General features: G+C 63.8%; 49 protein-coding genes, 3 tRNA genes and 1 pseudogene (2 of these 53 cut by a window edge). 30 read left to right on the plus strand and 23 right to left on the minus strand.

What is annotated here, in order from left to right:
* A protein-coding gene (locus BSP239C_RS08420) for a FadR/GntR family transcriptional regulator (RefSeq protein WP_101571829.1) crosses the window boundary here: on the plus strand, window positions 1-626 show its 3' portion. The gene continues 139 nt to the left of window position 1, outside the view; the window shows 626 of its 765 coding nt (coding positions 140-765); its start codon lies off the left edge, out of view; the stop codon is at window positions 624-626.
* A gap of 25 nt (window positions 627-651) precedes the next feature.
* Here BSP239C_RS08420 and BSP239C_RS08425 read toward each other — a convergent pair whose 3' ends face one another.
* Window positions 652-2,598, minus strand: a complete 1,947-nt coding sequence (locus BSP239C_RS08425; RefSeq protein WP_101571831.1) for an aconitate hydratase — start codon at window positions 2,596-2,598, stop codon at window positions 652-654.
* Between the two features lie 145 nt (window positions 2,599-2,743).
* Here BSP239C_RS08425 and BSP239C_RS21270 point away from each other — a divergent pair, with 145 nt between their 5' ends.
* The 3 genes from BSP239C_RS21270 (at window position 2,744) to BSP239C_RS08435 (ending at window position 4,699) form a co-directional block, all read left to right on the plus strand.
* Window positions 2,744-3,142, plus strand: a complete 399-nt coding sequence (locus tag BSP239C_RS21270) for a DNA-formamidopyrimidine glycosylase family protein (RefSeq protein WP_308298058.1) — start codon at window positions 2,744-2,746, stop codon at window positions 3,140-3,142.
* Window positions 3,073-3,615, plus strand: coding sequence for a zinc finger domain-containing protein (locus tag BSP239C_RS21275; RefSeq protein WP_308298059.1), 543 nt, complete (start codon window positions 3,073-3,075; stop codon window positions 3,613-3,615). Before BSP239C_RS21270 ends, BSP239C_RS21275 begins: the two co-directional genes overlap by 70 nt.
* Before the next feature lie 133 nt (window positions 3,616-3,748).
* Window positions 3,749-4,699: an aldo/keto reductase gene (locus BSP239C_RS08435; RefSeq protein WP_101571834.1), complete on the plus strand. Its 951-nt coding sequence runs from the start codon at window positions 3,749-3,751 to the stop codon at window positions 4,697-4,699.
* Here BSP239C_RS08435 and BSP239C_RS08440 read toward each other — a convergent pair.
* Both BSP239C_RS08440 and BSP239C_RS08445 read right to left on the minus strand, forming a co-directional pair.
* Complete coding sequence (locus tag BSP239C_RS08440; RefSeq protein WP_101571836.1) at window positions 4,662-5,897, minus strand: MFS transporter; 1,236 nt, start codon at window positions 5,895-5,897, stop codon at window positions 4,662-4,664. The two genes, BSP239C_RS08435 and BSP239C_RS08440, sit on opposite strands and share 38 nt — an antisense overlap.
* A gap of 4 nt (window positions 5,898-5,901) precedes the next feature.
* On the minus strand, window positions 5,902-6,639 hold the full coding sequence (locus BSP239C_RS08445) for a TetR/AcrR family transcriptional regulator (RefSeq protein ID WP_101571838.1): 738 nt from the start codon (window positions 6,637-6,639) through the stop codon (window positions 5,902-5,904).
* Between the two features lie 47 nt (window positions 6,640-6,686).
* Between BSP239C_RS08445 and BSP239C_RS08450 the strand changes: the two genes are divergently transcribed.
* The gene (locus BSP239C_RS08450; RefSeq protein WP_101571841.1) at window positions 6,687-8,087 is read left to right on the plus strand and encodes an NAD(P)/FAD-dependent oxidoreductase; all 1,401 of its coding nucleotides are present in this window, start codon (window positions 6,687-6,689) and stop codon (window positions 8,085-8,087) included.
* Window positions 8,084-8,908 (plus strand): SDR family oxidoreductase, encoded by an 825-nt coding sequence (locus BSP239C_RS08455; RefSeq protein ID WP_101571843.1) that lies wholly within the window; start codon window positions 8,084-8,086, stop codon window positions 8,906-8,908. Before BSP239C_RS08450 ends, BSP239C_RS08455 begins: the two co-directional genes overlap by 4 nt.
* Window positions 8,909-8,950: 42 nt before the next feature.
* Here BSP239C_RS08455 and BSP239C_RS08460 read toward each other — a convergent pair whose 3' ends face one another.
* Both BSP239C_RS08460 and BSP239C_RS08465 read right to left on the minus strand, forming a co-directional pair.
* Window positions 8,951-10,186 carry a threonine/serine exporter ThrE family protein gene (locus BSP239C_RS08460; protein ID WP_101571845.1) on the minus strand — a complete coding sequence of 412 codons (1,236 nt, stop codon included), beginning with the start codon at window positions 10,184-10,186 and terminating at the stop codon, window positions 8,951-8,953.
* A gap of 76 nt (window positions 10,187-10,262) precedes the next feature.
* A complete protein-coding gene (locus tag BSP239C_RS08465; RefSeq protein WP_226841879.1) occupies window positions 10,263-11,891 on the minus strand; it encodes a GMC family oxidoreductase in 1,629 nt (542 codons plus the stop codon).
* A gap of 142 nt (window positions 11,892-12,033) precedes the next feature.
* Here BSP239C_RS08465 and BSP239C_RS08470 point away from each other — a divergent pair, with 142 nt between their 5' ends.
* Window positions 12,034-12,315 (plus strand): muconolactone Delta-isomerase family protein, encoded by a 282-nt coding sequence (locus tag BSP239C_RS08470; RefSeq protein ID WP_257930137.1) that lies wholly within the window; start codon window positions 12,034-12,036, stop codon window positions 12,313-12,315.
* A 27-nt stretch (window positions 12,316-12,342) separates the two neighbouring features.
* Here the strand turns inward: BSP239C_RS08470 and BSP239C_RS08475 are convergent, their stop codons facing one another.
* Window positions 12,343-14,304 (minus strand): primary-amine oxidase, encoded by a 1,962-nt coding sequence (locus tag BSP239C_RS08475; protein WP_101571849.1) that lies wholly within the window; start codon window positions 14,302-14,304, stop codon window positions 12,343-12,345.
* A gap of 88 nt (window positions 14,305-14,392) precedes the next feature.
* On the opposite strand from BSP239C_RS08475, the gene BSP239C_RS08480 reads away from it, so the two are divergent.
* The 4 genes from BSP239C_RS08480 (at window position 14,393) to BSP239C_RS08495 (ending at window position 19,175) form a co-directional block, all read left to right on the plus strand.
* Window positions 14,393-15,010, plus strand: coding sequence for a TetR/AcrR family transcriptional regulator (locus BSP239C_RS08480; RefSeq protein WP_101571851.1), 618 nt, complete (start codon window positions 14,393-14,395; stop codon window positions 15,008-15,010).
* Between the two features lie 96 nt (window positions 15,011-15,106).
* On the plus strand, window positions 15,107-16,075 hold the full coding sequence (locus BSP239C_RS08485) for a helix-turn-helix domain-containing protein (RefSeq protein ID WP_101571854.1): 969 nt from the start codon (window positions 15,107-15,109) through the stop codon (window positions 16,073-16,075).
* A 96-nt stretch (window positions 16,076-16,171) separates the two neighbouring features.
* Window positions 16,172-17,668: an APC family permease gene (locus BSP239C_RS08490; protein ID WP_226841877.1), complete on the plus strand. Its 1,497-nt coding sequence runs from the start codon at window positions 16,172-16,174 to the stop codon at window positions 17,666-17,668.
* 91 nt (window positions 17,669-17,759) lie between these two features.
* Window positions 17,760-19,175, plus strand: coding sequence for an aldehyde dehydrogenase family protein (locus BSP239C_RS08495; protein ID WP_101571857.1), 1,416 nt, complete (start codon window positions 17,760-17,762; stop codon window positions 19,173-19,175).
* A gap of 3 nt (window positions 19,176-19,178) precedes the next feature.
* Here BSP239C_RS08495 and BSP239C_RS08500 read toward each other — a convergent pair whose 3' ends face one another.
* Window positions 19,179-19,781 (minus strand): TetR/AcrR family transcriptional regulator, encoded by a 603-nt coding sequence (locus BSP239C_RS08500; protein WP_101571859.1) that lies wholly within the window; start codon window positions 19,779-19,781, stop codon window positions 19,179-19,181.
* 77 nt (window positions 19,782-19,858) lie between these two features.
* Between BSP239C_RS08500 and BSP239C_RS20930 the strand changes: the two are divergent.
* Together BSP239C_RS20930 and BSP239C_RS08505 are read left to right on the plus strand one after the other, a co-directional pair.
* Window positions 19,859-20,755 (plus strand): annotated as a pseudogene (locus BSP239C_RS20930) (CocE/NonD family hydrolase); the annotation flags it as partial.
* On the plus strand, window positions 20,735-21,595 hold the full coding sequence (locus BSP239C_RS08505) for a CocE/NonD family hydrolase C-terminal non-catalytic domain-containing protein (RefSeq protein WP_257930142.1): 861 nt from the start codon (window positions 20,735-20,737) through the stop codon (window positions 21,593-21,595). The pseudogene BSP239C_RS20930 and the gene BSP239C_RS08505, both read left to right, overlap by 21 nt.
* 21 nt (window positions 21,596-21,616) lie before the next feature.
* Here the strand turns inward: BSP239C_RS08505 and BSP239C_RS08510 are convergent, their stop codons facing one another.
* Complete coding sequence (locus tag BSP239C_RS08510; protein WP_226841876.1) at window positions 21,617-22,579, minus strand: LysR family transcriptional regulator; 963 nt, start codon at window positions 22,577-22,579, stop codon at window positions 21,617-21,619.
* A gap of 101 nt (window positions 22,580-22,680) precedes the next feature.
* Between BSP239C_RS08510 and BSP239C_RS08515 the strand changes: the two genes are divergently transcribed.
* The 4 genes from BSP239C_RS08515 to BSP239C_RS08530 are packed head-to-tail and all read left to right on the plus strand — an operon-like array spanning window position 22,681 to window position 28,303.
* Window positions 22,681-24,093 (plus strand): MFS transporter, encoded by a 1,413-nt coding sequence (locus tag BSP239C_RS08515; protein WP_101571863.1) that lies wholly within the window; start codon window positions 22,681-22,683, stop codon window positions 24,091-24,093.
* A gap of 55 nt (window positions 24,094-24,148) precedes the next feature.
* On the plus strand, window positions 24,149-25,849 hold the full coding sequence (locus BSP239C_RS08520) for an acyl-CoA dehydrogenase family protein (RefSeq protein WP_101571865.1): 1,701 nt from the start codon (window positions 24,149-24,151) through the stop codon (window positions 25,847-25,849).
* Between the two features lie 26 nt (window positions 25,850-25,875).
* Window positions 25,876-27,102: a CaiB/BaiF CoA-transferase family protein gene (locus BSP239C_RS08525; protein WP_219618867.1), complete on the plus strand. Its 1,227-nt coding sequence runs from the start codon at window positions 25,876-25,878 to the stop codon at window positions 27,100-27,102.
* A gap of 1 nt (window position 27,103) precedes the next feature.
* Window positions 27,104-28,303 (plus strand): acyl-CoA dehydrogenase family protein, encoded by a 1,200-nt coding sequence (locus BSP239C_RS08530; protein WP_101571867.1) that lies wholly within the window; start codon window positions 27,104-27,106, stop codon window positions 28,301-28,303.
* Window positions 28,304-28,326: 23 nt separating this feature from the next.
* Here BSP239C_RS08530 and BSP239C_RS08535 read toward each other — a convergent pair whose 3' ends face one another.
* Entirely contained in the window at window positions 28,327-29,403 is a 1,077-nt protein-coding gene (locus BSP239C_RS08535) for an amidohydrolase family protein (protein WP_180958956.1), read from the minus strand.
* Between the two features lie 185 nt (window positions 29,404-29,588).
* On the opposite strand from BSP239C_RS08535, the gene BSP239C_RS08540 reads away from it, so the two are divergent.
* From BSP239C_RS08540 to BSP239C_RS08555, 4 genes are read left to right on the plus strand one after another with little or no spacing between them, the layout of a single operon-like run.
* Window positions 29,589-30,617, plus strand: coding sequence for a 2-keto-3-deoxygluconate permease (locus tag BSP239C_RS08540; RefSeq protein ID WP_101571871.1), 1,029 nt, complete (start codon window positions 29,589-29,591; stop codon window positions 30,615-30,617).
* A gap of 11 nt (window positions 30,618-30,628) precedes the next feature.
* Entirely contained in the window at window positions 30,629-31,882 is a 1,254-nt protein-coding gene (locus tag BSP239C_RS08545) for a four-carbon acid sugar kinase family protein (RefSeq protein ID WP_180958957.1), read from the plus strand.
* Window positions 31,879-32,904, plus strand: coding sequence for a 4-hydroxythreonine-4-phosphate dehydrogenase PdxA (gene pdxA / locus BSP239C_RS08550; protein ID WP_101571875.1), 1,026 nt, complete (start codon window positions 31,879-31,881; stop codon window positions 32,902-32,904). Before BSP239C_RS08545 ends, pdxA begins: the two co-directional genes overlap by 4 nt.
* Before the next feature lie 41 nt (window positions 32,905-32,945).
* On the plus strand, window positions 32,946-33,881 hold the full coding sequence (locus tag BSP239C_RS08555) for a GntR family transcriptional regulator (protein WP_180958958.1): 936 nt from the start codon (window positions 32,946-32,948) through the stop codon (window positions 33,879-33,881).
* 2 nt (window positions 33,882-33,883) lie between these two features.
* On the opposite strand, the gene BSP239C_RS08560 is transcribed toward BSP239C_RS08555, so the two are convergent.
* On the minus strand, window positions 33,884-34,762 hold the full coding sequence (locus BSP239C_RS08560) for an oxidoreductase (protein WP_101571879.1): 879 nt from the start codon (window positions 34,760-34,762) through the stop codon (window positions 33,884-33,886).
* A 62-nt stretch (window positions 34,763-34,824) separates the two neighbouring features.
* On the opposite strand from BSP239C_RS08560, the gene BSP239C_RS08565 reads away from it, so the two are divergent.
* Together BSP239C_RS08565 and BSP239C_RS08570 are read left to right on the plus strand one after the other, a co-directional pair.
* On the plus strand, window positions 34,825-36,501 hold the full coding sequence (locus tag BSP239C_RS08565; RefSeq protein ID WP_101571881.1) for an ABC transporter ATP-binding protein: 1,677 nt from the start codon (window positions 34,825-34,827) through the stop codon (window positions 36,499-36,501).
* Entirely contained in the window at window positions 36,498-38,291 is a 1,794-nt protein-coding gene (locus BSP239C_RS08570; protein WP_101571882.1) for an ABC transporter ATP-binding protein, read from the plus strand. Before BSP239C_RS08565 ends, BSP239C_RS08570 begins: the two co-directional genes overlap by 4 nt.
* Window positions 38,292-38,328: 37 nt before the next feature.
* Here BSP239C_RS08570 and mgtE read toward each other — a convergent pair whose 3' ends face one another.
* Entirely contained in the window at window positions 38,329-39,696 is a 1,368-nt protein-coding gene (gene mgtE / locus BSP239C_RS08575; RefSeq protein WP_101571884.1) for a magnesium transporter, read from the minus strand.
* A 103-nt stretch (window positions 39,697-39,799) separates the two neighbouring features.
* Here mgtE and BSP239C_RS08580 point away from each other — a divergent pair, with 103 nt between their 5' ends.
* Window positions 39,800-40,282 carry a DUF1648 domain-containing protein gene (locus BSP239C_RS08580; protein WP_101571886.1) on the plus strand — a complete coding sequence of 161 codons (483 nt, stop codon included), beginning with the start codon at window positions 39,800-39,802 and terminating at the stop codon, window positions 40,280-40,282.
* 17 nt (window positions 40,283-40,299) lie between these two features.
* Here the strand turns inward: BSP239C_RS08580 and BSP239C_RS08585 are convergent, their stop codons facing one another.
* Together BSP239C_RS08585 and BSP239C_RS08590 are read right to left on the minus strand one after the other, a co-directional pair.
* Window positions 40,300-40,677: a universal stress protein gene (locus BSP239C_RS08585; RefSeq protein ID WP_101571888.1), complete on the minus strand. Its 378-nt coding sequence runs from the start codon at window positions 40,675-40,677 to the stop codon at window positions 40,300-40,302.
* Window positions 40,678-40,693: 16 nt separating this feature from the next.
* Complete coding sequence (locus tag BSP239C_RS08590; RefSeq protein WP_101571890.1) at window positions 40,694-42,121, minus strand: sugar porter family MFS transporter; 1,428 nt, start codon at window positions 42,119-42,121, stop codon at window positions 40,694-40,696.
* A 124-nt stretch (window positions 42,122-42,245) separates the two neighbouring features.
* Between BSP239C_RS08590 and BSP239C_RS08595 the strand changes: the two genes are divergently transcribed.
* Entirely contained in the window at window positions 42,246-42,956 is a 711-nt protein-coding gene (locus BSP239C_RS08595) for a helix-turn-helix transcriptional regulator (protein WP_101571892.1), read from the plus strand.
* A complete protein-coding gene (locus tag BSP239C_RS08600; RefSeq protein ID WP_101571894.1) occupies window positions 42,953-43,792 on the plus strand; it encodes an isocitrate lyase/phosphoenolpyruvate mutase family protein in 840 nt (279 codons plus the stop codon). The genes BSP239C_RS08595 and BSP239C_RS08600 overlap by 4 nt, the downstream gene beginning before the upstream one ends.
* Window positions 43,793-43,814: 22 nt before the next feature.
* Here BSP239C_RS08600 and BSP239C_RS08605 read toward each other — a convergent pair whose 3' ends face one another.
* The 6 genes from BSP239C_RS08605 to BSP239C_RS08630 form a co-directional block, all read right to left on the minus strand.
* Entirely contained in the window at window positions 43,815-44,267 is a 453-nt protein-coding gene (locus BSP239C_RS08605) for a hypothetical protein (RefSeq protein ID WP_101571896.1), read from the minus strand.
* A gap of 87 nt (window positions 44,268-44,354) precedes the next feature.
* Window positions 44,355-45,338, minus strand: coding sequence for a patatin-like phospholipase family protein (locus tag BSP239C_RS08610; RefSeq protein ID WP_101571898.1), 984 nt, complete (start codon window positions 45,336-45,338; stop codon window positions 44,355-44,357).
* A gap of 112 nt (window positions 45,339-45,450) precedes the next feature.
* The gene (locus tag BSP239C_RS08615) at window positions 45,451-46,329 is read right to left on the minus strand and encodes an SDR family oxidoreductase (RefSeq protein WP_101571900.1); all 879 of its coding nucleotides are present in this window, start codon (window positions 46,327-46,329) and stop codon (window positions 45,451-45,453) included.
* 157 nt (window positions 46,330-46,486) lie between these two features.
* Window positions 46,487-46,562: transfer RNA gene (locus BSP239C_RS08620), tRNA-Phe, on the minus strand.
* Between the two features lie 69 nt (window positions 46,563-46,631).
* Window positions 46,632-46,705, minus strand: a tRNA-Asp gene (locus BSP239C_RS08625).
* Between the two features lie 48 nt (window positions 46,706-46,753).
* Window positions 46,754-46,826 (minus strand) — tRNA-Glu (locus BSP239C_RS08630).
* A gap of 194 nt (window positions 46,827-47,020) precedes the next feature.
* On the opposite strand from BSP239C_RS08630, the gene BSP239C_RS08635 reads away from it, so the two are divergent.
* Entirely contained in the window at window positions 47,021-47,368 is a 348-nt protein-coding gene (locus tag BSP239C_RS08635; RefSeq protein ID WP_101572056.1) for a metallopeptidase family protein, read from the plus strand.
* Between the two features lie 244 nt (window positions 47,369-47,612).
* The gene (gene ybaK / locus BSP239C_RS08640) at window positions 47,613-48,113 is read left to right on the plus strand and encodes a Cys-tRNA(Pro) deacylase (protein WP_101571902.1); all 501 of its coding nucleotides are present in this window, start codon (window positions 47,613-47,615) and stop codon (window positions 48,111-48,113) included.
* 15 nt (window positions 48,114-48,128) lie between these two features.
* Here ybaK and BSP239C_RS08645 read toward each other — a convergent pair whose 3' ends face one another.
* A complete protein-coding gene (locus BSP239C_RS08645) occupies window positions 48,129-48,740 on the minus strand; it encodes a YigZ family protein (protein WP_101571904.1) in 612 nt (203 codons plus the stop codon).
* A 120-nt stretch (window positions 48,741-48,860) separates the two neighbouring features.
* Here BSP239C_RS08645 and BSP239C_RS08650 point away from each other — a divergent pair, with 120 nt between their 5' ends.
* Complete coding sequence (locus tag BSP239C_RS08650) at window positions 48,861-50,222, plus strand: aspartate aminotransferase family protein (RefSeq protein WP_101571906.1); 1,362 nt, start codon at window positions 48,861-48,863, stop codon at window positions 50,220-50,222.
* A gap of 60 nt (window positions 50,223-50,282) precedes the next feature.
* Here BSP239C_RS08650 and BSP239C_RS08655 read toward each other — a convergent pair whose 3' ends face one another.
* Together BSP239C_RS08655 and BSP239C_RS08660 are read right to left on the minus strand one after the other, a co-directional pair.
* The gene (locus tag BSP239C_RS08655) at window positions 50,283-51,914 is read right to left on the minus strand and encodes an amidohydrolase (protein ID WP_101571907.1); all 1,632 of its coding nucleotides are present in this window, start codon (window positions 51,912-51,914) and stop codon (window positions 50,283-50,285) included.
* A 108-nt stretch (window positions 51,915-52,022) separates the two neighbouring features.
* A complete protein-coding gene (locus tag BSP239C_RS08660) occupies window positions 52,023-53,768 on the minus strand; it encodes a thiamine pyrophosphate-dependent enzyme (protein WP_226841872.1) in 1,746 nt (581 codons plus the stop codon).
* 110 nt (window positions 53,769-53,878) lie between these two features.
* Here BSP239C_RS08660 and BSP239C_RS08665 point away from each other — a divergent pair, with 110 nt between their 5' ends.
* Entirely contained in the window at window positions 53,879-56,740 is a 2,862-nt protein-coding gene (locus tag BSP239C_RS08665) for an aminotransferase class I/II-fold pyridoxal phosphate-dependent enzyme (protein WP_101571911.1), read from the plus strand.
* Between the two features lie 28 nt (window positions 56,741-56,768).
* On the opposite strand, the gene BSP239C_RS08670 is transcribed toward BSP239C_RS08665, so the two are convergent.
* On the minus strand, window positions 56,769-57,350 hold the 3' end of the coding sequence (locus BSP239C_RS08670) for an MDR family MFS transporter (RefSeq protein ID WP_101571913.1). Its footprint extends 870 nt past the window's final position; 582 of the gene's 1,452 nt are visible here — the last part of the coding sequence; its start codon lies beyond the right edge, outside the window; it ends in the stop codon at window positions 56,769-56,771.

Here is a 57,350-nt window from a genome sequence, read left to right on the forward strand (position 1 = left end):
CGCCTGGTCAGCGCTTCCCGCCCGAACGTGAACTTGCGGAGCAGCTGAGGGTCTCCCGGGCGACCTTGAGGGAGGCGATCTCGGAACTGCAGACCGCCGGCTGGGTCAACGTCCGCCGAGGCCGTGGTGGCGGAACCTTCGTCTCCCGCACTCCTGCAGGGGGCTGGGCTCACAGCCCGGCTCATGGCGATGACGCAGGGTTCTCTGCGGTCGAGGTCGAAGATACACTGGCCTGGCGCCGAGTCATCGAAATGGGAGTCGCCGAGGTGGCTGCCGGGCAGGATCTCACCGCGCGCCAACGAGGTCAGCTGGCGGAGGCCATGGATACGAGTCGGCAGTCGAACCTGGCCGAGTACCGGCGCTTGGACTCCCAGCTGCACCTGACCTGGGCGCAGGTGACAGGGTCTCCGAGCCTGGTGCGCTCGATGGTCGAAAGCCGAACCCGGGCGAACAAACTGCTCGAACGGATCCCCATGATCGAACCCAACCTGGCTCATTCGCACGAACAGCACCAGCGGATCCACAATGCGATCCTCGCCGGAGACGCCGCCGCGGCCCGCACAGCCATGGCCGAGCATCTTGACGGCACGGCCGCATTGCTGCGCGGCTTCCTCGCCGAGCCCTGATCACGGGTGGACTCGAGCCGACCCCTCAGCGCCTCTCGGCCGCCTCCTGCTGGGCACGTTGGGCGATGCGACCTCCGGCGAGGACCATGTCGACCTGCCGAGGCGAGAGTGTATGGCGGAACTCGAACTGTCGTCCGCCTACCTCGGCGCTCACGGTCTTGCCGGCGGCCAACTCATCGCGCAGACCGCGGAACTCGAGGACATCCCCTTGGGACAGGTTCTCGTAGTCGTTCTCATCGGAGAATTCGAGTGCGAGAACCCCGAAGTTCGCGAGGTTCTGCCAGTGGATGCGGGCCAGCGATTTCGCGACGACGACTCGCAGGCCCAGGTAGCGGGGAGCGATCACGGCATGCTCACGGGATGAGCCCTGACCGTAGTTCTCCCCACCGATGATGGCATGCCCGCCTTCGTGCTCGGCCGCACGAGTGGCGTAGGTGTCATCGACCTGGATGTAGACGAACTCGGAGATTTTGGGAATGTTGCTGCGATAGGGCAGAACCCGGGAACCGGCGGGCATGATCTCGTCAGTGGAGACGTTGTCACCGACCTTGAGCATGATCTCGAGATCGATGTCCCCGGGCAGCGGTTCGAAGTCAGGCAGTGAGGAGATGTTCGATCCTTTGACCAGCTCGACCTGCCGCGCCTCTTCGAGCGGAAGCGGGGGGACCAGCATCGACCGATTGGCGGAGAACTTCTCCGGGAGTCTGACCTGGGGGTAATCGATGCCGAGCTCGCGTGGGTCAGTGATCCTGCCCGTCAGCGCGGCGGCCACGGCAGTCTCCGGCGAACACAGCCACACGGCGTCCTCGTCGGTGCCCGAGCGGCCGGGGAAGTTCCGCGGCATTGTGCGCAGGCTGTTGCGCCCCACGGCCGGGGCCTGTCCCATGCCGATGCACCCCATGCAACCGGATTGGTGGATGCGAGCACCCGACCCGACCAGCGAGGTCAACCATCCGCCAGCGATGAGGTCGGCGAGGATCTCCCGCGATGTCGGGTTGACGTCGAGTGAGATCTGCTCGTGGATGTGGCGGCCCTCGAGTGTCTCGGCGACGACCGCGAAATCCCGCAGCCCCGGGTTCGCCGAAGAGCCGATGACGACCTGGAAGACGTCCTCACCAGCGGCTTCGCGTACGGGGCGGACATTGCCCGGTGACGAAGGAGCAGCGATGAGCGGTTCGAGCTGTGAGAGGTCGATGGAATCGTGGAGATCGTACTGCGCGCCCTCATCGGCTTCGATCCGGGTGAAGTCCTCTCCCCGGTCGCTGGCTTCGAGGAAGTCTCGGACCGCGTCGTCGGCAGGGAAGACCGTGGCCGTGGCACCGAGTTCGGCACCCATATTCGCAATCACGTGGCGGTCCATCGCGGTCAGGTCCTTGAGTCCCTCACCGTGGTACTCGATGATCTTGCCGACTCCGCCTTTGACGCCGTGACGGCGCAGCATCTCGAGGATGACGTCCTTGGCCGAGACCCACGGGGGCAGTGTGCCGGTGAGTTCGACGCCCATGATCTGGGGTGCGCTGATGTAAAGCGGTTCACCCACCATGGAGATTGCGATCTCGAGACCGCCGACGCCGATGGCCAACATTCCCAAGGCCCCGGCCGCGCAGGTGTGAGAGTCGGAGCCGATGAGAGTGGCACCGGGCGTGCCGAACCGCGATTGGTGGACCGGGTGGGAGACGCCGTTGCCAGCGGGGGAGAACCACAGGCCGAATCGCTGCGCGGCAGAACGCAGGAATATATGGTCCTCTGGATTCTTCTCATCGGTCTGCAGAAGGTTGTGGTCGACGTACTGGACAGATGTCTCCGTGCGGATCCGGTCGATGCCCAGCGCTTCGAGCTCGAGCATGACCAGCGTTCCCGTCGCGTCCTGAGTCAGCGTCTGATCGATGCGGACTCCGATCTCGTTACCGGGCTCAAGCGTCCCGGATTCCAGATGTGAGCCGATGAGTTTCTGAGCGACATTCTCAGCCATCGTCACCCTCCTTATGAAGTGGTCGAATTGCTGGTGCAGCACGCTCTCACGTGGTCTGTCCACGTTAGCCCTCGTTCAGGGAACTCACAAGGGCGGTATCCACGGCGGCAGTGCCACTGTGTGTGCAAGGGCGCATACTGGTTCCATGCCGGAATTGCCCGAAGTCGATGCACTCGTGAATTTCCTGCGCTCGCACATCGTCGGGGATTTCATCTCCCGGACCGATATCGGCGAGCTGAGCATCCTCAAGACGGCGGATCCGCCGCTGGCGGCGATCAGCGGGCTCGAGATCAGTGGGGCCTCCCGGGTGGGCAAGGCCCTCGTCATCGAGCTCGACGGGCTCGAACTGGTCTGCCGGTTCGCCCGTGCCGGCTGGTTGGTCTGGCACGATCAGGTGCCCAGCGGTCCGGTGAGGATGGGCAAGGGGCCCTTGGCTCTGCGCATCCACTTGGCCTCCGGTGCCGGATTCGACACTTGGCCTCCGGTGCCGGATTCGACATCAGCGAAGCGGGAACGAAGAAGAACGCCGCGGTCTCCCTCGTGACCGACCGCGCCGAGGTGTCCGCCATCGCCAACGCCGGACCCGATGCCCTGTCCATCGGAGTCGAAGAGTTCACTGCGGCGCTGGCCGGTTCGACGGCACGGATCAAGACCGTGCTCGGAGATCAGAACCTCATCGCCGGCATCGGCAACGCCTACTCCGACGAGATCCTCCACACCGCACAACTCTCCCCATTCGCCCCAGCCAATCGGGTCGATGCCCCGGCACTCCTGGAGACGATTCGCGAAGTGCTTGGCCAGGCCCGCGAGGCCCTCTTCGATCTGCCACCGGCGAAGGTCAAGGCGGCGAAGAAACGTACGTTCTGCGTCCATGGCCGCGCCGGTCAGACCTGTCCGGTGTGCGGGTCGACCATCGCCGAGGTCTCCTATGCCGATAAGTCGCTGCAGTACTGCCCCGGCTGCCAGACCGGAGGCAAGAAGCTCAGCGACCGCAGAATGGACCGACTCCTCAAATAGCGAAGGACCTCCATCGCCGAGGTGGCCCGGCCAGCGGAATTTTCACCGCCGGGACTGTCGTTATGCCAGGTGAAAGACCACGCGCGAACCACGCGTGAACCGACCACGAACCTCGAGTCGACACAGGAGCATCATGACGCAGCAGGTAGCGATTCCCGGCACAGACCTTTCCATCTTCCCCATCAACCTGGGCACGAACACCTTCGGCTGGACCGCTGACGAGGCCGGATCCCACGCCGTCCTCGACGCGTTCGTCGCCGCTGGAGGCAACTTCCTCGACACCGCAGAGTCCTACCCGGCGTGGGTTCCCGGCAACACCGGCCGCGAATCCGAGACCATCATCGGCACCTGGCTCGCCGCCCGCTGCAACCGCGATACGGTCGTCATCGCCACCAAGGTCGGAGACCACCCGGATCACAAGACGCAGAATCCCGATTACATCCGCACCGCCATCGACGCATCCCTTCAGCGCCTGCAGACCGATCATGTCGACCTCTACTACGCGCACCGAGATGATGAGGTGACCCCCATCGCCGAGGTGGCCCGGGTCTTCGATGAGATCGTGCGTGCCGGTAAGGCCAAGCACATCGCCGTGTCCAACTACTCCCCAGACCGCCTCGCCGAATGGTTGGCCGTGGCCGAGGCGGAGAACCTGGCCAAGCCGGTGGCGATCCAGCCCCAGTACAGCCTGGTCTTCCGGAAGGAATACGAAACGCAGCTGGCGCCACTGGCACGCGAGCACAACCTCGGCGTCTTCAGCTACTTCAGTCTCGCCGCCGGATTCCTGACCGGAAAATACCGCACCGAAGAAGACCTCGAGGGAGCCAGCCGCGGTGGCATGGTGCAGGGCTACTTCAGCACTGAGGGGCTCAAGGTCGTCGAAGAGCTGGTCGCTGTGGCCAAAGCCCACGACGTGGCACCGGCAACCATTGCGCTCGCCTGGCTGCTGGCCAAAGGTGCAAGCGCCCCGATCGTCTCGGCGCGCACACCCGAGCAGCTCGATGCACTGATGGCCGCTCCGGAGATCACGCTCACAGATGACGAGGTCACCCGTCTCGATCGAGCCTCGTCGCCTTTCGCCTGACCAGGAGCGGGCGCATCGCGATCAGGCCGAGGATCGGCCCCGGCAGGAGCAGCCAGACGGCGGCCACTCCGATTACGGCGATGAGGCTCTGCAGGATGACGATGCTGATGACGCTGACGGCGAAGCCGAGCGAATTCATCACCGTCAGCCCCGTTCCCGTCAGCTCTGCGGGAGCGTAACGGGCAGCGAGATCCGAGAACTGGGGAGAGTCTGCGATGACAAGGAGACCCCAGAGCATGAGAGCCGCAATGAGGAGCGGGCCGATGTCAGGCAGCAGAGGGTAGATCAGGCACATCAGTCCCGACCCAGCCAGGGCCGTTGCGGCGACCGCTGCACTGCCGGTCCTGCGGCTGATGATTCCGCCGAGCACACATCCCAGGACCCCGGCGGCGATGACGAGGAAACTCGTTGTCGCAAACCCCGTCGGGCCGTCCGCGTCGGCCAAAGCCGCGATGACGAGTGTGGGCACGACTGCCCAGAAGGCGTAGAGCTCCCACATGTGGCCCACGTATCCGAAGACGGCGGCGCGAAACATCCTGTCCCGGAACAGTCTCCGCAGCGCTGGACTTCCGACGGACTTCGAGGGCCCGGAAGTCGCATCGGACGCATGTGACCGAGCCGCTCGGGGCCCGGAGATCGTTGCCACGAGCACGGCTCCCAGCACCGCCAGTGCGGAGGAGCCCCACATGATCGACTCCCAGGGCAGGGCGGCGCCGACGGCTGACAGGAACTGTGGCATCGCGGTGCCCAGGGTGAGCATGGCCACGAGCCAGGCCAGAGCCTGCGCGGACTTCGCCTGCGCCCGTTTGACGATCATCTTCATCCCCATCGGGTAGATACCCGCGAGGCTCACGCCGACGGCGAAGCGAGAGATCCACACGAGGACGAGGTCAGAAGGACCTAGCGTCCACACGAAGTTCAGTCCAGCACCGAAGAGGCTGGAGAGAATGAAGATCCGCTCGGGCGGGAACCGATCGGCGATCCCGGTCGCCGCGCTCAGCAGCGTTCCGACGATGAACCCGATCTGGGTGGCCGCGATCAGCCACCCGAACTGAGCCGGCGTCGAACCCAGCCAGGCGGAGAGGCCGTCGACGGCACCGCTGGGGCTGAACCACAGCGACGTTCCGAACCACTGCGCCACGACGATGGCCAGGATAGCCACTCCTGCTCCCCGCCCCATCTGCGATTGCGACGCCATCGAGTCATTCCTCGCTCGTCGGGGACACGCCATAGGCGCGGAGGGCCACCTCGGCGATGCGGGTGAGGAATTCGCTTGTCGAGGTACGGTCCGCAGCCGGTGTCTGCACCCGCTGGACAAGTGCCTCGGTGATGCCTCCGACGAGGATGAGGCTGGTGAACCCGAGCTCGTCCGGCTTCTGCAGCGCGGGAATCTCCGGCAGCTCGTAGGTGGTGTGAACGCGCACGAATGCGGCATCGACGGCGGCTGCGAGGATGCGCATCGTCTCCCGCCGCCGCGCTTCGAGCGATTCATTGACGCCGACGGCCTCGACCTCGAGGACGCGAGCCTTGCGCTCATCACCGAGCATCGGCATCAGCGCGGCGGAGACGACGTTGACGGTGGCCTCGACGAGACTCGCGCCGGCCGGGATCGTCAGCGTCGTCAGAGCATCGACGATCTCCTCGTTGAGGACGGCGTAGAGCTGTTCGAGCAGCGACTCCTGCGCAGTGATCGACTCCCGCACTGCCCCCGACTCTCGCACTGAACCCGATCTGTGAGCGGGGAAGAGATCGTAGAAGGACCGACTCGAGACCCCGGACTCCTGACACAGGGCCTGGATCGAGGTCGCACGGAAACCAAGCGTTCCGTACAGTTCGAGGGCGGCCTCGAGGAGACGCTCACGACGTTCTCCGTCACGGTCGGCGCGTGAGGTTCCACGCCACAGTCCCGCCGAGGCTGCGCCGGAGGAATGATCATTCATTTCTCCAGTGTAGTGAAAATTTTGATTTTCAATGGCAGTATTGTGACATGCCTTACAATGTCAAGCAGGAGCATCGTGCTCCGAAAGTGACCGCGCCCATCCCGCCGAACCCCGCACTGCCGCGGGTCTGCGTGATCGGAGCCGGAGCCTCGGGCCTCGCCGCAGCCAAAGCCCTCTGCACCGCGGGCGTTCCGTTCGACTGCTTTGAAAAGGGCAGCGAATTCGGTGGCAACTGGCTCTTCGACAACCCCAATGGCGTCAGCGCCTGCTACGAGACCCTGCAGATCAACACCTCGTGCCCGCGCATGGCCTTCTCCGATTTCCCGATGCCGGCTGACTACCCGAACTACGCCAGCCACGATCAGGTCTACGCCTATTTCCGCGATTACGTCGACCACTTCGGATTCGGCCACACCATCACCTTCAACACCGAGGTGACCCATGTCCGCCGAGGCGAGAACGGCGGTTGGGATGTCGACATCCGCCCGACAGGTTCCTCCGCCGAATCTTCTGCCAACAGCGACACGGCAGAGTACGAGACTCGCCGTTATGACGCAGTGATGGTCGCCAACGGCCACCACTGGGATGCCCGCTGGCCCGACCCCGGCTACCCCGGTCACTTCGACGGCGGGCAGATCCACGCCCACGACTACCGCAGCGGCGAACAGCTCGAGAACCGCGACGTCGTGGTCGTCGGCGCCGGCAACTCCGCGATGGACATCGCCGTCGAGGGCTCCTACCGGGCGCAGAGCGTCAACCTCTCCATCCGTCGCGGACAGTGGGTGATGAAGAAGACCATCTTCGGCAAGGCGGCAGACCAGATCGCACTGCCGGGCTGGGTTCCCTGGTGGGCCACAGCGGCACGGCTGCGCATCGCCGCGATGCTCTCCGGGGGACTGCGCAGATACGGCCTGCCCACCCCGGAGCACACGCCCGGCCAATCGCATCCGGTGCAGTCGGATGCGATCAGGGACCGCCTCGACGAGGGTGCGATCACGGTGCGACCGGGCATCGAACGACTCGAGGGGGATCGTGTGTTCTTCACCGATGGAAGTGAGGCTCCGGCCGACCTCATTGTGTGGGCGACGGGATATCGGGTGAATTTTCCGTTCTTCGATCCGGACCTGATCTCCGCAGAGGGCAATGATCTGCCGCTGTTCAAGCGCATGGCCCACCCCGACCGCCCCGGGCTGTTCTTCATCGGCCTGCTCCAGCCGGTCGGTGCGATCATGCCCCTGGCCGAGGCTCAGTCCAAGCTGGCAGTCAAGACGCTGACCGGGGACTATGAACTGCCGAGCCGCCGGGACATGACCCGGCAGATGCATGAAGACGACCGCCGAAACAAACGGCAGTTCTACGATTCGCCCCGGCACACGATGCAGGTCGACTTCGATCACTATCTCTTGGAGCTTGAGCGCGAGATGCGCAGAGGAAAGGTGGCGGCATGAGCCGGACGACAACATTGGCAGGTCAGGTTGTGGCTATCACCGGCGGAGCCCGTGGCATCGGGAGAGAGATTGCCGCCGAGCTCACCGCGGCCGGGGCGAAGGTGTCGATCGGCGACCTCGACCTCGTTCAGGCCCAGGCCACCGGTGCAGAACTGGGTGTGCTCGCCTACCGGCTCGACGTCACGGATCCGGACTGTGTGAGCGCGTTCCTCAGCGAGGTGGCCCATGACCTGGGACCCATCGACATCTTCGTCAACAATGCGGGCCTGATGTGGGTCGGTCCCTTCGCACAGGAACCGCACTCCGCAGCTCGGGCGCAGGTCGACGTCAACCTGCTCGGTGTGATCAATGGGATCAAGGCTGCCGCGCCAGCCATGGTCGCGCGCCGACGCGGTCAGCTCATCACCGTCGCTTCGGCGGGCTCTATTCTGCCGACCCCGGGTGAGGCGACCTATGCCGCGACGAAGCACGGTGTGCTCGGCTACCTCAAGGCCATCCGCGCGGAGCTGCGCGGCACCGGTGTGCGGGTCACATCGATTATGCCCGGGGTCGTCGACACGGCACTGGCGGCCGGAACGTCGAGCGGGGCGGCAAAACTGCTCACCCCCGCCGAGGTGGCCCGCGCCGTTGTCAAGGCTGCCGCACGACCGCGGTTCGAGGTCACGGTTCCCGGATTCATCGGCCCCGGCGTCAAGGTCGTCAATCTTCTGCCCTTGCCGATCCGAGACCGGATCTTCGCTGCGCTGGTGCCCAATCAGCTCGAAGCGCGTAAGAATCAGCGGCAGGACTACGAAGCCTCATTCACTGCCCCGAAGAGCTGAATTCCGCAGCAGCCAGCAGCCAGCAGCCAGCAGTTGGCAGGATCAGGCGACGATCTCGTCCTTGGGTTCGACTGCGTGGGCGACCGCCGCACCGATGACGGTGCCGATGGCAATCGAGAAGAACGCCGCACCTGCCGCGAGCAGACCGCCCGCCACTCCGCTGCCCTCGCCGAACTCGAGTTGCGAGGCGTTGAGCAAACCGAATGAACCGGGCGCGACGATGAGGAACGCGGGGACGAAGCTGATACGCCAGATCGGTCCCCGCGGCAGACGGGAGAGGAGGACGGCTACCAAGGAGGCGGTCAGCGCCCCGGCGAGACCACCCACTGTGGCGCCGAACTGTGCACCGAGGCCGAGCTGCGCCAGCGCGGCCGCAGCGATCGTGAGAACGATCGGCACCGTGTGCTCGAGCGGGGTGTAGAAGTAGATCATCAGCCCGATGGTGGCAGCCAGGACGCCGAGGGCCGAGAGCTGCCAGGTCGAATCCGCCAGTCGAGTATTCCTCATTGCCTCGGCTCCGGTGCCGGTGATTGCGGCCGCACCGGCAACGCCCGCGATGAACATCGCCAGCTGCACCGTGGCTGAGACGAGGCGTGAACTGCCGGCCGAGAGTGCTCCGGCTGAGATCTCCGTCAGCCCTGTGACCACGGCGCTGCCGGGCAGCAGCAGCGCGAGAGTGGCGATGATCGTGCGCAGGGGACTCTCGAGCCAGCCCAGCTGGTAGCCGATGAGCACGATGACGGAGATGAGGAACGCAGAGCTCACAGGCAGCAGCGGATTGAGATTGGGCCAGCGACCGTTGAGGGCGAGGACGCCGGCGACGATGAGCGAACCGAAGGCGGCGAAGGCCAGATTGACCAGTCCGGGTTCGAGCAGCAGACACAGTCCGATGCCGATGGGCACGGCGCCGAGGTGGGAGAGCCAGCCGGGCCAGCGTGGCGGTGCCGCGTGCACTTCGGTTTCGATCTTCCGTGCGGCTGCTGACACGGTGAGCCGCCGCGCTCGGAGTGCGTCGACGATGTCGAGCAGCTTCGCGGTCTGATCGAAGCGCAGATCGGGCCCGATGCGTTCGAACTTCGTGGAATCTCCGGAACCCGACGTGAGGAACAGGCCACGGGGCAGGGCGGCGACGCGGAGTTTGCTGATCCCCAATGTGCGGGCCAGGCCGGTCAGGGCATCCTCGACGTCGACGGAGGAGATGCCGCCCGCGAGCAGCCCGGCCCCGATGGTGACCAGCAGGTCCTGGGCGGACGCAGGTGAATCGGTTTCCTCGTTCACTCACACACACCCTCTCGTTTGCAGGCCGGCCAACGAAATCGAAGACTACCAGCAGCCGGCCTGGCGAGGGAGCCGGTCACTGCCCGGGAGCGGTGATCCCCTCCACGCTGGAGCCCACGAGGGTGGCGGCCGCGCGTTCGGCGATCATGATCGTCGGGGCGTTGGTGTTGCCAGTGGGTACCTGCGGCATGATCGAGGCATCGGCGATGCGCAGCCCCTCGAGCCCGTGGACCTTGAACGACTGCGGATCGACGACAGCGGTATCGTCCTGACCCATCCGGCAGGTCCCGACTTGGTGGTGATAGGTCACGACCGAGCCGCGGACATAGTCTTCGAGGTCATCGTCGCTGACCTCGGGGCCAGGGAAGATTTCGGTGGGCTGCCAGTGTGCCAGCGCTTCGGCGCGACCAATCTCCCGGCACTGTTTGACCGAGGCGGCGAGGGCATCGACGTCGGCCTGTTCGGAGAGCACATTCGGGTTGACCAGTGTTGGGTCCTGCGGATTCGGGCCGCTCAGGGTGACCTCGCCGCGGCTCTGTGGTCGCACGAGTCCACCCTGGAGGGTGAAGCCGTTGTCGGGGCCCGACTGCACATTGGGTGCGGAATCCTGGGCGTACATCGGCACGGAGAAGAACAGAGGCTGAGTGTCGGGAACCGGAAGTTCGGGATGCGACTTCCAGAACAGATGCACCTCGGCGGGGGCGATCTCACCCATCGGCACCGGCTCGGATCCGGTGGTGAAGATGACGGGGGAGAGCCAGTGGTCCTGCAGGTTCTTGCCGACCCCCGGCAGGTCATGGACAGGTTCGATCTCGACCTCACGCAGCTCGGCGGCAGGTCCGATTCCTGAGCGCAGGAGCAGCTCGGGGGAGGCCAGCGCTCCAGCGGTGAGGATGACTTCGTCTGCGTTCAGTGTCCCCACCCGTCCGCGGAAGTCCACCTCGAGACCGGTGACCTGTGTGCCGTCGAGGAGGAGACGACGAGCATGGGTCGATGTGAGAACCGTGAGATTTCCGGCGCCGAGGCGGGGCTTGAGGTAGGCCCGCCACGTGTTCAGGCGTTTGCCCTCGCGCACGTTGAGCTGGATCCGGGAGATGCCTTCGACGCTGCCCGAGTTGTAGTCGGGGTTGTAGCTCAGTCCGGTCTGTTGACCTGCGGTGACCATGTCCTCTTGGATGGGGTTGCGCTCATAGTTGAGGCGCACATCCATGGGTCCCTGGGTCCCGCGCTCTTCGGTGATGTCGCCGTCGAAGTTCTCGATGGCCTTGAAGACTGGCAGTACTTCGTCCCACGACCAGCCTGGGCACCCGGAGTCAACCCACTGCTGGTAGTCCCAGGCATCGCCGCGGACCCAAATCACGGCGTTGAGCGCATTCGATCCGCCCAGGACCTTGCCGCGCGGCAGATGGATCTTGCGATTCATCGCGGATGGCTGCGGGGTCGTGTAGTAGTCCCAGTCCTGTGCCGAATGCCAGATCAGGCCGAGGGTGTTGAGGTGGTCGATGTTCGGGTTCGTCTCATCCCCGCCAGCCTCGACCAGGCAGACCGTCTTGCCCGCGTCGATGAGCCTGCTGGCGATGACACAGCCGGACGAGCCGGCCCCGACGATCACATAGTCGAAGTCAGTGTCGGGCAGTTCGGTGGGGAAGTTCTCACTGTGCTCGCTCATCGAGCCGGCGCTGTTCTGTGCAGTTGAGGCGTTCATGACGCCAGGCTAGTGACCTGGCTCACGAGACAACAGCGGTGGGGCGGAACTCTGCACGCACACTCAAGCGGGACCGCTGTCTGTGCACGGAGGATCAATGCGGGAAGCTTGTTGTGGGACGGCCGAGTTGTCCCCAGCACGCATGGATGTCGAATTTCCAGAATCGATGACCGACGAGACCAAGGCTGATTTCCAGGTCAAGGAGATGGCCTATTCCGCCGAACTTCAGGAACGCGGAATCATGAAGGGCATCTGGCGCATCGTGGGAGAATACTCCAATATCTCGATCTACGACGTCAATGACCTCGACTTCCTGCACGCGACGTTCCAGGGCTTCCCGATGTTCGCCTATATGAACGTCAAGGTCACACCCCTGGCGAAGCACCTCAACGCGATCACAGACGACTTCTTCCGCCAGCTCTGAGCCGCGCGGGGGCGCCGCGCAGCAGTCTCACCCCTCGCAGCAGTCGCCGCCGGACCCACAGCAGTCTCCGTCCGAGGCCGGAGCAGGCACATCGAGAACGGGGGAGCGGTCGAAGAACCCCTCCGGCCGCAGCTTGAACCCGACCGTATCCACGGGCATGATCGGCCAGTCCTCGACCCGGGGGAAGTGGGTGAGGCCGAAGCTGTGCCAGAGAACGATGTCCTCACCGTCGACGTTGCGATCAGCAGCAGTCCAGGTAGGCAGCCCCGCATGGCCGGGATGCTGGTTCGGGAAATCTCCGGTCGGGTAGCGCTCATCCTCGTGATACTGCGAGACCCACAGGGCCTTTGATGCGAACGTCGCGCGCTGGTGGATCGAAGAATCCTCGGCCGCCAGCAGGGTCGGCAGACCCGTCGGATGGAGTTTGTAGCCGACAGGCTCGCCGAGGCGGTTGGTCGACTCCAGGTTCGACACGACCCAGGTCCGAGCTTTCGACTGATCCGCATCGCGCTGCGCCTGAAGCTCCGTTCCCAGCACCGTGCGCTTGCGGCTGAAGGCGTTGCCGCGCGGATTGGTCTCGGAGACGGGGAGCCGCACGACGTCTTCCTCCTCGACCCGGCACTGGCCGCCGTCGAGGGCGAAGTCGAGTCGAGCTCCGAAGAGATGCTGATGGAACGGGGCTCCGAGGCCGGGCGCGATCTCCGAGGCGAAGTCCGTTGACCCGTTCGGCAACGCCGAGGTGAAGACGACGCCGGTGGCCTTGGCCTCGAACTCGATCGTGCCGTCGAGGTAGAGGTACCAGTAGAAGCCGTAGTCGTAGTTGCCGACAGTGGTGAAGAAGGAGACGACGAACCGGCGATTGCGCCTGGTGTAGGCCACTCCCGACCACAGATCCGAGTGCTTGGCCAGGATCGAGGCATCCTCCTCGTGCATGCAGATCCCGTACTTGATCTGCCGTGGTTCGCCGAGGTTGTTCGCCACCCACGGAGACAGATACGTGATATCGCCCAAGCAGTCACACCCGAGTTCGAGGGAGTTCGCCCACTGCCCGACGAGGTACTCCCCGGTGTCGAAGTAGTTCTGCCAGGACCGCACTGGTGACGGGTCACCGTAGGGCACGACCATCTCCGCGATGGCCGCCCGATCGAGGATCGTTCGGGTGCGCTCGCCGTCAGTGAAGGCGATGTTGTGCAGGATGAGGCCCTCACGCATGTCGAAGCCGACGTCGAGGGACCACTTCTCCCACTCGATGTGATTGCCCTCGGACACAGTGAAGCTCGGACCCTCTGGCTGAGTGATTTCGATCGGCTTCTGCGTGGTGCGCACCGGACCTGTCAGCTCCGGATCCGTGTAGTTTCCGTGCTCGGCGGGCACCGGCATGTCCTCGAGATCAAGGATCTGGTCGACGGTCTTGTTCGTGACATCGACATAGGCGACGAGGCCATCGATCGGGTGCGCCCACGCGGAATCACTCTCATACTGCTGGTGGAAGGCCAGACCGCGCAGGATGCGCCGGCCCGATTCCTCCGGATATTCGAAGACACCGGCCGACAGGGGTGCCACACGGACTTCCTCGACGGGCAGGCCGCGACGGGCCAGGATCGACTGCCATTTCGGATCGGCGGCCAGCACCTCCTCGACGAGCTCGAACTCCTCTTCCATGACGGGGAACTCACCCTGAGAGGTGGAATCCACCTCGGTCACGGAATCGATCCGCGAATGTGTCACGGACACGATGATGTCCCGGGCACTGCCAGCGGTTTTGTCGAGGATGAAGGCACGGAAACGACGATCCACCTCGGCGGCACTCCGGGCCTGCCCGCGGACGGGATCAAGCAGGCCGAGGTAGGTCAGGCGCGCCTCGGCAGGGAAGTGCCCGGCCTCGCGCAGCACCGAGGTCACGGACGTGATCTCGTCCTCTGTGGGCAGTGAGAACGGCGTGAGAGTGGTCGAGGTGGAGGGTTCGGCGGGAGCGGAATGGCAAGACATGGGTGCACCTTTGCAACGTAAAATGTGTGCTGAGTCATGTAATAACCTACGCTTGTAGAAAATAAAGTCAAGAGCGGCCGGAGGAAGCATGCCCAAGATTGTGGACCACGACCAGCGTCGTCGTGAGCTCGTCGAGGCGACCCTGCGCATCATCGTTCGGCAGGGCTTGGCAGGGGCGACGATGCGCGACATCGCCACCGAGGCGGGCTTCGCCAACGGGGCGATCAAGTCCTACTTCGCCTCCAAATCCGATCTGCTGGCGGCCACCTATCTGTTCGTCTTCGAGGCCACGAATCGTCGCGTCGAATTCTCGACTGCGCACCTGCGAGGCATCGCGGCACTGCGGGCCTTCGCCCACGAAGTCCTCCCGGTCACCCCCGAACTCCACGACGAAGCCCGGGTCGTCCTGTCGTTCCTCGCCGAGGTGGCCCAGAGTCCCGACCATGCCCAGACCACTCGTACGACCATGAGCCTGTGGCGCACGTGGATCCTCAGCTGGCTGCACCAGGCCCACAGTGACCGGGAACTGGCCGCCGAGGTGGCCATCGAGCCCACGGCCGATGTGCTGCTGACGTATCTGCTCGGCGCTCAGACCACCGCGATCATCGGCGGTGACACCTTCGACTTCGCAGGCTTCCGAGGTCAGCTCGACTACGTCATCGTACGGCTGAGCGCCGTTCATGACCATTCGGTCGGTAAAACCTGACAGGCTCGTGACTCCCTGCGTGGTTGGGGATAGAGTGAGCGCCAAGCGGTCGTCGACGCTGACGTCGCCGACCGATCGTTTCTGCAGAGGACGAAGATGTTACTTGAGAGCACAGCCTCAGACTTCGACGGGTGGAAATCCCTCGTCTCGGACTCATTTGTGCCGCTGGACACCGAACCTCAACGCCGCGGCGGCTTCCGAGGGGCGATCAGCGCCCGTGACTACGATTCCGTGGTCATGTCCTATATCAGCGCCAACCCTCACGCCGTGCTGCGCACACCCAGCCTCATCTCCGCCGATACCGGCACAGGCGCCGGCACCGGCGGCCAGGGGGCAGGCCGGTCGAGCTACTATAAGGTGTCACTCCAGCTCAAGGGGCACGGGCTGCTCGTCCAAGACGGACGGGAAGTGTCCCTGGCACCCGGGTCACTGGCCATCTATGACACCTCGCGGCCGTACACGCTCAGCTTCGACTGCGACTTCTCCTCCTATGTCATGATGTTCCCGCAATCGCGGGTCAATCTGCCCGCTGAAACCGTCCGCCAACTCACGGCGACCTCGATCGGTGCTGAGCATCAGCTCGGAGTCGCCGCCACCCAGCTCATCACCCAGGCCGGGGCCATGCTGCCTACCCTTAGCCGATCAGTGGGCATCAGATTGGCCGGCAACGTCGTCGACCTGCTCGCCACGGTCATGGCCGATGAGCTGTCTGCGACAGAAGCGCCAGGGGAGAGGCGGCGGCTGTGGTCGCAGATCACCACCTACATCAAGGACCATCTCACCGATCCGCAGCTCACCCCCTCAACGATCGCCGCCGCACATTTCATGTCGGTGCGTGCCCTCCACCAGATCTTCGAAGGCAGCGGTGAGACGGTCTCCAGCGAGATCCGTCGCCTGCGCATCGACCGCTGCCGAGAGGACCTTGCTGATCCGTTGCAGGCTCAAGTGCCCGTCGCCGCGATCGGCGCCCGGTGGGGTCTGAGCGACCCTGCCCACTTCTCGAGGCTCTTCCGCAATGTCGTGGGCTCACCGCCGGCCCAATACCGCAGCAGCTCGCTGACCTGACTGCGCCGAAAGTCAAGAGTCCTGCCCCCAGAGCCAAGACGCGTCACACTCTGATGAGAGAACCTGACCATACAGTCAATCTCAGAGGTGGATCACATGGAAGTGAAAAGCGAACCAGGCTTCTATGCAAAGAACACAGTGCCGGAGGCTGCCAGTCTGGGGCTGAACTCCCGCCGGATCGGAACTCTCGCCCTCGTCTTCATGATCATCGCCGCCTCGGCGCCGCTCACGGTTGTCGCCGGCGGAGTCCCGAGCAACTTCGCAGTGACCGGGCTGCTGGGGATCCCTCTGTCGTTCATCGTCCTCGGCGTCGTCCTCGTGCTGTTCGCGATCGGATATGCGGCGATGAGCCGGCACGTGCACAATGCGGGTGCCTTCTTCGCCTACATCTCCAAGGGGCTGGGCAAGCCCGTGGGAATGGGTGCGGCACTGACCGCTCTGGTGGCGTATAACTCGTTGCAGATCGGCATCTCCGGAATGTTCGGCTTCGTCTTCTCCTCCTTCCTCGATTCGCTGTTCGGCTTACAGGTCTCCTGGTGGATCTGTGCGCTTGTCGCCTGGGCGATCGTCGGACTCATGGGCATCAGCCGGGTCGACTTCTCCGCGAAGGTCCTCGGGATCATCGTCGGCACCGAGTTCCTCGTCGTCATCGTCTTCGACATCATCGGATTCGCACACAGCCCCGAGGGCGTGACGGCTGACGGAATGCTTCCGGATCAGCTCTTCGCTCCTGGAGTCGGTGCCGCATTGGCCTTCTCGATCGCAGCATTCATGGGCTTCGAATCGGGTGCGATCTACAACGAAGAGGTCAAGGACCCCAAGCGCACGGCCGGGCGGGCGACGATCATCGCGGTGAGCGTCATCGCCGTCTTCTATGCGTTCTCCGCCTGGGCGATGACCGTGGCCGAAGGTGCATCGAACGTGGTCGGACGGTCCCAGGAGTTCGGACCTGACCTCATGTTCGTCTTCCTCGGTGAGCACGCCCCGGTGTGGTTCGTCGACCTCGCGAACCTTCTCTTCCTCACCTCTCTGCTGGCTGCGCTCGTCGCCTTCCACAACATCGTGGCCCGCTACTTCTTCGCCCTCGGCCGTGACCGGGTGCTGCCCGCATTCCTCGCCGCGACCTCTCGCCGTTCCGGTGCCCCTGTTGCCGGGTCCCTAGCCCAGTCGGGACTGGGTCTCATCGTCATCCTCGTCTTCGCCATCGTCGGCGCCGGCAGCCAGGACCCGCTCTTCCCCGTCGTCACCCTGTTCACCTGGCTCACGAACATGGGCGCCTTCGGCCTCGTGCTCCTCATGGCGCTGACCGCGTTGGCCGTGGTCGGATACCTGCGCTCTCACTCTCTGGAATATTCGCTGTGGACGCGAGCCATTGCACCGGGGCTCTCGGCGATCGGACTGATCGCCCTCTTCGTGTCCATCGTCATCAACTTCAACGTCCTCATCGGCTTAGAAGGCACCTCGGTGCTGTCCTGGCTGCTGCCTGCCATCGTGATCGTGCCCGGAATCATCGGAACCATCTGGGCCATAGTCCTCCGGTCGCGTCGCCCGCAGCTCTATGCAGGCATCGGCACAGGTGGAAGCCTGGGGTGAGGCCCCGACCCGTCCGATCCATGACCCAGCTTCGATCCGTGCCTCTCGTCCACACCTCAACCACTCGTTCCACCCCCGAAAAAGGAGAATCATGAGCACCGACCTCACCACTTTCGCAGGACTGCTGACATCGATCGATGACCCGAACGGTCGCGAACTGCTCGATCCTGCCACCGGCGAGGTCGTCGGTCGCACCCGTGAGGGCAGCACCGCCGACATCGACACCGCCGTTGCAGCTGCACGCAAGGTTCAGCCGGAATGGGCGTCGCGGACGTCGAAGGAGCGCAGCGATCTGCTGAACCAGGCCGCTGACGCGGTCGAGGCCTCCGCCGAGGCTCTGGCCGAGCTGCTCTCGCGTGAGCAGGGCAAGCCGCTCAACGGACCCAATGCCCGTTTCGAGGTCGGCGCCTGCGCCGCATGGCTGCGGGCCAACGCCGCTTTCGAGCTCGAGCCTGAAGTTCTTGTCAACGACGAGGAGACCCATGCCGAACTCCACTACGGACCCGTCGGCGTCGTCGGAGCCGTCGGCCCCTGGAACTGGCCGATGATGATCTCCGTCTGGCAGTTCGCGCCCTCTTTGAAGATGGGCAACACCGTCGTCCTCAAGCCCTCCGAATACACGCCGTTGTCCGTGCAGGCACTCGTCGCAGTGGTCAATCAGGTCCTCCCTGCCGATGCCCTCACCGTCGTCCCCGGCGGCGGCGAAGTCGGTGCCGCACTGACCTCGCATGCGGACGTCGACAAGATCATGTTCACCGGTTCGACGAAGACCGGCCAGGCGATCATGCGCTCGGCCGCCGATACTCTGGCCCGGCTGACCTTGGAGCTGGGCGGCAACGATGCAGGGATCGTGCTCGAGGACGCCGACCCCGTGGCCATCGCCGGCGACCTGTTCTGGGGTGCATTCATCAACACCGGTCAGACCTGTGCGGCGATGAAGCGCCTCTACGTGCCCGAATCCCTCTATGACCAGGTCTGCGAAGCCCTCGTCGAGGTGGCAAAACAGTCCCCGATGGGAGTGGGCCTTGATGAGGAGAACGTGCTGGGCCCGCTGCAGAACAAGCAGCAGTACGACATCGTCGCGAACCTCGTCCAAGCGGCCAAGGACTCCGGTGCGCGTGTGCTCACCGGGGGAGATCCCGTCGCGGGTCAGCCCGGGTACTTCTACCCGACCACGCTGGTGGCCGACATCGACAATGACAACCCATTGGTCGCCGAGGAACAGTTCGGGCCTGCCTTGCCGATCATCAAATACACCGACCTGGAGCAGGCCATCGGCTGGGCCAACGGGCTCGAGGTCGGGCTCGGTTCCTCGGTATGGGGCAGTGACCTCGAAGAATGCAAGAAGGTCGCAGCGCGGCTTGAAGCAGGCTCGACCTGGATCAACAAGCACGGTGCCGTGGATCCGCGCATCCCCTTCGGCGGCGTGAAGAAGTCAGGCTTCGGCCTCGAATTCGGACTCGAAGGACTCAAGCACGTCAGCGTTCCTCACGTGATCAGCTGGTAAGACCTACCCGAGGATCTCCTGGATCGCCGGGGCGGTGATCGCGACGATGTCGTCGACCTCCGCTTCGGACAGGGTGGGCACTCCGATGACTGATCTGCCGGTGACGATGCCGACGAGCATCGATGATGCCAGTGCTGCGCGCAATGCGGCACTGGCATCACTGCTGTCCGCAGTGCCCTTCAGCAGTCGGGACTGGATGAAATCGGCCAGCTGGTTGCTGGCATTCTCATTGACGATGGCGCCGCGCAGCATCGCCATCAGCGGCTGTGACTCCTCGGGGATGGATTCCCAGGCGCGCAGAAACGCGTGCACGACACGTTCGCCGAGGTGCTCGTCGGGTCCTTCAAAAGCGGTGTCGAAACGCTCCAGCGCCGAAACCGGCACCGCCATCACCGCGGCGAAGAGTTCCTCCTTCGAGCGGTAGAACTGCATCACCTGGGAGGCGTCGACCCCCGCATCGGCGGCGACCAGGCGGATCGTCGTGTCGGTGAATCCTTGGTTCGCGAACCGAGTCCGTGCGGCATCAAGGACCGCCTGACGGGTGGTTCCAGACCCGGGACGCCTGCCCCGCTTGGACGGTGACGACGATTCCTTTTCCTTGCTCATGGGACAAATGTATCTCCCAGAGAAATTTAACTCAACACCTGTTGAGTTTGGGTGCAGTGTGGACGTAGGCTCTCATCATGAGCGATGACCAGAAGGCATACATTCCATCCAGCCCGCTGCCGGAGGCCAGAACCGGCATTCTCACCGCCTTCGATCCAGGAACCAGAACCCTTGAAGCCGGCTTCCGAATCGCACCGCCGTTCCGAGAATTGCCGGTCGACATCGTGTTCGAGAAGGACACCTCCGTCCAGCTGCGCGACGGCACCACCGTCCACGTCGACATCTTCCGCCCTGCGGGAGCTGAGCAGGTACCGGTCATCGTGGCCTGGAGCCCCTACGGCAAGGCCCAGGGCACCTCGGCGAGCGTAATGGGAGTCTTCGGCCTCGCCGGACTCGACAACTCCGTCGTCTCCGGTCTGGAGAAGTTCGAAGGCCCGGACCCGGCGTACTGGTGTGCTCGCGGATACGCCATCGCCAACCCAGATATCCGCGGCGTCGTCGACTCCGACGGAGACAGTGTGCTCTGAGATCGTCAAGAAGGTCGCGATTGCTTTGACGTCATCGAATGGCTCGCCGAGCAGGAATGGTGCACCGGAAAGGTCGGAATGAGCGGAACGTCCTACCTGGCTGTCTCGCAGTGGTTCACCGCGGCGGAGCAGCCCCCGCACCTGGCCGCGATCAACCCTTGGGAAGGAGTCAGCGACGTCTACCGTGACCTCGTGATGCGCGGCGGAATGCCTGACACCGGGTTCGCTCGCCAGCTCCAGGAAGGCAGCTTCTTCGGCAAGAACCAGAAGGAAGACATCCTCGCCGAGGCTGATGCCCACCCGCTGATGGACGAGCTGTGGGAGAATAAGATCCCCGAGTTCGATCAGATCAATGTGCCCGCCTACGTCGTGGCAAGCTACTCCAACACCCTGCATACGGCCGGAACCTTCCGTGCCTGGAGGCGGATGGCCTGCGAAGAGAAATGGCTGCGGATCCACAACTCCCAGGAATGGTCTGACTATTACGACGAGGCAAACGTCGAGGATCTGCGCCGATTCTTAGACCACTACCTCAGGGGTGAAGACAACGGATGGGAAGAGACACCTCGGGTGCGCTACTCGGTCCTCGACCTCGAAGGTGGTGACCGCACCGGCATTCCTGCCGAGTCTTTCCCACCTGCCGAAGTGGACTCGACGAGGTTCTACCTCGAGGCGAATTCACGTTCTCTGACGATAACCACACCGACCGCCTCGGCGGAGGCGAGCTACGACGTGGCAGCAAACCCGAACGCGGTCTCCTTCATCACCCGATTCGACGAAGAGACCGAACTGGTCGGATACCCGAAGGCCCACCTGTGGGTCGAGGCCCGCGGCTCCGATGACATGGACCTGTTCGTCCTGCTCCAGAAGCTCGACGCACACGGAACACCGCTGCAGGCATTCACCGTGCCGAACCAGAATGCCCGGATCCACGACGCCACCGATCATGGGGCGACGATCTTGAAGTACAAAGGATCTGACGGACGGCTGCGCGTCTCGATGCGCCACCTCGACGAGGCGCTGTCCGCCGAGGACGTGCCCGCCCACGCCTTCGACCGGGTCGAGAAGCTGCAGCCTGCTCAGCTCGCTGAAGTGGAGATCGATCTGCTTCCCATCGGCTTGGCCTTCCATCCGGGTGAGCAGCTGCGCTTCGTCATCAGCTCACGGAACCTGCTGGGTACGATGATGCCGGGAATCCACGAGTACGTCGGTGCGAACAGCGGTCAGCATGTGATCCACACAGGTGGAGAGAATGCTTCCTACCTCCAGCTGCCTGTGCTCAAGTAGTCGGCGAGGCAAGTCGCCTGCTTAGGCCTCGGGCAGGATCTCCCGCACGACCTCGATCACCCGGGCCAGGGCCTCCGAGGGGTTGTTGCGGCGCCAGCCCAACGCGAGGGTGAAGGCATCCCCGCCCTCTGCGAGGCGAACATAGGTGACTCCGTCGATGTGGATGTGGTCTGAGGATTCGACGACGATCGCAATGCCGACCTGGGCGCCGACGAGTGCAAGCAGGCTGTAGGGGTCGGGTGCTTCCTGCATGATGTGGGGGAGGAAGCCGGCCTCGTCGGCCAGGCGCATCATCACCTCACGGACTTGGGAGCCATGCGACGGGGCATAGGAGATGAATGGCTGATCGACCAGATCGGTCATCGACACGATCTCTTTGTCGGCGAGTTCATGGTCGGTGGGAAGGGCGACCATCACCCGCTCCTGGCGGATGGCATGGACGTCGATCCCGGCAGGTGAAGGTGGGCTGACCACTGCCAGATCCATTCTTCCGTCACGGATCGCCAGCGCCGCCTCGCCGGAATATGTCTGCGGGTGCAGCTCGAGACTGATGCCTGGTTGTCGGTGGGCGACTTCACGGGAGAGTCGGGACAGGATCGAATAGCCGCTGGTCCCGCCGAAGCCGATCTTCACCCGACCGACCACGCCTTCCTGCGCGGCCCGGGCGATGCGACGGGCCCCGTCGACCTGGGCTTGGATCCCCTGAGCCGGTTCGAGGAGCGCCTCACCGGAGGAGGTGAGTCTGACTCTGCGTGTGGTGCGCTCGAACAGCTGCACGCCCATGTCCTTCTCCAGCGAGCGGATCATCTGGCTCAGCGCTGGTTGGGCGATGTGCAGAGTCTCGGCGGCCCGACCGAAATGCAGCTCCTGTGCCACGGCAGTGAACGCCGCGAAGTGCCGCAGCTCCATCCGATGAACCTTCCTCCGAGGGGCAGCGAAGCTTCCTTCGTCGATCGCCGATGCCTCATTGATAAAAATATCCAATTAATAACCTAGAGATTACGTCTTGGACTCTGAGTAATACAAGTGGAACAGTGATCACTGGCACAGATTGAGCCACCACCTCCAGCAACTAGAGAGCAGACATGAGCAATCTTGGATCAGCGTCGATCCGCGACACGGACGCGACACCAGCTTCGACAGTCGATCCCAAGCAGGGGCGCCGCGCAGGCACCGCAGCCTTCGTCGGCACCACCATCGAATGGTTCGACTTCTACATCTACGGCACCGCCTCGGCGCTGGTGCTGGGCAAACTCTTCTTCCCGGAAGTCAGCCCCGCCATGGGCACACTCGCTGCCTTCGCCACGTTTGCCGTCGGCTTCATCGCCCGGCCACTCGGTGGCGTCATCTTCGGTCACTTCGGCGACAAATTCGGTCGGAAGAACACCGTCATCACGACACTCCTGCTGATGGGGATGGCCACGGTCGGCGTCGGCCTCCTGCCCACCTACGAGCAGATCGGCTTCATGGCTCCGATCCTCTTGGTCCTCCTCCGCATCATCCAGGGAGTCGCCATGGGAGGCGAATGGGGCGGTGCGGTCCTCATCGCGACCGAGTTCGCACCTCCGGGCAAGAAAATCCTCTACGGTGCCTTTGCACAGCAGGGTTCGCCGGTGGGCAACCTGTTGGCTACCGTCTCCTTCCTCGGACTGACCTATATGAGCGCGGAGAACTTCGGTTCCTGGGGTTGGCGGATTCCCTTCCTCGCCTCTGCCATTCTCATCCTCGTCGGACTCTACATTCGACTCAAGATCACCGAATCTCCCGAGATGATTGCGGCGACGGAGAAAGCACCGCAGACGCGCACCCCGATCGTCGAGCTGCTGCGCGACCATTGGAAGGTCGTCGGCCTGGCCATCGGTGCCGTCGTCACCGGCGTGGCTATCACCTACGTCAAAACCACCTTCGCTCTGTCCTGGGCGACGACCGACCTGGATTTCGGGCGCACCGAATTCCTTCAGATCGTGACTGTGGCCCTCATCGCCCAGGTGATCATCCAGCCCTTCGGAGCCATCCTTGCGTCGAAGATCGACACCAAAAAAGCCATCCTCGTCATGCTGCTGCCAGAACTGGTGCTGCTGCCGGCGATGTTCCTCCTTATCCAGACCGGCAACTTCGGGCTGGCGATGCTCGGCATGGTCCTGGCCACCGCGCCCCACGCAATGTACTACGCGGCACTAGCCGGCGTCCTCGCCCAGTTGTTCCCCACCACCATCCGCTACACCGGGATCTCCGTTGCCTACCAGGTTTCGACGGCGCTGTTCGCCGGCACCGCACCCTTCCTCAGCCAGTTCCTGCTCAGCACCACCGGATCGATCTGGGTCGTCGTCTGCCTCGGCCTCGGATACGTCCTCATCTCCATTGTCTGCATGTCGCTCCTGCTGCGCGGCAAATCCTGGATCAACCGCGAAGGAGAAGCCGGGCACCAGGCGAAAGCAAGCACCACCTCGGCGACCCCAACAGAACCCGCCGTCACGACACCCACCACGAGCATCTGATCACCACCGATTTCACCGATCAGCACAGCAGCCACCGATGACCAGAGAAGGAACAATGAACTACGTCGATCTCGACCCAGCCCTGCAGCCCCTCATCGAGTCCTATCTCGAGCCGGCGGATCGGGATCGCCTGGCCCCCGTGCTCGCTGCCCTGGGCGCCGATGCGGCCGAGCGGCTCGCACCCTTGGCTGACGTGGCCGACAAGAACCCGCCGACTCTGGCCCAGTTCGATCGGGAAGGCGACCGGGTCGATGCCATCGACTACCACGCCAGCTACCAAGAGCTGCAGAAGGCCGCCTACGAGGAGTACGGTCTCTCCGCGCTCTCCCATCGCGGTCTCCATGGTTGGGATGACCTGCCCCCTCACCTGGTGAAGTACATCCTCTCCTACGTCTTCGTCCAGGCCGAGTTCGGTTTGGCCTGTCCCGTGTCGATGACCGATGCCGCTGCCAGGACCCTGCGGAAGTTCGGTGAAGGTCAGCAGATCACCGAGGCGATCGATCGTCTGATCTCAACTGATCCCGATCATCGGTTCACCGGTGCGATGTTCATGACCGAGATCCATGCGGGCACGGACATCGCCCAGACTTCGACGGTGGCCGAACGCGACGGTGAGAACTGGAAGCTGTCCGGGCGCAAATGGTTCGCCTCGAATCCCGACGCAGACATTATCCTCACCCTCGCCCGCTTCCCCGGCGGCGATGACACCACACGCGGTGTCGGACTCTTCATGCTGCCCAAACGTCGCCCGGACGGGTCGAAGAACTCCTATGTCATCGACCGTCTCAAGGACAAGCTGGGCACCCGATCGATGCCCAGCGGCGAGGTCACCCTTGACGGTGCCTACGCCGTGCAGGTCGGGAAGCTCGACCGCGGCTTTCGGCAGATGGCGGAGATGGTCAACACCTCCCGCCTGTCCAATGCGATGCGCGCCACCGCACTCATGCGCCGGTCGATCAACGAAGCGCTCGCCCACGCCCGCACACGGGTGGTTTTCGGCAAGCCACTCATCAAGGCGCCACTGATGCGCATGACCCTTTTGCCGCTGCAGGCCGAAGCCGAGGCCGCCCTCGGGCTCGTCTTCTACTGCGGTGACATGCTTCAGCGCGGTGACGCCGGCGACGAGTCCGCGGCCGCGCAGATCCGCGTGCTCACCCCGCTGGCCAAACATTACATCTGCAAACGGGCTCGCTTCGTCACCGGAGAGGCGATGGAGATTCGCGGCGGTCGCGGCTACATCGAAGAATGGCCCGATGCTCGCCTCGTCCGCGATTCCCACCTCGGCTCCATCTGGGAAGGCTCGAGCAATGTCATCGCCCTCGACGTGCTGCGTTGCATGCGCAAACAAGACACCCACCGCCTCCTGGCGAAGACGATGGAAGAGAAGCTGACCCCCATCACCCTCGCCGAGGCGGGCCCTGAGGTCCGTGAGCTCCTGACCCGGTGGACGGCGATCGTCGACCGCGGTGACGTGATCCTGGGTGCTGAGCCGGATGTTGCTGAGGCTCTCATCGGCGGCTATGCCGACGATCTAGCACAGCTGATCATGGCTACCCTGCTGCTCGAACAGGCCGATGCCGAAGTCACCCGCGACACCAACTTCCGCAAGCTGCTCGTCGCCAAGGCCTTCATCGGCGGCAACATCAGCGCCGATGAAACTGCCGTCGTCGACACGCTCGCCCATTTCGAAGACATCGTCGACGGAGCAAGCGTGACCCGCGAAGCGCTGTCCTCACTCCCTGCACCCGTGGCCTGAAGCCACACACGACACCGGAGAAATTCGTGAGAACCACAGACACAGAGCCCACACCCGATGCGACCACCGCGGCAGGTGAGACCTTCGAAGGGCCACTCGCCGGCGTGCGCGTCATCGATCTTTCGAAGATCCTCGCCGGTCCCTATGCCACGATGTCACTGGCGGACCTCGGTGCCGAGGTGATCAAGGTTGAGCATCCGGACGGGGGAGACCCGACACGTGCCTGGGGCCCGCCCATGGTCGGGGCCGATGCCACCTATTTCCACGCAGCCAATCACAGCAAGAAGTCCGTGACGATCGACCTCAAATCCTCTCGGGGACAGGCGCAGGTCCACGAACTGTTGGCCGGGGCCGATGTCCTTGTCGAGAATTTCAGGCCTGGCAGCTCCCTGCAGACGATCTTTGACTACAAGGAGCTCTCGACGAAGTTCCCGCACCTCGTCATCCTCCACATCTCCGCCTACGGTGACCACGGGCCGATGCGCGATGAACCCGGCTACGACATGGTTGCCCAGGCTCGGGGTGGGCTCATGTCCCTGACCGGTGAGGCCGGAGGCCCCCCGATGAAGTCCGGGTTCGCCATGGGTGACCTGGGGGCGGGCCTGTTCGGCATCATCGGCATCGTCTCCGCGCTCTTCGAACGCAGCCGGACCGGCAAGGGCCAATACTTGACGACCTCGCTCTACGAGGGTCAGCTGGCACTGCACGTGAACTGGGCGACGAACTACTTCGCCGACGGCAAACGCCCACAGGCTCTGGGCTCAGGTCACCCCAACCTCGTGCCCTACCAGGCCTACCCTGCCGCCGATGACTACTTTGTCATCGCCATCGGCAACGACTCCCTCTGGCAGCGGCTCTGCACAGCCATCGACCGACCAGACCTCGGTGGTGACGAACGCTTGTCGGTCAACCGCGGTCGAGTCGAGAACCGCGAATACCTCAACGAGGAGCTCTCCCGCACCCTACGCACGAATACCGTCGACCACTGGTGTGCGCTGTTCTCGACCACCGGCGTTCCCGCCGCACCGATCAAACACCTCGACGAGGTCTATGCCGATCCGCAGACCGAGGCTCTGGGAATGGTCCAGACGGTCGAACATCCCACCGCCGGACCGATGCGACAGGTGGCCTTCCCGGTCAACTTCAACGGCGTCCGCCCACCTGTACGCTCGGCGCCACCGGAGCTCGGGGCCGATACGGACGACCTCCTCGGAGCCTCATCATCACCGACCACGACCACGCAAGGAGCCTGATATGACCACGCCCACCGCCACTGCACAGGACAGCGTCGACATCGATAAATCCGATCTCCTCAACCTCGCCGGGCTCTTCAGCGAGACCGAAATCGAACTCCGCAACAAGGTCCGTAGATTCGTCGACGCACGGATCCGCCCGAACATCGCCGACTGGTACGAGAACGCGGTCTTCCCCCGCGAGATCGTGAGGGAGATGGGAGAGCTCGGACTGCTGGGAATGCACTTGCACGGCTACGGCTGCCCCGGACGTTCGGCCGTCGAATACGGAATCGCCGCACTGGAACTCGAAGCAGGAGACTCCGGTCTGCGGACCTTCGTCTCCGTGCAGGGATCGCTGGCGATGTCCGCGATCCACAAATTCGGTTCCGAAGAGCAGAAGAACCAATACCTGCCGGGCATGGCGAAGGGCGAGATCATCGGCTGCTTCGGCCTGACCGAACCCACAGCTGGCTCCGACCCAGGATCGATGGCCACCACAGCCACCCGCAATGACGATGGTTCCTGGGTGCTCAATGGGGCCAAGCGGTGGATCGGCCTCGCCTCCATCGCCGACGTCGCCGTCATCTGGGCCGTCACCGATGACGGCATCCGCGGGTTCCTCGTGCCCACCGAGACCGCCGGATTCACGGCAACACCCATCGAGCAGAAACTCTCGATGCGGGCCTCCATCCAGTGCGACATCGACATCGACGATGTCCATCTACCCGCTGAGGCGGTTCTGCCCGATGTCACGGGACTGAAGGGTCCGTTCTCCTGCCTCAACGAGGCCCGCTACGGAATCATGTGGGGTGCGATGGGCGCCGCCCGCGACTCCTACGAGGTGGCGCTGAAATATTCCCAGGAGCGTCTCCAATTCGACAAACCTCTCTCCGGCTACCAGATCACCCAGCAGAAGCTGGTGAACATGGTGCTCGAGATCCAGAAGGGAATCCTCGTGGCCGTGCAGACCGGGCGCCTCAAGGATGCCGGCACGCTCGACCCGATCCAGATCTCGGTCGGGAAGCTCAATAACTGCCGCGAGGCGATCGCCATCTGCAGGGAGGCTCGCTCGATGCTCGGCGGCAACGGCATCACACTCGAATACTCACCGCTGCGGCACGCGAACAATCTCGAATCGGTGCGCACCTACGAAGGTACCGACGAGGTCCACACGCTCATCCTGGGCCGCCACATCACCGGTGAGCAGGCGTTCCGATAGGAGCTGATTTGGAACAGTCGACCCTAGGAGCGGTGCCGCGAGACTCCTGCCACCCATACCTCGGCGGGGGTGCGCAGAGCGCCGATGTTCCTGAGCGGATCGCGGTCAACGAGGACGAGGTCGGCCCGGGCACCTTCGACGATCCGACCCCGATCACGCAGGCTCAGCGCCTCGGCGGCTGAGGATGTGGTTGCCCGGATCGCCTCTGCGCTCGTCATCCCGGCGGTGATGAGGTAGTCGATCTCATCGTGCAGCGAGGGCCCGTGCGCGACCGGGGCGAAGGGCGTCTCGTTCGCATCGGTGCCGGCGACGACGGTGATCCCGGCGTCGATCATGGCGCGGACGTTGTTCAGTGCGATGCCGAAGGCAGAGTCGGCATGCTCGCCGAGGCGGGCGTCTGCGATGGCGCGCATCATCACCAGTGTGGGGGAGACGATGGTGCCCTGTTCCTCCATGCGGGCGAGGGTGCAGTCATCGAGTGGCCGATCAATCGGGGCGTGAGTGAGGATGTCGACTCCGGCCTCCAAGCCACGGTCGAAGGCCGCGGCGGTGACAACGTGGGCCACGGTCAGCAGCCCACGCTCGTGGGCGCCGGCGACGAGGGCCACCAACGTTGGAATGTCGAGCGCGGGGACCTCGCCGGCGTCCGGGTCCTCGGTGATGATCTTGATGAGATCGGCACCGTTGTCGACTCGCCAGTCGAGGAATCGCTTCGCGTCGTCGGGGCTGGTGACGCCGGATTCGGCAGGGAATCCCATCATCTCGATCTGGGTGCTGCCAGGCGCCGAGGCGGCCGAACCGGCACTGATAATCGCCGGCAGTGCGTCGTCGGCTTGAAGCTCATGCACGCGAGAATCAGGGTGGGTACCCAAATCCAACACCGTCGTCAGTCCCGAACGCAGCGCTGTGACCAGCTTCTCTCGTTCACCGAGGTGGAGATGAGTGTCGATGAGACCCGGCACCAGGAAGCGTGCGGTTTTGTTGTCGGGTTCTGAGGCAGGCCGGATCGAGGTGATTGTAGCAGAGAATTCGACGTCGACGAGCTCGCTGTTCCAATTGCCTTCGGTATCGGTTACGTGGACATTGCGCAGTACAGTCATGTGCCCACTGTACGGATCGATATTTGAGTACTTAGCGAACTCCGAACCCGAGTTCGGCCCGGTCATGTGATGGTGCCCATGAAGTGAACTCAGATGGGTATTGGCGATCAGATCAATTGTACGTACACTGAGTACCTACATAGGCGATTATTTACTCACTACGGCTCTTAAAAAGGGGATTCGCCATGGCTGCCGAATCACAGACCACCAGTCGCATTCCACTCTTCGACGGGATGAACCGGATTCCGGGCGGGATCATGCTGATCCCGCTCATCCTGGGCTCAGTCGTCGGAACGTTCTTCCCCGGGTTCCTCGAGCTGGGCAACTTCACCTCGGCGCTGTTCCGCGATAGCGCACTGCCGCTCATCGGTATTCTGATCTTTGCCACAGGCATGCAGATCACGCTCAAAACCTCGGGGCCGGTGTTGGCGACGACCGGTACCATTCTGCTGACGAAGTCGATCATTCCGGCCGGCCTCGTCGTGCTGCTGGGACAGTTCGTCGGCATCGAGGGAATTTTGGGTGTCTCGATCCTGGCGCTTATCGTCACAATGGACAACAGCAATGGCGGATTGTGGCTCGCCTTCACCGGCCGCTACGGAGACGCACGCGACCGAGGTGCCTACATGGCCTCAGCGATCAATGACGGCCCCTTCTTCTCGATGCTCTTCCTCGGAGCAGCAGGCCTGGCCGACATTCCCTACACGCTTCTGCTTGCGGCGATCATTCCGCTTGTCATCGGCATCATCGTCGGAAACCTCGATGAAAAGTGGACCGAGATCATGCGTCCCATCCCCAACATGGTCATCCCGTTCTTCGCTTTCGCACTCGGTACCGGAATCGACCTAGGCAACGTCGTCACCGGTGGACTCTCCGGTCTCCTCGTCGGCGCGATCGCCACGGTCATCACCGGTACACTCGCCTATTTCGGCTACCGCTGGATTCTGCGACGAGGCAAGCAGTCAGGTATCGGAATCGCCTCGGCGACAACGGCCGGCAATGCGATCGCAACCCCGGCGATCATCGCGGGAGCCGATCCGAGCTTCGAACCGTATATGGAAGTTGCCACGGCTCAGGTGGCCTCAGCTGTCCTTGTCTCTGCGGTCCTCGCTCCGCTACTGGCCGCCTGGGTACTCAAGCGTCAGGGCGGCATCAAAAAGCAGAACAAGGGTTCGGGCGAGCAAGCGCAGCCGCTGCGGGCTGAGGGTCTGTGACAGTGGCGTCTGTGCTGGTTGTGGCCGACGATCTGACCGGGGCCACCGACTCCTCAGTGCAGTTCGCCCACGCAGGGTGGACGACGGCGCTCATGCTCAGCGACGATGACAATGACCAGCAGGCACCGGGAACCGTCAATGCGCGGGTCACCGACTCTCGCGCACTGGCCAGTGCAGATGCGCATGATCGGACGCAGAGAGCTGTCCTGTCGGGAAGGCGCATCGCGACTCGTGTCTATCTCAAGATCGACTCGACCATGCGCGGAACAGTCTCCTCCCAGATCGCAGGCGCTCTGGCCGCCTGGCGATCAGATCATCCGCAGGCCTTCGCCCTTGTCTGTCCGGCCTATCCCGCGATGGGTCGGACGGTCGTTGACGGTCAGCTGCAGGTCAACGGGACTGTGGTTCATGAAACTGCGATTGGGCGTGACCCGGTCACTCCGGTCACGACGAGTTCGATGTCCGAACTCCTCCCCGGGAGCATCAGGGTGAGGGTTCCACATGGTGACGTCTTCACGCGTGACTCCCTGGTGTCGTCGATCAGGGCCGCACGCTCAACGTCATCCATCATCACGATCGATGCCGTTGAATCGGCTGACCTGGACACCATCGCCGAGGCAATCGCTGAGTTCGGTGACGATATCGTCCCGGTCGGCTCGGCCGGTCTCGCCGCCGCGCTGGCCGGCGTGTGGGGGTGCGGTCTCGATTTCCCTGCTGAGGCGCAGCGCAGTTCAGAACGGGTGATCGTCGTCGCCAGCTCGCTGCACACCGTCACCAGAGACCAAGTCGCAACCCTGTCCGAGCTTCCGAGCAGCGAGGTTGCGATGTGGACTCCTGATCTGGATTCAGTCTTCGATGATTCGGCTCGGCTCGCCTGGCTCCAAGCCCTCTCCTCCAGCAGTTCAGATGCGCCGATAGTGATCGTCAACGCCCCCGAAGAGAGGACAGATTCCACCGAATTCGTCGCGGCTCTCCTCGCCGACGCGGCCGAACTGCTGATGCACGACACCACTCCCACGAGTCTCCTGCTGCTGGGAGGCGAGGGTGCACGGGCCGTGCTCAACCGCCTCGGCGCGGTGCGGCTCCGCATTCACTCGACCATCCGAGAAGGTATCCCGATCGGAACCATTGAGGGCGGATCGGCTCATGGCACGACAGTCGTGACGAAAGCCGGAGGATTCGGACGTCCCACCGACGTCACAGATATCGCAGAAGAGCTTCTGCACAATAGTTTTCACAACAACAACGAAGGACCAGCGCAATGACCCTCCCCGTATTGGCAATCACCCTCGGCGATGTCGCAGGCATCGGGCCGGAGATCACCGCCAAGTCCCTTATAGGGCATGATGACCTGAGAGAGAAGTGCACCCCGGTCGTCATCGGCGACATCGCCTCCCTCAAACGAGGCGTCGAATTCGTCGGTGGAGACGCTGGATCCGTGCGTGAGATCGGAGCCCCGGCAGAAGCGAAGAACATTCCGGGCACCATCGAGGTCATTCAAGTCGGCTCCTCCCTGGCCGATGTCGGCGTAGGCGAACTCAGCGAGGCAGCCGGGGACGGCTCTTACCGATTCGTCGTCGAAGCCTGCAGGCTCGCCAGGGAAGGAAAAGTCGACGGGATCGTCACAGCACCTCTCAATAAAGCGGCCATGCATGCCGGCGGTCACAACTTCCCTGGTCATACCGAACTGTTGGCTCATGAATTCGGTGTCAAAGACTATTCACTCGTTCTTTCTGCCGGAGATCTCTACTTCTTCCACCTGACCACCCATGTGTCGATGCGCCAGGCGATCGAGAACATCACCTTCGATCGCACACTGAGTGTCCTCAGACTGGCCGGCGCCTTCGCAGACTCCATGGGCAAACCCGAGGAAACGATCGGACTCGCAGGACTCAATCCGCACGCGGGAGAGAACCGCCTGTTCGGCGACGAGGATGCCGATGTTCTTGCTCCAGCAGTCGAAGCAGCACGCGAACAGGGCCTCAACGTGGTCGGCCCGCTGCCCGGAGACGCACTCATCCCAGCCGCTGTGCGCGGTAACTACAATCTCGTAGTCGTGTGCTATCACGATCAGGGACATGCCCCATTCAAAGCCGTCTACGGTGATGACGGAGTGAATATCACAGTCGGACTTCCCGTTGTCCGTGTATCGGTCGACCACGGCACCGCGTTCGACATCGCCGGGCAGGGCATCGCCCGCGAAGCCAGCCTCGTCCTGTCGATCGAGCGGGCCGCAACCTTGGCTCCCGAATGGAACGTCGTTTGGGATGCAGCCCAAGCCATGTGAGCGGCTGTTACGCTGAGTCTGCCGAACGGAGAGGAGCGGAAATGTGGATCGATGACCTGAATGCCAACGTCCTCGACTCCGCTCACGACGAGCCTCTCCACCGGCAGTTGAGCGAAGTCATCCGAGAAGGAATATCCGGCGGTGCGTTGCCTCCTGGCACGCGGATGCCCACAGAAGCGGACTTTCAGAAGAAGTTCGGCATTTCGCGCTCCGTCGTCCGCCAGGCGATGGCAGCGCTGACTAACGACAATCTCATCCAACGCGGCCGCGGCCGTGGAAGTGTAGTAGCTCCACAGCACGAGCATCACCGCGCCGTGCAGAAGATGTCAGGACTCTCGACCCAGTTCTCGAGTTCAGGTGATTCGGTGACAACTGAAGTCCTCTCGCTTGAACGCGGCGAGGACCCTCGTGCGCAACAGGCGTTGGGCACGTCAGATCTGCTTGCTCTCAATCGTCGCCGGAGCGTTGATGGTGAGCCGATCGCCCTCATTCACACATGGCTCCCTCGTCGTCTAGTACCGGGGCTCGAAGCGAAGGATCTGGTGGATTCCTCACTCCATGACACCCTGCGGCAGCGTTATGGAGTGCCGGTGACTGCTGGCCACCGCCAGGTGAGGGCCGTGTCAGCTTCGGAAGAGCTCTCCGCTGTGCTTGGGCTGCATTCAGCGGCCCCGCTTCTGGTCCTCGAAGGAACCAGCTGTGATGACAAGGGTGAAGTGATTGAGTATTTCTGTACCTGGCACCGCGCCGATCGTGTCATCTTCGACGTCGATGCGATTTCGGATCCTGCAGGCACGCGAGTCCGATCGACTCCCAAGCAGACTCCGACTCCTTACGGCAGTCTTGATGCGAAGAGTTCAGCAGAAGCCACTGAACTCAGCGAAGCAGCGCGGTCGATCGCCGAGGCGATGAATGACTTAGCCGAAAGAATGACCCAGCAAGACGGAGAAAGTCGGCACAGTACGCAGAACTGCTGAGCCTACAGCGGAAACTCCACGCCCGTCAGTTCCTCCGACACCGTCCACAGACGCCGCGCCACCTCAGTGTCCTTAGCGGCAGCAGAACGTCCGACGAGCTTCGGCTGACCCATAGTCTCCTTGAAGCCTCGTGGGCCAACATAGCTGTTGCCTGGGATATCGGCTGTGGCGGCGCACAGTGTCGGTACGGCACCCTGTTGTTCGCTCTGCGAGACTAGGCCGATGACCGCCTCGGCGACCGACGCGAGCAGTCGGTTCCCCTGCCGTCGATAAAGGTTCGTTGCGGCCAGGCCCGGATGAGCTGCGGTCGCGATGATAGGGGAGGACACTTCGGTGAGCCGTCGCTGCAGTTCGGATGTGAAGAGCAGGTTGGCGAGCTTCGACTGGCCGTACGCAGCCATCGGCTTGTACGTTCTGCGCTCCCAGTTGAGGTCATCGAATTCGATGCTGCCCATCCGATGCGCCATCGAGGAGACCGTGACGACACGATCGCGGATCTGAGGGAGAAGAAGGTTGGTCAGAGCGAAATGGCCGAGGTGGTTGGTCCCGAACTGCGATTCGAATCCGTCAGCGGTGTGCCCGAGGGGAGGGGCCATGATCCCGGCGTTGTTGATGAGGATGTCGATCGGGTCGCTGAACTCCTCAGCAAAGTCGTGCACTGTACTGAGGTCGGCGAGATCGAGGTGACGTACCTCGACGTTGCCGCGTATCGTCTGTGCTGCGGTCCGACCCTTGCGCAGGTTGCGCACCGCAAGTACCACTCGAGCGTCCATGCCGGCAAGCATGGATGCTGCCGCCCGGCCGATCCCGCTGTTGCCACCTGTGATGACGATGGTGCGGTCAGCCGCTGATGCGATGTTGCCATCAAGTCTCTTGCCCATGAAGCCATGTTAAACCTCAGTGGGACCGTCATGTCTCGCTGCGAAATGTTAGGGTAGCCTTCGTGTCGCAGACTCCCACATCAGGTTCGCTCCTCCTCCGCAGAGCCGCTCGTCGGCGCCTCGGTCTCCTCCTCCCCGGCGTCATCACCATGTCGCTGTGGCAGGTCTGCGAAGCCCTCGTGCCCGTCGCCATCGGAATCATCGTCGACCGTGCGATCATTCCCCTGTCCCTTCCGATGCTCATCGTCTCGATCATCGGCCTCGGTCTGCTCTTCACCGTGCTCAGCCTCGGCTACCGTTTCGGCGCCCGATTCTGCAATTCCGCCCGCGAACATGAAGCGCACGCACTACGTGTCGAGATCACCCACGCGGCTCTGACCTCGGCGAACCTGCCATCCGACCGTGCCTCCGGCGAAGTCCTCTCGATCGCCTCGGCGGACGCGGACACGGCTGCACAGTCCTTCGCCCAGTTAGGGCGTGGAATCGCCTCGGTGCTGGGCATGATCACGGCCGCCGTCTTCCTCCTCATCGCCGACCCCGTGACCGGACTCGTCGTCCTCATCGCCGTCCCCATCGGACTTGTCATCGTGGCCCTGCCCGGACGATCGGTGTCCACCAAGGCCCGCGCACAGCTCGAAGCCGTGGCACGAGCGGGCAGGTCAGCCTCCGACCTCATGCACGGACTGCGCGTGATCAAGGCTATGGGCGGAGAACCCTGGGCCGTGCGCCGCTACCGGACCACCTCGGACGAGGCCGCCACCGCCGGCATCGCCACCGGTGAGAGAACCGGACGGCTCGCTGGGCTTGGGGCACTGGTCATGTCGGTCGTGCTCGCGATCGTCCTCATCGTCGCCGGGCTGCGCCTCATCGAGGGTCAGATGAGCGTGGGCGCACTCATCGGCATCCTCGGCATGACCGCATTCCTCACCGAACCGATGCGGGCCCTGGCCGAGATCGTCGGCCTCTTCGCCCAATCACACGGAGCCGCCCAGCGGATCTCCCGGCTCCTGCTGGACATCGACGAGTCGGAGCTCGGGTCGGACGTGACCAACTTGCCTCAGATCCACCTCGGCGAGGACAATCTGAGCGTCCGCGATTGGGAGGTGGGGGAGGGCCGACACGTCGATTTCGACACTCCAACAGGCTCCCTGACCTGCATCGTCGTGGAGAGATCCGAGTCTGAGGCCGCACTGATCGCAGCCTTGAGCACCCACGCTCGCGGCACAGAACTGGACCAGATGATCGTGTCCCCACACACCGTCGACCTGTTCGAGGGCACAATCCGTTCCAACATCACCATGATTCTCGGCACCGACGATGCCCCTGTGGCCGCCGAGGTGCTGGCGGCCTCGGGCGCAGATGAACTCCTCGACCTCGTCGACACCGGACTCGACCACCGCATCCAGGAACTCGGCGGCAACCTCTCCGGCGGCCAGCGCCAACGTGTGGCCCTGGCCCGGGCCCTGAACGCCGACCCCCGGGTTCTCGTCCTCCACGAACCGACCACCGCGGTCGACGCCGTCACCGAAGCACGGATCGCGGCCGGACTCGAAGACCTGCGCAGCTCACGCGGCACCGCCGCAACCCTCATCTTCACCAGCTCACCGGCATTCCTCGCCGCGGCACAGACCGTTGTGTTCGTACCCGCCACAGGCTCGAGCGTCGTCGGCAGACATGCCGATCTCCTCGCCGCCGACAACAAGTCCGCCGAGGCCTACCGAAACGCGGTGACCCGATGAGCGAGCAGACCACCCAGACCACCCTGTCCATCGCCTCCAGGCGCCGTTCATTTGCGCATCTGGCGCCTCTGCTTCGGGCCCGGTGGGGGTGGCTGCTCGTCCTCGTTCTCGCCGGGGTCGCCAATGCCGGTGCCGGACTCGTCGGACCGTGGGCGATCGGCCGCCTCGTCGACGAGCTGCCCGCCGGAGCCGGTTCAGACCTCGTCATCACCTGTGCTATCGCCGTGGCCATCGCAGGTGTCATCATGGCCTTGGGCACCTGGATCGGAGCCTGGGCACTGGCCCATATCGCGATGCCCATCGTCGCTGACCTGCGTACACAGGTCGTCGAATCCGCACTCAGCCTCGAATCCCAGCGCATCGAATCCACAGGAACAGGTGATCTGGTCTCGAGGGTCGCCGACGACTCCCGCAAGATCAGCGAGGCGGCGGCGCAGGTGCTGCCGCTCGTGGTCGAATCGCTTCTCATCGTCATCGTCTCCGCCGCCGGTCTGGCTGCCATCGACTGGCGCCTGGGCATCGTCGGCCTCGTTGCGCTGCCGATGTACTGGCTCACCCTGCGCTGGTATCTGCCCCGCTCGGAGCCGATCTACAAGGAAGAGCGCGCAGCTTTCGGCCGTCGCGCGGGACGTCTCCTCGGCGGCCTCACCGGTGCCAGCACACTGCGTGCCTACCGCGCCGAATCTGGGGAGCTGACGCGCATCGATTCCGCCTCCGGGCAGGCCCGAGACCTCTCGATCGGCGTCTTCAGCTTCCTTACCCGAGCCTTCGGACGCAACAACCGCGCCGAGGCTGTCGTCCTCTCCCTGCTCCTCATCGCCGGATTCGTTCTCGTCTTCGCCGGTGAGACGACGGCTGGTGCCGTGACCACTGCGGCTCTTGTCTTCCACCGCCTGTTCAACCCCATCGGAGCCCTCGTCGGGCTCTTCGACCAGATCCAATCAGCCGGAGCCTCGCTGACTCGCATGGTCGGCGTCATCGACGAAGCATCGACCTCGCCGAGGCGGACGACCGACATCAGCATCGACCGACCCGCAATGGTTCTTGAGGACCTGTGGTTCACCTATGATGAGGACCCGGACTCGAGCAAGCACGTCCTCAAAGGTGTGAGTCTGCGCCTGAGTCCCGGCGAGGTCGTCGCCGTCGTCGGCACCACGGGGGCCGGGAAATCCACGCTGGCTCGGATCGCTGCTGGCCTGTCCTCACCCACCCGCGGTCGGGCCGGACTCACAACCACCTCGGCGAGGCAAGCGGGACAGTCAACGTCGCTGACCGACCTGCCGGAAGACATACTGCGCGGCCACATCTCGATGGTTGCTCAGGAGGTGCACACCTTCAACGGCACGCTGCGTGAAAACGTGGCTCTGCCGGTCCCGGATGCCACGGCCGAACAGATCGCGGCTGCACTGGACACAGTGGGAGCAGGTTGGGCCACCGAACTTCCTCGAGGCCTGGAGACCGAGGTCGGCGATGGCGGTGCCAGACTCACCGCGGTCCAAGAACAGTCGATCGCACTGGCCCGCCTGGTGCTCGCCGACCCGGACTTCGCGATCCTCGATGAAGCGACGGCCGAGGCCGGGTCGGCCGGGGCCCAAGTCCTCGAACAATCGGCCAAGGCCGCGCTGAACGGGCGCGGAGCACTCGTCGTTGCCCACCGATTGAGCCAGGCTGAGACTGCGGACCGTGTCCTCGTCATGGAGCACGGTCGAATCGTTGAAGAGGGCACACACGAAGAGCTGGTCGCAGCCGGTGGCCACTACTCGCAGCTGTGGGCAGCCTGGTCGGCTTGAGCGCAGTCAGCCTGAGCGCAGCCCAAGGGCGCAGTTCTCAGCTCAGTCCCAGAACCGTCGTCGCAATCGAGAAGTAGAGGATCAAGCCCGTGGCGTCGCAGAAGGTGGAGATGAACGGGTTGGAGAATACTGCTGGATCCGCTCCGACCCTCTTCGCGATGATCGGCATCAGCCCACCCACGGTCGCGGCCATCATGCACACCGAGAGCAGGGTGAGTCCGATGACCAGACCGATCGGCCACCCATAGACGAGGCCGGCGACGATGAATCCCAATAGCCCGAGCACGGCTCCCAGCATCGCTCCGACACGCAGTTCGCGCCAGATGACTTTCCAGAGGTCGCGGATTCTCACCTCGCCCACGGCCAACGCCCGGGTCACGGTGGTCGCGGCCTGGTTGCCGGTGTTGCCTCCGGTGCCGGTGAGCAATGGAATGAACAAGGCGAGGATAACGACCTGATCGAGGCGGTCCTCATAGACCTCGAGGACCTGCACCGTGAGGATCGCGGAGACGGCGAGGACCAGCAGCCAGACGATGCGGCTCCTGACCAGGCGAAAGATGGTGCTCGAGAGGTATGAACGGTCAAGGGGTTCGGAACCGCTGCCGCGGGCGATGTCCTCGGCGTCCTCCTCATCGACGATGTCGAGGACGTCGTCCATGGTCAGGATGCCGACAAGGCGGTCCTCCTGATCGACGACGGGCATCGCGATGAGCCGGTGGGAGAGGAACTGACGAGCGGCGACCTCACGGTCCGTCAGCGCCTGTGTGCTGATCGAATCTCGGACCAAGTCACTGACCAGGTCCTTGGCGTCTGCCGCGATGAGGTTACGCAGGGACACAACGCCGGAGAGGACGCGTCCGATGCCGACCACGGGGAGGAGATAGACGGTCTCGGGACCGTCGATGCGGGCCCGGACGACTTCCATCGCCTCGCCGGCGGTCCAGTCGTCGTGGAGGCTGAGGACCTCCGGGGACATGTACCGTCCGATCGCAGACTTCGGGTATCCGAGGACCGCGGTGGTCATCTCGCGTTCCTTGGCATTGAGGCCGCTCATCAGCCTGCGGGCGACATTGGCCGGCAGTTCGCCGAAGAGTTCGGCGCGGTCGTCGGGGTCCAAGCCTTCGACGATGTGGGCGACATCTGGTTCGCGGAGGTTCTGGATGAGTTCGGCCTGGTAACCCGGCGGAAGGTTCTCGAACACAGCGAGCGCATCATCCTTGTCCAGGATGCGGAAGAGGACCGCTGACTCCACGGGTGTGCTCGTGTGGACGAGCCGGGTCAGCTCGGGCAACGGGACCTCATGTGCCAGCTCGGAGATCGTGTCCATCGCGGATCGGTCGATTCGTCCCGTCAGTGCGGATTCGAGGCGGTCCACCGCCGAGTTGTCCACCGTCATGTCTGTCATGACTGCTCCTTCGCGTCCGCTGCCCGTATGATCGCTATCCACCCTATGCCACGGCAGGAGGCAGAGCCGAAAGCGGCCCGTTCATCACAGGTACGATCGTCCTATGGTTGGGCAACAGAATTATGCGACGACATTCGAAACCGGAATACTCACCACATGGATCCGACGCGTGACGCTGATTGCGACTGTTCTGTTGTCAGCAATTCTGCTTGCCAGCTACCCGAAGCTGCCTGAGCTGATTCCCACCCATTTCAACTTCGTCGGCAAGGCCGACAGCTACGGTCCGAGGTCGACGGTCTTCGTCATCGTCGGACTGCTCTGTGTCCTCATCGGCGCAACGTCCTGGCTGTCCACGAGGCCGCAGGTCCTCAACTTCCCGATCGTCGTGACTGAGACGAACGCGCAGCGGATCTTCCGTGAGTCGGAACGGATGATGGTGTGGGTGTCAGCGTCGTTGCTCATCATCTACGTCGGCACGGCGATCTCGACCTGGGGTGGCTACGGCGTCCCCGCCTTCATCGTGGGCATTCTCGGGCTGGCACTCGCGACGATCATCGGCGTCAAGAAAACCCTGACAGCCGGCTGAGCTCAGCCCGTCGCCGATCAGCGTTTCTTCGCGGCCTCCGGCACCCGCACGGTGAGCACCGGGACAGGGGAGCGGAGGATGAGGCGTTGGGCCACGGAGCCGAGCAGGACCTTGCCCACCCGGGAGCGACTGCGCACCCCGAGGACAAGGCGATCCACCTCGGCAACGTGATCGCGCAGCTCATCGAGGACTGCGGTGACGGGATCACGATCTCCGCGCCCGGACCGGTTGATCAGCTTCACCTCGAGGTTACGAGGAATCTCATCATCGGTGAAGTCATGGAGGGTGAGATTGATGAGGAGCAGGCCCGTGTCCAGGGCTCGCGCCTCGGCGACGGCGTTCTCCAGCGCTGTGCGTCCTTCGGGGCTGTCGGTGACGGCGACTGCGATTGACATGGTGGCTCCTGTTCTGTCATTTCCGGCCGTATTTCGCTTTGAACTTGCGTTCGAACTGCGCCAGGTCCTTGTCCTTGGTCTCAGGAAGAAGTGTGTAGAGGAAGATGAAGGCGATCACGGCGCAGCCGGCGAACATACTGAATGTCGCCGTCATCCCCATCGCCTCGATGAGCGGCGGGAAGAACTGCGCGACGATGGCGTTCATGATCCACAGCACGAACACACAGATGCCCATGGCGAAGCTGCGGATCTTCATCGGGAAGATCTCGGAGAGCATCAGCCAGGTCAGCGGTCCGACCGTGCCCTGCATCGAGAACACGAAGAGGACGAGGAAGACGAGGACCGTCCACGCCTGTCCCGGTCCCGGCGGAATCACGACGGCGGTGAGTGCGATGAGGATGTGGAAGAACGCGATGAGGGCGTAACCGGTGAGGAACATGACCCGACGCGGCAGCTTGTTGAGCAGGAACATGCCCAGCGAGATGCCCAGCAGCGAGAAGACCCCGTTGGCGATGTTGCCGATGATCGCGACACCGGAGTCCAAACCGGCATTGGTGAGCAGCTGCGTGCCGTAGTACATGACCGAGTTGATGCCGGTCAGCTGCTGGAAGAAGCCGAGGCCCACGCCGATGATGACCAATCGCAGCACCCAACGGGTTCCGAGATCGGAGAGTCCACCGGTGGACTGCTTGGCGTCTTGGGATGCGAGGTGGGTGACCTCGGCGACCTCCGCCTCGGCGCGTTCGGGGGAGCGGACCTGTTTGAGCACCTCGAGAGCCTCCTCCGTGCGGCCCTTCGAGATCAGCCAGCGGGGGCTCTCTGGTTGGAAGATCATGCCCACGAGCAGCGCGATGGCCGGTGCGAGTGCGACGAGGAGCATCCAACGCCAGATGGAGTCGACATGGCCCCAGACGTTGAAGATGACGGCGTTGATGATGAACGCTGCGAGCTGCCCCGCAACTATCATCAGCTCATTGCGAGTGACGAAGGAGCCGCGCTTCTCTGAGGGGGCGATCTCGCCCAGATAGACGGGGACGATGGCAGAAGCGGCGCCGACCGCGATGCCGAGGACGAAGCGGGCGCCGATGAGGAACTCCGCACCCGGGGCCAACACGCAGCCCAGCGTGCCGAGGATGAAGACGCCGGCGACGAGGATGATCGTGTGCCGCCTACCGTGGGCGTCGGCGACGCGACCGCCGAACACAGCACCGAATGCGGCACCGATCATGAGGCTGGCGACGACGAGTCCTTCGGACAGCGGAGTGAGGCCGAAATCTTGACTCATCGGTTCGAGTGCGCCGTTGACGACGCCTGTGTCATAGCCGAACAGGAGACCGCCGAAGGTGGCCACTGTGGCGATGATGCCGAGGCGGTGAACAGGCTTACCCGAACCCGCATGTGGCAGGTCGAACTGTTTCTCGGCGCGATCAGGCAAAGCAGACATGGATGACTCCTTTCCTCTCTCGTTCTAACACGGTTCGTTGTTGCTGAGGGCGGTTTGCCCGCACTGAGAAGTGAAGATCACACTTCGGCCCGTCCCGAACAGTAGGAGGCATACCATCGAAGCTATGACCAGGAGCCACCCGGAATCGGCACCGAATATCGCCGCGCTGGCCTCGGCGCTCGCCGACCCTACCCGCGTCATGATCTGCACGAGTCTCCTCGACGGCAGAGCCTGGACGCTGACGGAGCTGTCACGAGCTCTCGCGGTACCGATGTCATCGGCCTCTGAACATGCCAGCATCCTCATCGAGCGCGGCGTACTGGCCGAACGTCGGCAGGGCAGGCACCGCTACGTGCAACTCGCCTCGGCAGACATCGCCTGCTGGCTCGAATACACCGGTGCGCTCGCGGGGGAGAGAGTCGAATCGGCTCCGACCCTGGCGGCGAAGACTCGTGACCGACACCTCCTCGAGGCACGGACCTGCTACAGGCACATCGCTGGACGTCTGGGCGTGCAGATATGGGCGGCCGTCACGGCGCGAGGGTGGGTCGATGACACCGCGACCGTGACCGAGGCAGGAGTTGCGGGCTTCGCAAAGGTGTGGGGGATCGATGTCGCCTCCATGGCCTCAGGCTCGCGCCCGCTGACTCGCCGCTGCCTCGATTGGACGGAACGCCGCACCCACCTCGGCGGATGGCTTGGAGATGCCGTGTGCGAGGAATTCCTCGACCGGACGTGGATCACCCGCCGTCGTAGCAGTCGCGCACTCACACTCACATCGACTGGTCGGGACGAACTCGACTGGATACTCGACACAGAGGTGACACAGCTATGAACAGCACAACAACCGACCAGGACCCACCCTTCCACCGGTTGCACCGACCGGGGGACCCGTTCATCCTGCCGTGTGCCTGGGATGTGGCAAGTGCCCGACTCTTCGCCGAGGCGGGTCACCCTGCCGTGGGTACGAGCAGTCTGGGGGTGGCCGCCGGCATCGGAGCCGCCGATGAGGAGCGGGAAACGATGACCGCCATGGTCGATCTGCTGAAAAACCTCCGACGGGCCCTGCCCGAATCGCTGCTTACCTGCGACTTCGAAGATGGGTACAGTGGCGACCCGGCAGAAGTCGTCGACATCCTCCGGGACGCCTTCGCAGTGCGGCGAGACGCTGCAACAGGTGAGGGTCCCGGCCTCGCCGGACTTGCCGTCGACGGACTCAACATCGAGGATTCCGCTCGCGGACATCTCGTCGAACCGCGGGAACTCGCCGCCAAGGTCAGCGCGATCAAGGAGGCATTCCCGTCTCTGTTCGTCAACGCACGAATCGACACATACTGGACTGGTCAGGACAAGCTCGGGGAGACCCTTGAGCGGATGCGCCGCTACGCCGGTTCCGGGGCCGATGGGATCTTCGTACCCGGGGACCTGGATCTGGAGACCATCGCACAGATCGTTCGGGCCTGCCCACTTCCGGTCAATGTGCTCGCCAGTCCGCGCTTCTCACGTGACCAGTTCGCCGAGGCGGGTGTGGCCAGGATCAGCACCGGCTCATTGCTCTACCGGGCCGCGATTTCTGCGGCAGTGCACTCATTGAGTGGGCTGAACGAAGACCGCCCGGCGCAGACGGCGAATGTGCTGTCCTACCGGGCGGTCTCGACGCTGGGCGATTAGCCTGCCGCGGGGCAGACGGGTTTCAGTCTTCGACCCCGTCGTCGGCGAGTGCGTCGACATCGAGGTCATCACCGGCGAGTTGGGCGACTTCTGCATCGTCCTGGTATTCGGAGATCATGTGATCGCTGCGACGGTTGCCCTGTTCGGCAGCTGGCGAGGCATCTGTGGAGAACTCTTCCGGAATGTCGGGGGTATCGTTCCCAGACTCCAAGCCCTGTGCATCCAAGAGCTCATCGTCGGCGCCTTCGATGCCGGTTCCCTCCGGGCCTTCGGCACCAGGCTCGACGGCTGCAGCGGAGGCGACATCGGCATCAAGGTCCGTGTCGAGATCATCGGCTTCGGCCTCGGCGGCATTGAGCTCCGGGTCATCAAGCTCATCGGCCGTGGGCTCGTCGAGGGTGGGGTCATCCATCAGCGGTGCACCCATCTCGGGTTCGTCCTGCCACTGTGTCGGATCGGTGGGGTTGTCGCTCATGGTCGCTCCTTCGGTGGTGGTCGATGCTTGTGTCTGTCGACGCCCACATTGTTGCACGAGCAGTGGGCCGCTCGCAGGTGTCTTGGTTCAGCGTCGCTCGTAGCGTTCCTTCCACGCCTGCCAGTCCCAGGTGCTGAGGAAATCTGTGGTTGCGGTCTGGCCCGAGTCGATGAGTTCGAGCTTATCGGCTCGACTCAGGGCGAAGTCGGTGCTGCTCTGCGAAGCGGTGTCGACGAAGATCGTTCGATCGGTGACCGAGGGCTCGTCGATATGACGCCGGTCGTGGGCGTTGATCATGGTCGACAGGAGCGAGATCCCATATTGGTAGGTGTTCGCATTGGGCCGCCATTGGGTTTCAGCCGTTGTCCTGGCCGAGAGCATCACGCCCAATGTGGGCCAGCGGGCAGGACGCGCATCTTTCCGATCGAAGATGTCGACGGGGAAGTTCGAGAGCAGACCGCCGTCTGCACCGAGCACCGAGACACCGCCGGCCACGCGCGGATCTGCGCGCAGCGATCGGGGCCGGAAGAAGAAGGGTGTCGCGGCCGAGGCACAGACCGCCTCGGCGACCGACTGCGAATCCGGATCGACGCCGAGAGCAGACTGGTAGTCCCAGGGCAGGCGCAGCATGCGACCGCGGGAGACATCGGAGACGATGACGACGAGGCGGTACTGACGCTCCGGTGGCAGCGCACTGTGCGGGTCGTGCAGGCGAAGATCGCCCCAGGTGCGGATGCCCTGCGAGGCGAGGGCGTCGGCCAGGAAGTCGTGGAGGGCTGTGCCGAGGTACATGCCCTTGTGAAACAGAAGACCTTGGATCTTCCCGAGCCACGGCAGAAGAGAGAAGGTCGGGCTGAGGTCTTCGAAGTCGGTGAAGTCCTTGCGAAGAATCGTTTCGATGAGGTTCTCCGGAGGGATTCCTGCAGTTGTCAGCGCTCCCACGACTGCACCGGCCGAGGTTCCAGCGATGCGGTGGATGGAGTAGTCAGCCGAGCTCATCGCATCGACCGCGCCGACGAGCCCGGGAAGTTTGGCGCCCCCGCCTTCGAGGACCAGATCGGTCATGGCCATGACGCGCTCCTCCTTGGGCAATCTCGGTGTCCCGACGACGCTCGTGCCGAGGGGACTCCTCTCATTGTCTACCCGCAGGAGGGACAACGAGAGGAGAAAGCCGTCTCGCCTGTCAGCGCGCCGTCGGGGCGGGATCGGTGATCTCGGCGGCCGGCGACGCAGTGTTGCGCTCTGCGACCACGGGCCGTCGGCCGGTGAAATGGTCCATGGTCTTGTTGACTCCGAGGAAGTCCATCAGCTTGTCGAAGGCCCGGGTGGGCAGCATCCGGGCTCCGGGCAGAATGCGCACCAGTGAAGGCATGGCAAGCTGCTCTCGTCCCGACTCAATGGAGTCGAGAACGTTGGTGGCAACGTTGGTTTCCTCGAGGATGGGCAGCAGACGAGGGAACTTGGTCGTGACGCCTTCGAACATCCCGGTATTGATGTAGAAGGGGCAGACGACGAGCGTATTGACGTTGTGGCCATCGGCGCGCAGTTCGGCGCGCAGAGACTCGGTGAAGCCCACCGCGGCGAATTTGCTCGCCGAGTAGTCGGTCTGACGGGCGACGCCGACAAATCCGGCAGCGCTGGAGATGGTGACCACTGAGCCCCGATCGCGTTCGATCATCCCGGGGAGGAAGGCACGCGTCACCCAGTAGAGGGCGAGGGTGTTGACATCGTAGACGCGTCGGATCGCGGCTTCATCGGCTTCGAGCAGTTTCGTACCGGTGACGATTCCGGCGCAGTTGATGAGGACGTCCACGGGTCCGGTGTCTTCGGCGATGACTGCGACCTGTTTGGCGTCGGCCACATTGACTGTGAACGAACGGGCCTGCGATCCGGTCGCCGAAATCTCATCGGCAACACGCTGTCCGGCCTCTGTTGAGAGATCCCAGATCAGAACTTCCGCAGCTCCACGCGAGGCAGCGTCGAGTGCCATCAGACGTCCGATACCGCTGCCCGCACCGGTGATCAGTACTCGTGAGCCGGCGATCTTTGTTCCACGCGTCATGTGGTTGCTCCTTTGCATCATGTGCTCTCAACTAAGATTGTGTCGAATCAAAGTTACTGTACAGTACATGTGTTTGCAATCACAAAGGGTGCCCTGTGCAGAGGAGGCTGGCTTCGGATACACGAAAAACCCCGCCGTGGCAGGGGTTTTCGTTATGTGGTGGCTCCGACCGGCGTCGATCCGGTGACCTTTCGATTTTCAGTCGAACGCTCTACCAACTGAGCTACAGAGCCAGGTCGCCAACATACGTCAAGTATGTTGAGAGAAACAAAGGCCCTTCCGAAGAAGAGCCTTGTGCTCCGCGACCCTGACCGGACTCGAACCGGCGACCTCCGCCGTGACAGGGCGGCGCGCTAACCAACTGCGCTACAGGGCCTTACTGTGTTGCATCTGATCCGATGTCGGATTTCTCAATCCTACACCGTACCCCCAACGGGATTCGAACCCGTGTCGCCGCCGTGAAAGGGCGGTGTCCTAGGCCTCTAGACGATGGGGGCCCAGGTTGTCCTCGGATTCCCCGGGGCAACGTCGTTAATCCTAGCCCAACCATTTCGCAGAGTGCAAACCGATGCCCCGTGTCCTCGGTCACACCGATTCGAGAGACCCTGAGAGCCTCCGAGAGGGGCAGCAGGAGCGTGCCAGGGGCGCCGCCCTCAGCCCCTTCGGAGACCATCCCGCTAGGCTGGCAGACATGGAGTACCTCAGTGAAGAAGAGTTCGAGTCGATCCTTGATGAGGCGATCGACCAGCTTCCTTCGGGTGTGACCGATGAGCTCGACAATGTCGCTCTCTTCGTCGAGGACCGACCCGAGGATGGCAACACCCATCTGCTGGGGCTCTATGACGGAACACCTATGGGGGAGCGAGGCATCTCCGGTCTCGAACTGCCGGACAACATCTTCCTCTACCGCGACAACCTCATTGCATACGCTGAGGACCGCGATCACCTGCGGAGCGAAATCGTCATCACCATCGTTCACGAGATCGCACACTTCTATGGAATCGACGACGAACGACTCCACGAGATCGGTTGGGGCTGAGCATTACAACTGCCGAAGTTGACCGTGAAGTCCAGCGTCGCCCCAGGTCGTAGGTGGAATCTGGTGCTTCATCGGCCGTCATTGATTGGCGCTGGAGCCTGGACTTCGCTTATTGTGGGCGGGTACCCATCAGCATTCGATACAACATTCCGTCCGTATCGACGCGGGACCACAGGGGCGAAGCCCCGGGCAGAAGTGCCTTGCGTGTCCCCGCAGATTTACGGGCAGGAGGCACGACCCCTTTATGACAGTGGCATCCAAACCGACAAGCGCGGCTACCCCGGCCGTCCGTGTACTCAACCTGGCAGGCATCGATTACACCCTGCACAGCTTCGATCACGATCCAAGCACCCGCCGTTACGGGTCCGAAGCCGCCGACAAGCTCGGCGTCGGCTCTGACCAGGTGTTCAAGACCCTCATGATCCAGGTCGACGGCGCACCCGTCACCGCCCTGGTTCCCGTGTCCGGACAGCTCGACCTCAAGGGCCTCGCGTCTGCACGCGGAGCGAAGAAGGCTCAGTTGGCAGGCGTGGCCGAGACCGAGCGACGCACCGGCTACCCAGTCGGCGGCGTCTCCCCGTTCGGGCAGCGCCATGCTGTGCCGGTCGTCATCGACCGCACCGCACTCGAGCATTCCTCGGTCTTCGTCTCGGCAGGCCGGCGTGGCCTCGAGATCGAGATCCGTCCCGAAGACCTCGTCATGCTCACCAATGCGCAGCTCGGGAAGATCGCAGCCCTGGACTGATCAGTCCGGCACTGCTCACACCCATTCGATGTCACCGACGGCGGGCTCTGCCTGCCCGGCGGTGACGTCTGCGTATATGGCCAAGGCCGCGTCCACCTCGGCGACGGGAACCATCATGTCGATCTCCACGGTGGCACCGTAGCTCGACCGTGTCGTCCACCCCCTGTTCCCGGCCGCCCGATCCAAGGCGTTGGCCTGGGCATAGTCCACGTCGGCGCGCACCGGAACCACCTCATGCTTGGTGACGATGCGTGCGGTCTCCAATGCCGCCGAGGTGGCCTGTCCATAGGCGCGGACGAGTCCTCCCGCGCCCAGCAGAGTTCCCCCGAAGTATCTGGTCACGACCGCAACGACGAAGGTCAGCTGGTGACCGGAGACGACGTCGAGGATCGGCGCGCCTGCCGTGCCCGCCGGTTCCCCATCATCGCTGAAGCGCTGTGTGCGCGAATCCGGGTCAAGGACGAACGCCGTGCAATGATGACGCGCCTTCGGGTGGGCGTTTCTGCGCTCTGCGATGACCTCCCTGGCCTCTGCCTCATCGGCGACCGGTGCCACGAAGCCGATGAAGCGTGACTTCTTGATCTCGATCTCGGTTTCGGCGGGGGCGACGATCGTGCGGTAGGGCATGCGAATCACTCTACCGAAGACCATGGACACGGGGTCGGGGGCCACTGTCACGGACCGTTTCGCCGGAATCTGATCTACGATGAGCGGACAACCTGAACAATGGTGAAAGGGTGATGGAAAGTGCAGCAGCTCAGCGACGCTGAAATCTCAGCGGTCAAGGACGAATCCGCCCGAGCCTACGAACTCGATCGGGCGCACGTCTTCCACTCATGGTCGGCGCAGGAGCTGCTGGACCCGATGACCGTCTCGCGGGCGCAGGGCTCACATATCGTGGACGGTCAGGGACAGTCATTCCTCGACTTCTCCTCCCAGCTGGTCAACACCAACATCGGCCACCAGCATCCGAAGGTCGTCCAGGCCATCAAAGATCAGGCCGACCTGCTGTGCACGATCAGCCCCGCCCACGTCAACGCCGCCCGGTCCGAGGCCGCCCGCCTCATCACCGACCGCACCCCGGCCGGTCTTGACCACGTGTTCTTCACCAATGGCGGTGCCGACGCCAACGAGCATGCGATCCGCATGGCCCGGCTGCACACCGGCAAACACAAGATCCTCTCCCGGTACCGTTCGTATCACGGCGGTACCGAGACCGCCGTCAACGTCACCGGTGACCCGCGCCGCTGGTCCAATGACCGCGGTGATTCCGGCGTCGTCCACTTCTTCGGACCCTTCCTCTACCGGACCGAATTCTCGGCCACCACCGAGGCGGAGGAGACCGAGCGGGCTCTGCGTCACCTCGAGCGCACCATCGAACTCGAAGGCCCGTCGACGATCGCCGCGATCATCCTCGAATCCATCCCCGGCACCGCCGGCATCATGTTGCCCGGCAGTGACTATATGCAGGGGGTGCGCGCGCTCTGCGATCAGTACGACATCATCTTCATCGCCGACGAGGTGATGGCCGGGTTCGGCCGTTCCGGTAAATGGTTCGCCTTCGAACACTTCGACGTCGTGCCTGACATCATCACCTTCGCCAAGGGCGTGAACTCCGGGTACGTGCCGTTAGGTGGGGTGATCATGGATGACGCGATCTATGGTTCATTCGCCAAGAAGCCCTATCCCGGTGGGCTCACCTACTCCGGTCACCCTCTGGCCTGTGCAGCAGCCGTGGCGACGCTCAAGGCTATGGATGAGGAAGGCATGATCGAGCACGCCGAGCGCATCGGCCAGGAGATCATCGGACCTCGGCTGCGCCAGATCGCTGAGAATTCGAAGCACGTCGGTGAGGTCCGCGGGGTCGGTGCCTTCTGGGCGATCGAACTCGTCTGGGACAAGGAATCACGCGAACCGTTGGCGCCCTACGGCGGAGGCTCACCCGAGGTCGCCTCGGTGGTGTCTTCGCTGAAGGAACACGGCGTGGTGCCCTTCAACAACTACCACCGCCTCCACGTGGTCCCGCCGATCAACATCAGCGAAGAGGACCTCGAAACAGGCCTGGGCGTCTTCGAGAAGGTCCTCACCGACCTCGACTTCTCCCGCTAAACCTCCCCGACGTCACTAAATACCCCCGGCGCCGGGCGCTATTAGTGACGTCGGGGAGGTTTAGCGGGCGTCGTGGGTGAACTTTCCGCCGAGGATGGTGGCGCGGACCGGGATCTGTGAGATCTTGTCCGGGGCCACCTCGGCGGGGTGAGCGTCGAGGGCCACGAAGTCCGCGAGCTTCCCGCGCGAGAGTGTTCCCTTGTCAGCGCCCTGCCCGGAAGCCTCGGCCGCAACCGAGGTGTAGGCGGCGATCGCCTCATCGGGAGTCAGACACTCTTCGGCCGAACCCATGATGTCGCCATCGCGGGTCCTGCGGGTCACAAAGGCCTCGATGCCGCGCAACACGTTGCCGTCGGCGCAGGGACGATCAGAGCTTCCGGCCAGCAGCACACCGGCGTCGATGAAGGACTTCGCACGGTAGATCAGTGACCGGCGTGCCGGGCCCAGTGAGGCGTTCATGCCATCGCCGATCCCTTCGGCGAACGCGGACTGCGGGGTCACGACGATGCCGTTGTCGGCCAGGGTGGTCAGGTGCTCGTCGTGGACGAGGGCAGCGTGCTCGATCCTGTTGGGAACCGCCCGGCGCCCGTACCTGGACTGGGCATCGACGATGTTCTTCACCGCCTCGTCGATGGCGGCATCACCGATCGCATGGACCGCGACGGACCATCCAGAGGCGTAGGTGTCCAGGATCTGCTTGCGCAGCGCCTCGGCGTCGGCCTGCAGGTAGCCGGGATGGTCCTTGCCCTCATAGTTCTCTCGCAGGGCCGCGGTCTCCCCGCTGAGCGCGCCGTCCATGAAGAACTTGACCGGGCCCAAGGACACGAGGTCATCGCCGAGGCCGGTGCGGACTCCCGCATCGAGGCCGATTCCGAAGCCGTCGGCGGAGTTCGCCGCGATCTCGTGGAGTCCATCAGCCTGCGGCAGAAGCTGGGCGCGGGCGCGCAGCTTGCCCTCTTCGCAGGCGCGCAGGTAGGCGGTGACCTCGATGGGGGAGTGACCGATCCACCCGTAGGCGATGCCGCAGTCGCCGAAGGAGGTGATGCCTTCCTGCGCGTAGTAGGCAGTCGCAAGATCGATGGCTTCGACGATCGTGTCGAGCGAATAGGGGCGGATGAGGTCCTGGACGAGTCCCTGCGCGGTCTCTTCGACCAGCCCGGTGGGGTGCCCGGCCGCATCGGTGACGACCTTGCCGCCGACGGGGTCGCTGAAACCGGGCTCGAGGATTCCCGCTCGCCTCATCGCTTCGGTGTTGACGATCGCGGCATGCCCTGAGGTCTGACGCATGAACAGTGGACGGTCGCCGGTGATCTCGTCGAGGCGGGACAGCTCCGGGTACTGTCCGTCGTAGTCGCGGTGAGCGTAGCCGGTGGCGTTGATCCATTCACTTGCTGGCGTCGTCGCAGCGGCCTGCTCGAGCGCGGCGTAGACATCGGGCAGGCCGCCGGGCAGGGCGGTGACATCGACCGATGCCAGGGTGAGTCCGAACCAAGCGGTGTGGCAGTGGACGTCGTTGAAGCCCGGCAGCACGGTGGCCCCGCCCAAGGATTCGACCCGGTCCGCGGTGATCCCGTCGAGCTCCTCGTCGAAGCCGATGATGCGTCCGGCGAAGACGCCGATCTTCTGCGCCCGCGGACGTGCCGGGTCGAGCGTGTGGGCGTCGAGATCGGTGAAGATCGCGTCGATGTTCATGTCAGTCACCTTTGCAGCGTCAGAGTCAGTTACAGCTTGAGGGGCAATTACAGCGTGAGAGTGTGGGATTTCGCAGCAGCCGCGGCCGAAACACCGCCGGCGGCGTGCTCACGCCCGGGCTCCGCGGATCGCGGGGTCGGTGAGGCAGCGGACGAGGGCAGGACCCTCATGGGCGAGTGCCTTCTCGAAAGCGTCTCTGAAGTCCTCGGTGCGTTCGACGGTGAGACCCAGGCCGCCGAAGGCTGTGGCCAGCGCTGCGAAATCGGGGCTGCGCAGGGATGTGCCTGTCGCCCGGCCCGGGTACTCACGATCCTGGTGGCCCCGGATCGTGCCGTAGACCGAGTTGTCGTTGACGATGACGGTGAGGTTCACCCCGTACTGTGCCGCGGTCGCGAACTCCTGGCCGTTCATCAGGAAATCTCCATCGCCGGCGATGCAGAAGACGGCCCGCTCGGGATGGACGAGCCCAGCGGCCACGGCGGCCGGGAGGCCGAAGCCCATCGACCCGTTCCGTGGTCCCAGCGCCGAGGGGAAGCTGTGCGTGGGCAGGAACCTGGTGGCCCAGCCGGAGAAGTTTCCGGCCCCGTAGGTGATGATCGCGTTGTCCGGCAGCAGCTCCTTGACGTGGACGAACGCCTCATCCATATCGACGAAGGTGGAATCGCCGGTGCCCGCCGAGGTGGTGACCGGTTTCCGCCATTCGTCGAGTTCGGCGCGGGCATCGAGGATCCAGTCGGGCAGTTCCACCGGTTCGTCGGTGCCTGCCAGATGCTCATCACCGACGGCGGGCTCATCGACGGAGCCATCGGAGGACACCGAATATGCGCGAGCCCCGTCGGCGGTGAAAAGTGCCTGGGCGAATCGGTTGACCGAGGTGACGATGTGCTGGTCGAGGCTGCCGAAGTGTCCGTGGGCGTCCGGGTCGGGGTTGATGACGACGGTCTTTGCATCGGTGCCGATGGTGAAGGATTCCGTGGCCACATCGGTGCGGACACAGCCGAGGAAGATGTGCAGGTCAGCCTCGGCGAAGGTCCTCTTGGCCACTGCGGAGGCACCGAAGCCGAGCATGCCGAGGAAATTGGGGGAGTCGTGGTCGATGCCGTCATAGGCGCGGAAGGTGCCGATGACGCCGAGGCCGCGATCACGGGACCATTGGGCGATTCTGCGGGAGGTGGCCTGGGACCAATCTTCGCCGCCGATGATGAGGACGGGACGATCGGCCTGCAGGATGCGAGCCCGCAGCTCGGTGACGTCGCCGGCATAGGGCGCCGCAGAACCGTGGACACGGGGCGGCACTACCGTTCCGGCGCTGGACTGGACGAGCACCTCTTCGGGCAGGCCCACGACGACGGGACCGGGCCGGCCGGTCACGGCGGTGTGCATGGCATCGGCGACCACCTCGGCGGCCTTGTCCGGGTCATCGAGGGTCAGGACCTTCTTCGTGGTGGTGGAGAACCAGCCTGCCAAATCGAATTCCTGGAAGGCCTCACGGCCGCGCTGGGCTGTGGGGATGAGGCCGACGAACACGACGAGCGGTGTCGCATCCTGGTAGGCGGTGTGGAGGGAGACCATGACGTTGGAGGCTCCGGGGCCGCGGGTGACCATGGCGATTCCGGGGATGCCGGTCATGCGGCCCTCGGCTACGGCCATGTAGCCGGCGCCACCCTCTTGGCGGCAGACGATCGGGGTGATAGTCGAATCATGGAGCCCGTCGAGAACGTCGAGATAGGACTCGCCGGGGACCAGATAGGAACGCTGGACGCCGTGGGCTTCGAGCTCCTTGACGAGGAGATGGCCGGCGGAAAGTGGTGCTGAGTTGTCCATGGCTTCATGCTTATCATCCTTTTGTCTCATGTGGGCAGACTCTTGAACATTCGGTCACGCAACGCCGTATGATCTTGGCACAACGGATTCCGCAGGGAATCGCTCGACATCGAGATACTTCATCGCCAGGAGGCTCAAGTATGACCGGCATCGACTCCGACGAACACCCGGCACAGGCATCATTCATGCCTGGACCGTCAGCTGCCGGAGGGACCTCCCGAAAGCGGTTGGACGCGGATGTTTCGGAGAACGGATTCCGGTCTCGGCCCAAACAATCCAAGCTCGAACGCGACCCGGGAATGCCGGCGAGCACCTGGCGTCTGCGCTCGGACGCCTGGGAGTACCTGAAGTTCGCGATCAAACGCCTGGCCATCAGCGGCGGCGACTTCTCGATGATCGCCGCCGACGGTGAGGTCTGGCGTTCGCTGCGCTCGCTGAAGACGATCGAACTGTACTGGGGCGGATTCGGTCAGCGCTATGTCGAAGACATTGCCGAGCTGCTCTCCGACGGTGAGTTCGATCGGGCCCACGACATGATCACGCGAGCCGTCAACCGCCTGCGCGGGAACACAGTCCCCGATGTGGCCGACGATGACCATCTCAATGAGGAAGAGCGCGCCGAGCAGAAGGACCGGCAGGACCCACGTCCTCGCTTCGAGGTCCTCATCGTCGACGAGACCACCGAGGGAGGCCGCGATGAGCTGCACACCGACCTGCTCAAGCTACGCAACGCCTCCGACCAGTTCATCTACGACTACGTCATCGTCCCGACTGCTGATGACGCAGTCGTCGCGGCGCTGACGAACCCGAATCTGCTCGCCTGCGTCATCCGCCCCGGATTCACCGACCGGACCCGCGAGGTGCTCAGCCGCGATCTGCGCAGCACCGTCGCGCTCGCCCACGAGGGCACAGCCATGTCGCCTACGGCGCCGATGAGCCCGCTCAACTCGGTCCGTCGGGTGCTGCGCCTGGCCGACACTCTGGCGGGTCTGCGCCCGGAGCTCGACCTCTACCTCATGGCCGGCGCCCATATCGAGAGTTTGGCTGGTGCGCTGACTCATCGCTTCCGCCGTGTCTTCCGGCGCGAGGACCAGTTCGAACTGCACTTGTCCCTGCTGCGTCGCGTTCAGCACCTCTATGACACCCCGTTCTTCACCGCGATCCGTGAGCACGCCCGCCGCCCTGCCGGAGTCTTCCACGCGCTCCCAGTCTCCCGTGGCGGCTCGGTTGTGGGGTCGAAGTGGATCAGCGACTTCGTTGACTTCTACGGCCTCAACCTGCTGCTCGCCGAGACCAGTGCCACCTCGGGCGAGCTCGACTCGCTGCTCGCTCCGGTGGGCACGATCAAGAAGGCCCAGTCTCTGGCGGCCCGCGCATTCGGTGCCAAGCGCACCTACTTCGTCACGAACGGAACGTCGACGGCGAACAAGATCGTCCACCAGGCCGTCGTCTCACCCGACGAGGTGGTCATGGTCGACCGCAACTGCCACAAATCCCACCACCACGCGTTGATGCTCACCGGTGCCCGAACCGCCTACCTCGAGGCCTACCCGCTCAACGACGTCGCCTTCTACGGTGCGGTGCCGCTGAACCGGATCAAGCAGCTCCTTTTGGACTACCGGGCCGCCGGTCGCCTCGACGAGGTGCGCATGATCACCCTGACGAACTGCACCTTCGACGGCATTGTCTACGACCCGGAGAAGGTCATGGCCGAGTGCCTGGCCATCAAGAAGGATCTCGTGTTCCTGTGGGATGAGGCCTGGTTCGCCTTCGCCCGGTTCCACCCTGTCACCCGCAAGCGCACGGCCATGGTCGCGGCCGAGCACCTGGAAGATCTCCTGGCCACCAACGCCCATGCCACGGCCTACCTCGATCAGCAGAAACGACTCTTCGACTCCGAGACCGGACAACCGGCACCCGATGAGGTGTGGCTGAACGAGACGCTGCTGCCGCCACCGGATTCGCGGATTCGCGTGTATGCGACCCAGTCGACCCACAAGACTCTGACCGCTCTGCGACAGGGATCGATGATCCATGTCTACGATCAGGAATTTGCCTACGGCGGCGAGGAGTCCTTCCACGAGGCGTACATGACGCACACCTCCACCTCGCCGAACTACCAGATCCTCGCCTCCCTGGATCTGGGCCGCCGGCAGGTCGAGATGGAAGGATTCGCACTCGTCCAGAAGCAGCTGGACCTGGCGATGAGTCTGGCATCGGCGGTCTCACGGCACCCGCTGCTGAAGAAGACCTTCCGCGTGCTCACCGCTGCAGACCTGATCCCGGAGGAATTCCGGGAGACCGAACGGACGATGCCGCTGCGTGACGGTATGGCGACCTTCTGGGAAGCGTGGGACAAGGACGAATTCGTCGTCGACCCGAGCCGCATCACCGTCGAGATCAGCGGCACCGGCGTCGATGGGGACACGTTCAAACACGAACACCTGATGGACCGCTACGGCATCCAGGTGAACAAGACGAGCCGCAACACGGTGCTGTTCATGACGAACATCGGCACCTCCCGCTCATCCATCGCCTACCTCATCGAGGTCCTGGTGAAGTTGGCCGGGAAGTTCAACGACCCGCACGAAATCCAGTCTCACGAAACCGTGGCGGAGCCGGCCGCGCTCATGCCTCCGCTGCCCGATTTCTCCGCCTTCGCTCCTGCCTATGCCGCCGAGGTGCCTGCTGAGGATCCGTCGAAGCAGCTGCCCGACGGTGACCTGCGTACGGCCTATTATGCGGGTCTGCGTCGGTGGAACATCGAACATGTGCTGCCGGAGGAACTCAGCCATCGGGTTGAGTCCGGTGACGAGCCGGTCTCGGCCGGATTCGTCACCCCCTACCCGCCAGGATTCCCTGTGCTGGTGCCGGGCCAGGTCATCACCGCCGAGGTGCTCGACTTCATGGCTGCCCTCGACACCAGAGAGATCCACGGTTACGACCCACGACTGGGCTACCGGGTGATCCTGAAGAAGGATCAGGCCGAAGCCAAGAAGTAGGACGAACCCACGAAACCGGACTCTGGAGCTACGGCGCAGCCTCGGCGTCCGGTTTCCGTCCGGGGAGGGCGAGTGCGGGCAGCAGCGCGAGAAGCGAGATGCCGACCGCCCACCAGAAGGACAGGTGGAATGCCTGCAGCGCGGCATCGCCGGAGGTGGAGTGGAGCGCGACGAATTGCAGGACGACCGCGACGATCGCGGTGCCGAATGAGGCTCCGAACTGCTGCATGATGCGCGTATTCATGCTGGCATGTGCGACATCCTCCGGCCCGAGGTCCTGGTAGGCCAGGGTCATCGGCGGGATGAGGACCGCGCCGATTCCGAGTCCCCGGACGAACAGCACGAGTGTCAGCCAGACGAGGCTCGTGTCGTGATCTGCGAACGCGAACGGCAGCGTGCCGATGACTGATACGAGGAAGGCGGCGACCGTCACGGTCCGACCGCCGAAGCGGGCGACGAGTTTGCCTGTCACGAAGCGGATGACAAGCGCGCCGATTCCTTGAGCGATCATCAGAAGGCCGGCTTCGAGCACGGACCGCCCCTGCACCACTTGGAAGTAGAGGGGCAGCAGGAACATGCCTGCGTACATGGCCGCTCCGGCGGTGAAGAG

The sequence above is a fragment of the Brevibacterium sp. 239c genome (assembly GCF_900169365.1).
Taxonomy (GTDB): Bacteria; Actinomycetota; Actinomycetes; order Actinomycetales; family Brevibacteriaceae; genus Brevibacterium.

Coding starts and splice junctions, on each gene's coding strand:
- BSP239C_RS08535 (WP_180958956.1), bottom strand. CDS start 29,403: ATGACTGTACTGCGCAATGTCCACGTAACCGATACCGAAGGCAATTGG.
- BSP239C_RS08520 (WP_101571865.1), top strand. CDS start 24,149: ATGAACTACGTCGATCTCGACCCAGCCCTGCAGCCCCTCATCGAGTCC.
- BSP239C_RS08530 (WP_101571867.1), top strand. CDS start 27,104: ATGACCACGCCCACCGCCACTGCACAGGACAGCGTCGACATCGATAAA.
- BSP239C_RS08615 (WP_101571900.1), bottom strand. CDS start 46,329: ATGACGCGTGGAACAAAGATCGCCGGCTCACGAGTACTGATCACCGGT.
- BSP239C_RS08595 (WP_101571892.1), top strand. CDS start 42,246: ATGACCAGGAGCCACCCGGAATCGGCACCGAATATCGCCGCGCTGGCC.
- pdxA (WP_101571875.1), top strand. CDS start 31,879: ATGACCCTCCCCGTATTGGCAATCACCCTCGGCGATGTCGCAGGCATC.
- BSP239C_RS08480 (WP_101571851.1), top strand. CDS start 14,393: ATGCCCAAGATTGTGGACCACGACCAGCGTCGTCGTGAGCTCGTCGAG.
- BSP239C_RS08600 (WP_101571894.1), top strand. CDS start 42,953: ATGAACAGCACAACAACCGACCAGGACCCACCCTTCCACCGGTTGCAC.
- BSP239C_RS08635 (WP_101572056.1), top strand. CDS start 47,021: ATGGAGTACCTCAGTGAAGAAGAGTTCGAGTCGATCCTTGATGAGGCG.
- BSP239C_RS08475 (WP_101571849.1), bottom strand. CDS start 14,304: ATGTCTTGCCATTCCGCTCCCGCCGAACCCTCCACCTCGACCACTCTC.
- BSP239C_RS08445 (WP_101571838.1), bottom strand. CDS start 6,639: ATGAATGATCATTCCTCCGGCGCAGCCTCGGCGGGACTGTGGCGTGGA.
- BSP239C_RS08505 (WP_257930142.1), top strand. CDS start 20,735: ATGGCCTGCGAAGAGAAATGGCTGCGGATCCACAACTCCCAGGAATGG.
- BSP239C_RS08590 (WP_101571890.1), bottom strand. CDS start 42,121: ATGTCTGCTTTGCCTGATCGCGCCGAGAAACAGTTCGACCTGCCACAT.
- BSP239C_RS08585 (WP_101571888.1), bottom strand. CDS start 40,677: ATGTCAATCGCAGTCGCCGTCACCGACAGCCCCGAAGGACGCACAGCG.
- BSP239C_RS08470 (WP_257930137.1), top strand. CDS start 12,034: ATGGATGTCGAATTTCCAGAATCGATGACCGACGAGACCAAGGCTGAT.
- BSP239C_RS08580 (WP_101571886.1), top strand. CDS start 39,800: ATGGTTGGGCAACAGAATTATGCGACGACATTCGAAACCGGAATACTC.
- ybaK (WP_101571902.1), top strand. CDS start 47,613: ATGACAGTGGCATCCAAACCGACAAGCGCGGCTACCCCGGCCGTCCGT.
- BSP239C_RS21270 (WP_308298058.1), top strand. CDS start 2,744: ATGCCGGAATTGCCCGAAGTCGATGCACTCGTGAATTTCCTGCGCTCG.
- BSP239C_RS08440 (WP_101571836.1), bottom strand. CDS start 5,897: ATGGCGTCGCAATCGCAGATGGGGCGGGGAGCAGGAGTGGCTATCCTG.
- BSP239C_RS08605 (WP_101571896.1), bottom strand. CDS start 44,267: ATGAGCGACAACCCCACCGATCCGACACAGTGGCAGGACGAACCCGAG.
- BSP239C_RS08490 (WP_226841877.1), top strand. CDS start 16,172: ATGGAAGTGAAAAGCGAACCAGGCTTCTATGCAAAGAACACAGTGCCG.
- BSP239C_RS08570 (WP_101571882.1), top strand. CDS start 36,498: ATGAGCGAGCAGACCACCCAGACCACCCTGTCCATCGCCTCCAGGCGC.
- BSP239C_RS08540 (WP_101571871.1), top strand. CDS start 29,589: ATGGCTGCCGAATCACAGACCACCAGTCGCATTCCACTCTTCGACGGG.
- BSP239C_RS08560 (WP_101571879.1), bottom strand. CDS start 34,762: ATGGGCAAGAGACTTGATGGCAACATCGCATCAGCGGCTGACCGCACC.
- BSP239C_RS08485 (WP_101571854.1), top strand. CDS start 15,107: ATGTTACTTGAGAGCACAGCCTCAGACTTCGACGGGTGGAAATCCCTC.
- BSP239C_RS08455 (WP_101571843.1), top strand. CDS start 8,084: ATGAGCCGGACGACAACATTGGCAGGTCAGGTTGTGGCTATCACCGGC.
- BSP239C_RS08500 (WP_101571859.1), bottom strand. CDS start 19,781: ATGAGCAAGGAAAAGGAATCGTCGTCACCGTCCAAGCGGGGCAGGCGT.
- mgtE (WP_101571884.1), bottom strand. CDS start 39,696: ATGACAGACATGACGGTGGACAACTCGGCGGTGGACCGCCTCGAATCC.
- BSP239C_RS08495 (WP_101571857.1), top strand. CDS start 17,760: ATGAGCACCGACCTCACCACTTTCGCAGGACTGCTGACATCGATCGAT.
- BSP239C_RS08665 (WP_101571911.1), top strand. CDS start 53,879: ATGACCGGCATCGACTCCGACGAACACCCGGCACAGGCATCATTCATG.
- BSP239C_RS08655 (WP_101571907.1), bottom strand. CDS start 51,914: ATGAACATCGACGCGATCTTCACCGATCTCGACGCCCACACGCTCGAC.
- BSP239C_RS08555 (WP_180958958.1), top strand. CDS start 32,946: ATGTGGATCGATGACCTGAATGCCAACGTCCTCGACTCCGCTCACGAC.
- BSP239C_RS08435 (WP_101571834.1), top strand. CDS start 3,749: ATGACGCAGCAGGTAGCGATTCCCGGCACAGACCTTTCCATCTTCCCC.
- BSP239C_RS08610 (WP_101571898.1), bottom strand. CDS start 45,338: ATGGCCATGACCGATCTGGTCCTCGAAGGCGGGGGCGCCAAACTTCCC.
- BSP239C_RS08645 (WP_101571904.1), bottom strand. CDS start 48,740: ATGCCCTACCGCACGATCGTCGCCCCCGCCGAAACCGAGATCGAGATC.
- BSP239C_RS08660 (WP_226841872.1), bottom strand. CDS start 53,768: ATGAGACAAAAGGATGATAAGCATGAAGCCATGGACAACTCAGCACCA.
- BSP239C_RS08450 (WP_101571841.1), top strand. CDS start 6,687: ATGCCTTACAATGTCAAGCAGGAGCATCGTGCTCCGAAAGTGACCGCG.
- BSP239C_RS08515 (WP_101571863.1), top strand. CDS start 22,681: ATGAGCAATCTTGGATCAGCGTCGATCCGCGACACGGACGCGACACCA.
- BSP239C_RS08465 (WP_226841879.1), bottom strand. CDS start 11,891: ATGAACGCCTCAACTGCACAGAACAGCGCCGGCTCGATGAGCGAGCAC.
- BSP239C_RS08425 (WP_101571831.1), bottom strand. CDS start 2,598: ATGGCTGAGAATGTCGCTCAGAAACTCATCGGCTCACATCTGGAATCC.